This is a genomic window from Deltaproteobacteria bacterium (genome assembly GCA_020845895.1).
Classification (GTDB): Bacteria; Lernaellota; Lernaellaia; order JACKCT01; family JACKCT01; genus JADLEX01.
Genome location: JADLEX010000007.1, coordinates 1 through 57,671, shown reverse-complemented (window position 1 = coordinate 57,671; position 57,671 = coordinate 1). Strand labels below are relative to the sequence as shown.

General features: G+C 63.5%; 43 protein-coding genes (1 of these 43 running past the window's edge). 25 read left to right on the top strand and 18 right to left on the bottom strand.

The window, feature by feature from the left end:
• Nucleotides 1–1,163, bottom strand: the 5' portion of a protein-coding gene (locus IT350_00590; GenBank protein MCC6156521.1) for a DUF3604 domain-containing protein. 754 nt of this gene lie to the left of the window's left edge; only the first 1,163 of its 1,917 coding nucleotides appear in the window; the start codon lies at nt 1,161–1,163; its stop codon lies beyond the left edge, outside the window.
• 133 nt (nt 1,164–1,296) lie between these two features.
• Here IT350_00590 and IT350_00585 point away from each other — a divergent pair, with 133 nt between their 5' ends.
• Both IT350_00585 and IT350_00580 read left to right on the top strand, forming a co-directional pair.
• On the top strand, nt 1,297–2,904 hold the full coding sequence (locus tag IT350_00585) for a glycosyltransferase family 39 protein (protein ID MCC6156520.1): 1,608 nt from the start codon (nt 1,297–1,299) through the stop codon (nt 2,902–2,904).
• Nucleotides 2,905–3,063: 159 nt separating this feature from the next.
• A complete protein-coding gene (locus tag IT350_00580; protein MCC6156519.1) occupies nt 3,064–4,482 on the top strand; it encodes a B12-binding domain-containing radical SAM protein in 1,419 nt (472 codons plus the stop codon).
• Nucleotides 4,483–4,488: 6 nt separating this feature from the next.
• On the opposite strand, the gene IT350_00575 is transcribed toward IT350_00580, so the two are convergent.
• Nucleotides 4,489–5,187: an SDR family oxidoreductase gene (locus IT350_00575; GenBank protein ID MCC6156518.1), complete on the bottom strand. Its 699-nt coding sequence runs from the start codon at nt 5,185–5,187 to the stop codon at nt 4,489–4,491.
• A gap of 203 nt (nt 5,188–5,390) precedes the next feature.
• Between IT350_00575 and IT350_00570 the strand changes: the two genes are divergently transcribed.
• From IT350_00570 to IT350_00550, 5 genes are all read left to right on the top strand, one after another.
• Entirely contained in the window at nt 5,391–5,810 is a 420-nt protein-coding gene (locus IT350_00570) for a hypothetical protein (protein MCC6156517.1), read from the top strand.
• Between the two features lie 39 nt (nt 5,811–5,849).
• Entirely contained in the window at nt 5,850–8,492 is a 2,643-nt protein-coding gene (locus tag IT350_00565; protein MCC6156516.1) for a TIGR03960 family B12-binding radical SAM protein, read from the top strand.
• Nucleotides 8,455–9,996: an Rne/Rng family ribonuclease gene (locus tag IT350_00560; GenBank protein MCC6156515.1), complete on the top strand. Its 1,542-nt coding sequence runs from the start codon at nt 8,455–8,457 to the stop codon at nt 9,994–9,996. The genes IT350_00565 and IT350_00560 overlap by 38 nt, the downstream gene beginning before the upstream one ends.
• The gene (locus tag IT350_00555) at nt 9,997–11,850 is read left to right on the top strand and encodes a sulfatase (GenBank protein MCC6156514.1); all 1,854 of its coding nucleotides are present in this window, start codon (nt 9,997–9,999) and stop codon (nt 11,848–11,850) included.
• Nucleotides 11,851–12,324: 474 nt separating this feature from the next.
• A complete protein-coding gene (locus IT350_00550; protein ID MCC6156513.1) occupies nt 12,325–14,625 on the top strand; it encodes an RND family transporter in 2,301 nt (766 codons plus the stop codon).
• A 6-nt stretch (nt 14,626–14,631) separates the two neighbouring features.
• On the opposite strand, the gene IT350_00545 is transcribed toward IT350_00550, so the two are convergent.
• A complete protein-coding gene (locus IT350_00545) occupies nt 14,632–15,699 on the bottom strand; it encodes a M23 family metallopeptidase (GenBank protein ID MCC6156512.1) in 1,068 nt (355 codons plus the stop codon).
• Nucleotides 15,700–15,951: 252 nt separating this feature from the next.
• Between IT350_00545 and IT350_00540 the strand changes: the two genes are divergently transcribed.
• The 11 genes from IT350_00540 (at nt 15,952) to IT350_00490 (ending at nt 28,450) form a co-directional block, all read left to right on the top strand.
• The gene (locus IT350_00540; GenBank protein ID MCC6156511.1) at nt 15,952–17,121 is read left to right on the top strand and encodes a hypothetical protein; all 1,170 of its coding nucleotides are present in this window, start codon (nt 15,952–15,954) and stop codon (nt 17,119–17,121) included.
• 90 nt (nt 17,122–17,211) lie between these two features.
• Entirely contained in the window at nt 17,212–17,940 is a 729-nt protein-coding gene (gene ispD, locus IT350_00535) for a 2-C-methyl-D-erythritol 4-phosphate cytidylyltransferase (GenBank protein MCC6156510.1), read from the top strand.
• Nucleotides 17,937–18,422 carry a 2-C-methyl-D-erythritol 2,4-cyclodiphosphate synthase gene (locus IT350_00530; protein MCC6156509.1) on the top strand — a complete coding sequence of 162 codons (486 nt, stop codon included), beginning with the start codon at nt 17,937–17,939 and terminating at the stop codon, nt 18,420–18,422. The genes ispD and IT350_00530 overlap by 4 nt, the downstream gene beginning before the upstream one ends.
• The gene (locus IT350_00525) at nt 18,419–19,861 is read left to right on the top strand and encodes a glutamate--tRNA ligase (GenBank protein ID MCC6156508.1); all 1,443 of its coding nucleotides are present in this window, start codon (nt 18,419–18,421) and stop codon (nt 19,859–19,861) included. The genes IT350_00530 and IT350_00525 overlap by 4 nt, the downstream gene beginning before the upstream one ends.
• A 1-nt stretch (nt 19,862) precedes the next feature.
• Nucleotides 19,863–20,822, top strand: coding sequence for a hypothetical protein (locus IT350_00520; GenBank protein MCC6156507.1), 960 nt, complete (start codon nt 19,863–19,865; stop codon nt 20,820–20,822).
• Nucleotides 20,823–20,845: 23 nt separating this feature from the next.
• A complete protein-coding gene (locus IT350_00515; protein MCC6156506.1) occupies nt 20,846–21,844 on the top strand; it encodes an NAD-dependent epimerase/dehydratase family protein in 999 nt (332 codons plus the stop codon).
• A gap of 250 nt (nt 21,845–22,094) precedes the next feature.
• Nucleotides 22,095–23,561: a hypothetical protein gene (locus tag IT350_00510; protein ID MCC6156505.1), complete on the top strand. Its 1,467-nt coding sequence runs from the start codon at nt 22,095–22,097 to the stop codon at nt 23,559–23,561.
• Nucleotides 23,562–23,643: 82 nt separating this feature from the next.
• Complete coding sequence (locus IT350_00505; GenBank protein ID MCC6156504.1) at nt 23,644–24,717, top strand: hypothetical protein; 1,074 nt, start codon at nt 23,644–23,646, stop codon at nt 24,715–24,717.
• Between the two features lie 28 nt (nt 24,718–24,745).
• Nucleotides 24,746–26,398 (top strand): acyl-CoA dehydrogenase family protein, encoded by a 1,653-nt coding sequence (locus IT350_00500; protein MCC6156503.1) that lies wholly within the window; start codon nt 24,746–24,748, stop codon nt 26,396–26,398.
• Between the two features lie 39 nt (nt 26,399–26,437).
• Nucleotides 26,438–27,523 carry a MaoC family dehydratase gene (locus IT350_00495; GenBank protein MCC6156502.1) on the top strand — a complete coding sequence of 362 codons (1,086 nt, stop codon included), beginning with the start codon at nt 26,438–26,440 and terminating at the stop codon, nt 27,521–27,523.
• Between the two features lie 12 nt (nt 27,524–27,535).
• A complete protein-coding gene (locus IT350_00490; protein MCC6156501.1) occupies nt 27,536–28,450 on the top strand; it encodes a class I fructose-bisphosphate aldolase in 915 nt (304 codons plus the stop codon).
• 60 nt (nt 28,451–28,510) lie between these two features.
• Here the strand turns inward: IT350_00490 and IT350_00485 are convergent, their stop codons facing one another.
• From IT350_00485 to IT350_00450, 8 genes are all read right to left on the bottom strand, one after another.
• The gene (locus IT350_00485) at nt 28,511–29,662 is read right to left on the bottom strand and encodes an agmatine deiminase family protein (protein ID MCC6156500.1); all 1,152 of its coding nucleotides are present in this window, start codon (nt 29,660–29,662) and stop codon (nt 28,511–28,513) included.
• Complete coding sequence (locus IT350_00480; protein ID MCC6156499.1) at nt 29,655–30,515, bottom strand: carbon-nitrogen hydrolase; 861 nt, start codon at nt 30,513–30,515, stop codon at nt 29,655–29,657. Before IT350_00480 ends, IT350_00485 begins: the two co-directional genes overlap by 8 nt.
• Nucleotides 30,512–31,456, bottom strand: a complete 945-nt coding sequence (locus IT350_00475) for a diacylglycerol kinase family lipid kinase (GenBank protein MCC6156498.1) — start codon at nt 31,454–31,456, stop codon at nt 30,512–30,514. The genes IT350_00480 and IT350_00475 overlap by 4 nt, the downstream gene beginning before the upstream one ends.
• 62 nt (nt 31,457–31,518) lie before the next feature.
• Nucleotides 31,519–34,833 (bottom strand): efflux RND transporter permease subunit, encoded by a 3,315-nt coding sequence (locus tag IT350_00470; protein ID MCC6156497.1) that lies wholly within the window; start codon nt 34,831–34,833, stop codon nt 31,519–31,521.
• 12 nt (nt 34,834–34,845) lie between these two features.
• Nucleotides 34,846–36,240, bottom strand: coding sequence for an efflux RND transporter periplasmic adaptor subunit (locus tag IT350_00465; GenBank protein MCC6156496.1), 1,395 nt, complete (start codon nt 36,238–36,240; stop codon nt 34,846–34,848).
• A 9-nt stretch (nt 36,241–36,249) separates the two neighbouring features.
• Entirely contained in the window at nt 36,250–37,509 is a 1,260-nt protein-coding gene (locus IT350_00460) for a TolC family protein (GenBank protein MCC6156495.1), read from the bottom strand.
• A gap of 187 nt (nt 37,510–37,696) precedes the next feature.
• Nucleotides 37,697–38,812 (bottom strand): sensor histidine kinase, encoded by a 1,116-nt coding sequence (locus tag IT350_00455; GenBank protein ID MCC6156494.1) that lies wholly within the window; start codon nt 38,810–38,812, stop codon nt 37,697–37,699.
• Between the two features lie 10 nt (nt 38,813–38,822).
• The gene (locus IT350_00450; GenBank protein ID MCC6156493.1) at nt 38,823–40,217 is read right to left on the bottom strand and encodes a sigma-54-dependent Fis family transcriptional regulator; all 1,395 of its coding nucleotides are present in this window, start codon (nt 40,215–40,217) and stop codon (nt 38,823–38,825) included.
• A 254-nt stretch (nt 40,218–40,471) separates the two neighbouring features.
• On the opposite strand from IT350_00450, the gene IT350_00445 reads away from it, so the two are divergent.
• Nucleotides 40,472–40,966: a DUF3347 domain-containing protein gene (locus IT350_00445; GenBank protein ID MCC6156492.1), complete on the top strand. Its 495-nt coding sequence runs from the start codon at nt 40,472–40,474 to the stop codon at nt 40,964–40,966.
• 5 nt (nt 40,967–40,971) lie between these two features.
• Here IT350_00445 and IT350_00440 read toward each other — a convergent pair whose 3' ends face one another.
• From IT350_00440 to IT350_00420, 5 genes are read right to left on the bottom strand one after another with little or no spacing between them, the layout of a single operon-like run.
• Nucleotides 40,972–41,820, bottom strand: coding sequence for a metal ABC transporter permease (locus IT350_00440; protein ID MCC6156491.1), 849 nt, complete (start codon nt 41,818–41,820; stop codon nt 40,972–40,974).
• Nucleotides 41,817–42,662: a metal ABC transporter ATP-binding protein gene (locus IT350_00435; GenBank protein MCC6156490.1), complete on the bottom strand. Its 846-nt coding sequence runs from the start codon at nt 42,660–42,662 to the stop codon at nt 41,817–41,819. The genes IT350_00440 and IT350_00435 overlap by 4 nt, the downstream gene beginning before the upstream one ends.
• Nucleotides 42,577–43,443: a hypothetical protein gene (locus IT350_00430; GenBank protein MCC6156489.1), complete on the bottom strand. Its 867-nt coding sequence runs from the start codon at nt 43,441–43,443 to the stop codon at nt 42,577–42,579. Before IT350_00430 ends, IT350_00435 begins: the two co-directional genes overlap by 86 nt.
• Entirely contained in the window at nt 43,440–44,360 is a 921-nt protein-coding gene (locus IT350_00425) for a zinc ABC transporter substrate-binding protein (protein MCC6156488.1), read from the bottom strand. The genes IT350_00430 and IT350_00425 overlap by 4 nt, the downstream gene beginning before the upstream one ends.
• A gap of 10 nt (nt 44,361–44,370) precedes the next feature.
• The gene (locus tag IT350_00420) at nt 44,371–45,603 is read right to left on the bottom strand and encodes a zinc-regulated TonB-dependent outer membrane receptor (protein ID MCC6156487.1); all 1,233 of its coding nucleotides are present in this window, start codon (nt 45,601–45,603) and stop codon (nt 44,371–44,373) included.
• 645 nt (nt 45,604–46,248) lie between these two features.
• Between IT350_00420 and IT350_00415 the strand changes: the two genes are divergently transcribed.
• On the top strand, nt 46,249–48,411 hold the full coding sequence (locus tag IT350_00415) for a hypothetical protein (protein ID MCC6156486.1): 2,163 nt from the start codon (nt 46,249–46,251) through the stop codon (nt 48,409–48,411).
• 583 nt (nt 48,412–48,994) lie between these two features.
• Here the strand turns inward: IT350_00415 and IT350_00410 are convergent.
• Nucleotides 48,995–49,471 (bottom strand): hypothetical protein, encoded by a 477-nt coding sequence (locus IT350_00410; protein ID MCC6156485.1) that lies wholly within the window; start codon nt 49,469–49,471, stop codon nt 48,995–48,997.
• A gap of 205 nt (nt 49,472–49,676) precedes the next feature.
• Here IT350_00410 and IT350_00405 point away from each other — a divergent pair, with 205 nt between their 5' ends.
• The 4 genes from IT350_00405 to IT350_00390 are packed head-to-tail and all read left to right on the top strand — an operon-like array spanning nt 49,677 to nt 54,382.
• Nucleotides 49,677–50,600: an IS1595 family transposase gene (locus IT350_00405; protein MCC6156484.1), complete on the top strand. Its 924-nt coding sequence runs from the start codon at nt 49,677–49,679 to the stop codon at nt 50,598–50,600.
• Nucleotides 50,601–50,617: 17 nt separating this feature from the next.
• The gene (locus IT350_00400; GenBank protein MCC6156483.1) at nt 50,618–52,570 is read left to right on the top strand and encodes a type I restriction enzyme HsdR N-terminal domain-containing protein; all 1,953 of its coding nucleotides are present in this window, start codon (nt 50,618–50,620) and stop codon (nt 52,568–52,570) included.
• Nucleotides 52,567–54,102 carry a hypothetical protein gene (locus IT350_00395; GenBank protein MCC6156482.1) on the top strand — a complete coding sequence of 512 codons (1,536 nt, stop codon included), beginning with the start codon at nt 52,567–52,569 and terminating at the stop codon, nt 54,100–54,102. Before IT350_00400 ends, IT350_00395 begins: the two co-directional genes overlap by 4 nt.
• Before the next feature lie 49 nt (nt 54,103–54,151).
• Complete coding sequence (locus tag IT350_00390; protein ID MCC6156481.1) at nt 54,152–54,382, top strand: type II toxin-antitoxin system RelE/ParE family toxin; 231 nt, start codon at nt 54,152–54,154, stop codon at nt 54,380–54,382.
• Here IT350_00390 and IT350_00385 read toward each other — a convergent pair.
• Nucleotides 54,373–55,008 (bottom strand): hypothetical protein, encoded by a 636-nt coding sequence (locus IT350_00385; protein MCC6156480.1) that lies wholly within the window; start codon nt 55,006–55,008, stop codon nt 54,373–54,375. The two genes, IT350_00390 and IT350_00385, sit on opposite strands and share 10 nt — an antisense overlap.
• Nucleotides 55,009–56,455: 1,447 nt before the next feature.
• Between IT350_00385 and IT350_00380 the strand changes: the two genes are divergently transcribed.
• The coding region (locus IT350_00380) for a radical SAM protein (protein ID MCC6156479.1) at nt 56,456–57,671 on the top strand (1,216 nt) is incomplete at its 3' end.

The following is a 57,671-nucleotide window of genomic DNA, read 5'->3' as shown; positions in this document are numbered from 1 at the left end:
GCGCACTCGGGCTGGTTCGAACCGCAGCGCACGGCGCGGCCCGGGAAGAGCAAATGCGCGTGGCCCTCCGCCTCGGATTTCACCCCCCCGAAGGGAAACGACGCGGTCCACTCGTAACCTGCAAAAGCGACAAATCGTCCCGGCGCGTTCCACGTCTCGGCCGACTCCATCAACGATTCCCATTGGTCGTGGCTCATCGCACAACCCCAGATGGCCTCGACGTGATCCGTGACCGCCGCAAAATCCAGAAACGCCGTGTCGCGCGCGTAGCGGTATGCGCCGCCGGGCGTTTCGGTCGTGAATCCGTCGGAATAGCCGGTGTGGCTGTGCGGATCTCCCCACAGCAACGTGCCCTCGCGGAGTGCGTCGTCCACGACGATCGGGTTCGAACGCCCGATCTCGAGTTCCCGTTCCCCTTCGCGCCGGATGATCCCGAAGCGGAAAACGCCGTTTTTTTCCGGCGACCAGTTGATGGTCGCCACGCCGTTTTCGTCGGTGCGCAGCGGCGGCAGATTCGGTCGTTCGCCGTTGATCTCCAGACGCAGTTCGCCGGGGTCGGTCGACGCATTTCCCCATCGATCGAGGCTCGCGATGCGAATGCCGATCGGTTGGCCGAGGCGGGCGTAAGACGGCGCAACGACTCGCACGGCGATCGGCGCGCCGGCGCGAACCTCGCCGCTGCACGTGCCGATCGTCGTCTCAGTCTTGGTCGCCGCGTCGCGCAGTACGAACTCGACGGGCAGCGCCGGGGTCGAACGCAAAGGCAGGCGATACTGCTGAACGCGAATCCGCAGGTCATGGTCTTTCACGGATTTTTCCAGCACGACCGGCACATCGAACCGCGAGCGCGACTCCGAGCCGCAGTCGCCCTTTGCGTCGCCGGTGCCGACGGTCAGTTCGCCGCCGTCCACGACGTTCGCATACACGAGCGGGCGCGGATCGACCTCGTCCGGATACTTCGCACCGGGCAGGCGCACGACCAGCACATCGCCGGACGGCTGATCGGCGAAGCGCAGTGTGATTTCGGCGTCGTCGAGCGATCCCACGGACCCCGCGAGCGGATCGACGCACGTCACGATCGGCGGCGGCGGCGCGGCCGTGCGCGCGCACGCGGCGACGCAAACCGCGAATATCGGAAGCCACCACGCGCGCAAATAGTTCATTTCGCCGACCGATCCATGCGGAGCTTTGTCCGAGCGCTGAAAACCAGCTAATAGAGAACACACGCCCACAACGCAAGCGTAGGCAGACCTTGGCAAGCACCAGCGAGCAACCGGCCCGCGCGCGGGGTTTCGTTTGACCGACGCATCGCCATCGCCCGACGACCGCCCGGCCCCGGCGCGCCTCGTCGCGTCGCTGGCCGTCGTCGCGCTCGCGCTCGGCGTCGTCATCATGACGCACCGCATTCTCGCGGGCGCGGTCCCGTTTCAGGACGAGGGCGATCACGCCAACACCGCACGCCTGCTCGCCGCGGGCGGCGTGATGTACCGCGACGCCTTCAACGAAAAGGGACCCGGGCTCTACCGGATCACGGCGGGCCTCTTCGTGCTCTTCGGCGAAGGCTGGAGCGTGCTGCGCGGCGCGGCGCTGGCCGGGGTGCTCGCATCGGCGATTCTGATCGCGCTGCTGGGCACCCGGCGCGGCAAGCCGCTGGCCGGCGCGTTCGGCGCGCTCATCTACGCGGCGCTCCATGCGTTTTTCTTCGGCGATGTCTGGCAGTCGGAATCGGTGCTGGCACCGATACTGCTGGCATCGCTCTGGCTCATGACGCGCGGTGACGGCGAAACGTACGTTCCGGTTCGCCGGTTCTTTTTCGCGGGCGTTGCGCTCTTCGTTGCGACGTGCGTGAAACAGACCGCATGGATGCCTGTCCTCGCGATATTCGTCGCAACGCTGTGGCCGGGGTCCGGACGCGTCGGACGAAAAGACGTGGTCGCGCTTGCGGCGGGGCTCGGCTTACCGTGGCTCGGCGAAGCCGCCGCGTTCGCCTCCGTCGGTGCGTGGAGCGACTTTCTCGAGGGCTACACGTTCCCGTGGAGGCTATTCCGCACATCCACGTACGTTTATTGGCCTTCGCTCGACGAGTGGTTTTTTCAGCTCCCCATCTGGCTGATGGTGCTCGCGGCCGCGGTCGAGGCTCTCCGCACGCGCACACCGATCCCCGCGGGTGACCGGCGGCTGCACGCGGCCGCGCTCTTCGGCGCGGTGGGCTTGCTCTACCCGTCGCTGTTCGCGCACCACCTGCTGCCGTTGCTCGCGGTCGGCGCGTGGCTCTTCGCGATGGCGATTGCGCGGTATTGGACGGAGCGGCGCTACGTCGCGACGATCGCGTGGTGCGTCAACCTCGCGGTGTTCTCGCTGAGTCCCATCAGTTCGGGGCTGTTCCAATGGGAGCGCCGGCTCGATCCCGGCGAAATCGCCGCGCGCCGCGAAATCGTCGCCGACCTCGTCGCCACCACCGCGCCGAGCGACCCCGTCTTCGCGTTCCCGCACGATCCGACATATTACTTCGACGCGAATCGGCAACCGCCGGGCCGCTACGGATTCCTGTTGCCGTGGACAGCGCCCCCCGTCGTCATCGACCGTTTTCTGAGGGAATGGGACGCGCGGCCTCCCGCCGTCGTGATCTACACCTATCTCAACAACTGCACGCCCTATGGGCAAGAACCGAAGGACTTTCTCGCGCCCCTCCTCGACCGTTTCGATTCCGGCTGGCGAATTGAACGCGTCTACGAAAACGCGGTCGTGCGTCTCGCGCCGGACGGGGCGACGGACGAGCGCGACCGCTGCCGCGTGCGCGCGTTGTTTCACGCGGGCATTGCGTGCGGCAACAAGAATCCCGAATGGGTTTGGGAGCAGATCGATCGCGCATGCCCACCGGCCGCGGCCGCGAGCGCTCCGTAGCTCACACGCGGCCTGTCAGGGCGATGACGCAATTCGATGTTGGCGCGATTTTGCCTTGACCTTGGCAACGGGGGGCGGCTAGACCTGAACCATCGATCGAGCGCGGACGAAATGCGGGCGGGCGCGCCCAATTTGCCGCGCGTTCCGGGAGGCCGAGCCATGAACGCGACCGCACCGCATGTCTTCATGTACCAGCGCATGCACGTGCAGCGGATCGCGATGACGACGCTGTCGACGGTCCTCAAGGACGCGGGCATGACGACCGAGCTGGTCTCCGGCGAACCCGCGCTGCTGACGAAACGTCTGCGCGAACACTCCGGGCGCGCTTATGTGCTCTACACGGCGATGACCCCGGAATACGGACCCGTGCGCGACATCGCCGCGAACATGCGCGCACAGTTCGGCGACCGCATCCGCCAGTGCGTCGGCGGTTATCACGCGATGTTTTTCCCCGAGCAGATCGACACAAAGGTCTTCGACGGCGCGTGCATCGGCGAGGGCGAGCGTGCCGTGGCCGACTGGGTGCGCCGCGAAGAGAACGACGCGGACCATGCGATCCCAAACATCTACGATGGCGCTCATCCCTACGACACCATCGATCTCGCGCCACTGCTCACCGCGAGCGAAATCCCGCAACCCGACACGCAGATCCTCAAGGACACCGGGGCCTACGACAAACGGCATTTTTTCATCGCGTCGGGCCGCCGCTGCCCGTACCACTGCACGTTTTGCCACAACCACCGCTCGATGCGCCTGTTCAAGGGCATGGGCGAGTTCTACGTGCAGCGCTCCATCGACGACATTCTGGTCGAAACGCGCCGCGCCGTGGCCGAGCTGGGGATCAAGCGTTTCGCGTTTTACTCCGACCTGCTGGCGCTGCACCGCGACTGGTTTCTCGAATTTTTGGCGGCCTATGAACGCGATTTGCGCACGCCCTTCAAGTGTTTCGTACGCGCGGACCAGATCGACCCCGAGGTCGCGCGCGGCCTTATCAACGCGGGATGCGAGTCGGTGGAGATGGGTCTCGAGACCGGCAGCGAGGAACGGCGCAAGGCGCTCAAGAAAAAGATCACGAACGAGGATCTGTTCCACGCCATGAAGTGCCTGCACAACGTGGGCATCCACGTCCAGACGACCAACATGCTCGGCTTGCCGGGCGAATCGTACCCGGAAGCGCTCGAAACGATCCGCTTCAACCGCGAGATCGGTGCGGATCAGGCTTGGTTCATCCTCTTCGTGCCGTTTCCCAAGACGGATTTGGGCGACGACGCAATCGAGATGGGCATGGTCGGCAACAACCTGTGGCCCGAGGTGCTCGACATCAACCCGCACGACCGCAGCCTGCTGACGACGCCCGAAGCGCGGCGCATCGAGATTCTGCACAAGTTCGCCTACATCCTGTTTTTCTATCCGTGGATGGAGAGCTTCGTCGAACGACTGTCGCACGGGCCGTTCCGCGCCGTGTACAGATTGATCTACCGGGCGAGTTATTTCTGGCTGTTTTATCGGCGCTCGCGGCGGCTCTCGTTCCGCGAGGGCGTGCGCACCGTCTACCGCGCCATCGCCGACCGACTTTAGGATTCCTCACCAGGCGATGTCGGTCCCATTTCGGTCGATGAACCTCCCGGCGTCGCGAAGCGTCAGCCGCGCGATGGTCGCCATCATCGCCGCAACGGACTCCTCGACCGCGAGACTCGCGTTGGGCCCTCCCATGTCCGTCCGAACCCAGCCCGGGCACATGGCGACCGAGACGATGTGATCGCGGACAAGCCCCTCCGCCACCGAGCGGTTCGCCATGTTCAGCGCCGCCTTCGACATGCGGTAGGCGACCATCGTGTCCGATGGTTCGGCCCCGGCGATCGATCCCGCGCCGCTGGAGATGTTGACGACGAGTGCCCGGCCCGAAGCCGTCAGCATCGGGCGTACCGCGCTCGTCACGCGCAGCGGCCCGATTGAATTGACGTTGAAGGTTTCGAGCATCCGACCGGTATCGAGTCGCGTCCAGGACCGCCCCTCGTCGAGCAACACGCCGGCGTTGTTCACGAGCACGTCGATGGCTTCGAAATGCAGCGCCCGTGCGAACTTCGCGACGGACCGGTCGTCGGCCGCGTCGAGTTCCAGCACCTCGAGCCGGTCCCCCGTCGCCTTTTTCAGCGCCGCCAGCTCCGCCGCCTCGGGTGGCCGGCGCGCCGTGCCGATCACCCGGTGCCCGCCCGCCAGCCATTGCCGGACGAATTCGAGACCGATACCGCGATTCGCCCCGGTGACAACAACATTTTTCATGCCCGACACGTGACCTCCGCGCGAAGCGATCGGTTGAGGTTGAAAAAAACGGGTGAAGCCGGATTATCGATAAAGCCCTCCGAACGGGCCATGAGATGCGTCAGCGCGGTTCATTCTCGAAATAATCGTACATCCGGTTTGACACCCGGGGGGCGAATTGTTACGCTCCGCGCCGTTTCGGGGGAGCCGTTTTCGGGAGTCTCATGCGCCCTTTCGCGCCCGTCGTCATCGCCGTTCTGACCGCGTCCATTCTGCTGGTCCCGGCGGGCTCGCGCCCGGCGAACGCGGGCGAAGGCGACGAGGTGCTGGTGGGATTTCTAATCGGCACCAGCGCGGGGCTGGTGGCGGGCGGCGCGATTACGATCCTGTGGCGCAACCCCGATGCCGACCGCAACATCACGACGATCCTCGTCTCCAGTTCGCTCATCGGCGCGACCGCCGGCACCCTGTGGGGTCTCAGCCTGCCCGATGACGCGTTCGAAAAGGACCCGGTCGTATCGGTGACCACGGACGGACAGGTCCGTTGGTCCCTATCGTTCCCGACGATCGGCCTCGCGACGATCGCGGAGCACCGCGCCGACCGCATCGGCGGCCACGTCGAGTTGCTGGGCGCGCGGTTCTGACGCCGCCGGGCCCGCCTTTGTTCCCTCGCTGGAGATTTCATGTTCGACGAGCTGCGCCTCGACCGCGTTGAACGCCCGTCCCGCTACGTGGGCGGCGAGGTCGGCATGGTGCGCAAGAATCCCGCCGACGTGCGCGTTCACATGGCGCTCGCGTTCCCCGATCTGTACGAGATCGGGATGAGCAGCACGGGTTTTCACATCCTGCAGGAAATCGCGAACAAGAATGCGTGGGCGCTTTGCGAGCGCGTCTTCGCGCCCGCCAAGGACATGCTGGCCGAAATGCGTCGCGCGGGTGTGGATCTTTATGGTCTGGAGACCAAGACCCCCGTGCGCCACATGGACGTGATGCTCGTGTCGATTCAATACGAACTCGCGTGCACGAACGTCGTGCTCATGCTCGACGCCGCCGGAATTCCGCGCCGCGCCGAGGCGCGTAAAAACGGCGATCCGCTCGTCATCGCGGGCGGCCACTGCGCGTCGAATCCCGAACCCTGGGCGCCGTTTTTCGACGCGCTGGTCATCGGCGACGGCGAGGAGGTCGTCGTCGAGATTCTCGAAGCCCTCGACCGCACGCGCGGCGCGGATCGTGCCGAACGCCTCGAAGCGATCGGGCGCATCGAGGGCATCTATCTGCCGCACCACTGGCGGCCGCGTTACGCCCAGGGGAAATTCGCCGGATTCGACCGTGACGAGCGCGCCGTGCCCGCGAAGCGGCGCATCGTGATGAACCTCGACGACGTGCCGCACACCACCTGCCCCACGCTGCCCAACACGCCGCTCGTGCACGACCGGCTCGCGGTGGAGATCATGCGCGGCTGCACGCGCGGCTGCCGCTTCTGCCAGCCGGGCATGCTGACGCGACCGATGCGCGAGCGTTCGGTCAAAGCCCTGACTGAGATCATCGAGGAGGGTCTGGCGAAGACCGGGCACGACGAGGTGACGCTGCTGTCGCTCTCGTCAGGCGACTACACGCAGATTCTGCCGTTGCTCACCGAACTGACGGACCGCCACGCCGACCGGCACATTTCGATTTCGCTTCCGTCGCTGCGCGCCGAGGCGGTGAATGCCGAGGTCTTCGAAAAGATCGGCCGCGTGCGCAAGAGCGGCTTCACCATCGCGCCCGAAGCCGGTACCGAACGGCTGCGCGCGGTGATCAACAAGCCCATCAGCGACGAGCAGATCCTCGACGCGTGCCGAGCCGTGAACTCTCAAGGTTGGTATCTCGCGAAGCTGTATTTCATGGTCGGTTTGCCGACAGAGACTCAGGATGACCTCGACGCCATCCTCGATCTGTGCTTCCGCGTGCTGGCCGTCATGCGCGGCCACGGTCACGCGCACCGCGCGCAGGTGAACGTCAACGTCGGCACCTTCGTGCCCAAGCCGTTCACGCCCTTCGCCTGGGAACGGCAACTGCACTACCGCGAGGCGTGGGAGCGGCTGGATTATCTGAAGGCACGGACCCGGCGCACGCGCGTCGAGCTCAAGGGCCACGACGCGCGCATGTCGTTCATCGAGGGCATCATCGGGCGCGGCGATCGGCGCGTGGCCGACGCCATCGAGCGCGTCGTCGATACCGGTGGCGGCTTCGACGGCTGGACCGAGCATTTTTCGGTCGAGCGTTGGGAAGCGGCGTTTGCCTTCGCGGGTGTCGATGTCGACGCGCTGCTGGCCGGGTACGCCGAGGACGATCCGCTCCCCTGGGACGGCGTGGACGCGCAGCTCGAAAAGAAGTTTCTGCTCAAGGAGCGGCGGCTCGCCTTCGAGGCGGCGACGACCGACGACTGCCGCTGGGCCAAATGTACCGCGTGTGGGTCGTGCGATTTCGACGACGTGAAAAACCAGCTCGCCGAGGATCACGTCCCCGTGGTCTTCACGCCACGCGATGGCGAAACGACGCCGAATGCGCCGATCGCCCGTCCGCCGGCCGAGTCCGTTGTTTCGCGCTACCGCGTGCGTTATGGGATTCGCGGCGAGACGCGGCATCTGGGGCACCTCGAACTCATGCCGATCATCCATCGCGTGCTGCGCCGCGCGGGTATCGACGTGGCCTATACGCAGGGCTTCAGTCCGCAGCCCCGTGTCGCGTTCGGGCCGCCGATCTCGGCGGGCATCGAGAGCGAGGACGAGTATCTCGACCTGTTTGTGCTCGGCGCGACCGGGTCCGAAGAGATTTTCCGGCGGCTTCGCGAGAACGCGCCGGGGGGCATGCCGATTCTCGACGTCCGGCAACTCGCTCTGCGCGAGGCAGCGCTTTTTCAGCAAATCGCCGCGTCGGAGTATCGCGTCGATCTGCGCGGGCTCATCGACGACGGCGCGCTCGACCCGGATACGCTCACGAGCGCGGTGGACCGTTTCACGAACGCCGAGACGTGGCCGGTCGAAATCCCCCGCAAGAAGGGCGTCCGGCGACTCGACGCCAAGCAGGCGATCGACCGCGTGTCACTCGTCGGCGAACGCCATCTGGCGCTGCGCATCCGGCACCGGCCCGACGAGGGCGGCATCCGTCCCGCGGGCGCAGTGGCCCTGATCCTGGCGATCGATGAGACGGCCGTTCGTCGGGCCCGGTGGACAAAGACCAAGACCTACTTTAATCCCTTGGAAACGAATCCAATCTGTTCCCCGCCCAAATCGGGAGAGCGCCTGCATGGCGAGCGAACTGATCATCAACGTGACCGAGCATGAAACCCGCGTCGCGCTGCTGGAGCACGGCGTGGTCGTGGAGTTCCACGTCGAGCCGGGGCGCAAGGCCGGCGTGGTCGGCAACATTTATAAGGGGCGGTTATTGCGCGTCCTGCCGGGCATGCAGGCGGCATTCGTCGACGTGGGACTCGAACGCGCCGCGTTTCTGTACGTCGCCGACATCGTCGGGCACTACAAGAACGCCGGGATGCGCATGCCCGGCGGCGACGGCGATTCGTACGAGAACGGCGCGGGCGAGGGATACTCCGACGATCCCGAGGCGGCGGGCGCAGAGCCCGAAACCGTCCCGATCGAGCAACTGATCCGCGAAGGTCAGGACATCCTCGTGCAGGTCGCGAAGGAGCCGCTCGGCACCAAGGGCGCGCGCGTGACCAGCCACATCAGCCTGCCCGGTCGCTACCTCGTGCTCATGCCGACGATGACGCACGTCGGCGTTTCGCGGCGCATCGAGGACGAGGAGGAGCGCACGCGGCTGAAGACGATCATCGAGGGCCTGCGTCCGCAATCCGACATGGGGTTCATCGTCCGCACGGCCGCCGAGGGCGTGGACGAAGAGACGCTGCGCGTCGATCTGGAGTTTCTCGTCGGCGTGTGGGAGCGAATCGGCGGCAAGAAAGACCGCGACAAAGCGCCGTCGCTCGTGCATTCCGATCTTTCCATCGTGCTACGCGCCGTGCGCGACCTGCTGACCACCGACGTCGAGCGCGTGCTGATCGACAGCCGCGAGGAGTACGAGAAGATCCTGCGCATCTACGGCGATCGCATGCCGTGGCTCAACTCGCGCATCGAGCTCGTCGAGGGCGAGGAGCCGATCTTCGACCGCTACAATCTCGAGATCGAAATCAGCCGCGCCCTGCAAAAGAAGGTCTGGCTCAAGAGCGGCGGATACATCGTCATCGAGCACACCGAGGCGCTCACGTCGATCGACGTGAACACGGGCCGTTACGTGGGCAAGCACAACTTCGAGGAGACGATTCTCAAGACGAACCTCGAAGCGGTGAAGGAGATCTGCTATCAGCTCCGCTTGCGCAACATCGGCGGCATCATCATCATCGATTTCATCGACATGGACCGCGAACTGAACCGCGAGAAGGTCTACAACGCCCTCGCGGAGTCGCTCAAGGCCGATAAGGCCCGCACCAACGTGCTGAAGATTTCGGAACTGGGCCTTGTGCAGATGACGCGCAAACGCACCCGGGAGAACATCCTGCGGCTGCTGTCCGAGCCGTGCCCGTATTGCGACGGGCGCGGATTCGTCAAGGGCCGCGCCACGGTGTGCTCCGAGGTCTTCCGGGCCATGCACCGCGAGGCGCGCCGAACGGGCGAACCGTCGCTCGTCGTGCACGTGCATCCGGACATCGCGGACATGTTCTACGAAGAGGAACGCAGCGGCGTCGAGGAACTGGAACGCAAGCTCGGCAAGATGATCATCATCAAGGATCAGCCGAGTTTCCACATCGAACAGTTTGAGGTGTTTTCGCAGTAGATGCGCGTATCGGCGGGCATGACGTCCGCGGCCATCGGCGCCGCGGCCGCTTTGACGCTCGCGACGATCGAACTGACCGTCGCGCGCGCCGGCGCGCCCCCCGGTGCGTTCCATCTCGTCTGGCGCCACGCGTTCGCGGCCATCGCGATGGAGATGGTGATCGGCGCGGGCCTCGGCGCGGCCCTGGTCACTCGACCTCCGTTCTCCCGCTTTCTGTTCCCGATCGGCATTCTCACCTTCGTCCAGTGGGGTCTGTGGGGCTCGCGCTGGCTGCTCAATCGCCACGGACTCGGAACGCACCTGAACGTGCGGTCGATCGCGGTCGTGGTTGCGTCGATCGTCGCCTGCGCGGCGCTCACTGCCTTCACGATGCGCGCGAAGTCGGGCCGGCGCTCGGGCTTGGCCGGACTCCTGCTAATCCCGTTCGCGGTCTATACGGCGCATTGGGTGCAGACGCATAACGAGAGCGATCACCACTACCGCGCGAACTACACGCTGCATCACCCCCAATCCGCCGTCCCACCGTCGAGCAACGCGCCGCCCCCCGGGGCGCGAAACCTGCTCGTGATCGTTGCCGACACGCTGCGCGCCGACGCGCTGGGTTGCTACGGAAATCCCGACAACCCAACGCCGGTGATCGACCGCCTCGCGTCGCGGGGGGTGCGTTTTGCGGATGTGACCTCGACGAGTTCCTGGACGCGCCCCGCGATGGCGACGCTCTGGACCGGGCTCTCCCCACGCGAACACGGCGTCAACGCCTTGGTCGGCAACCTCGACGAGTCCGTCGAGACCATCCCGGAACGATTCCGCGCGATGGGTTACGACACTTTCGCCGTGGTCGCCAATCCGATTCTCAAGCAGCACTTCGGCTTCGGACAGGGATTCGCGAGCTTCGACGACCGAACTCATGCCACTGACGCGGCCTACTTCATGGCGGGGTATCTGCCGGCGGTCGCGCTCGGCGTATCGCAAGAGCGCGCGATGATCCGTTCCGATCGCGCCGCGCGGGTCGTCGATCGCTTTTTCGAGCGACTCCCCAATGATCGTCCCTTTCTCGCCTGGGTACATTTTTTCGATCCGCACGCACCGTATAGTCCGCCCGAGGCGTACAAGAAAAAATTCGTGCGCACGCCCGTTCCGCACTTTCGCTACGGATATGACGGCACCGACCTCGAGCTCACCGAGGACCGTGCGGCGTTCGCCACGTACCGAGCGCTCTACGACGCCGAGGTGCGTTATCTGGATGACCAGCTCGGCCGTCTGTTCGTGTCGCTCATCAGGCGCGGTCTCGACCGCAATACGGTCGTCGTCTTCCTCTCCGATCACGGCGAGCAGTTCCGCGAGCACGGCGGCCTGTTGCACGGGTATTCGCTCTATCAGGAAGAGGTCCGCATTCCGCTCATCGTGACGGGTCCCGATCTGCCGCAGGGCGCGGTCGTCAATCGTCCCATCAGCCTCGTCGATCTGCCGGGGGTGTTTGAGGAACTGGCCCGCGTCGCCCCGAAGCAGGGCTCTCGCGATTGGGCGCGCCTAACCGACGAGTCGGCGACGCCGGGAGCGTTATTCGCGGACGTCGACGCGAATCTTCACGGCATCGATGTGGCGCTCAGTTCCGTTCGCCAAGGGATGCAAAAACGCATGGTCGACCGAAATCGCGAACGCACCGAATTGTACGATCTAGCCGTCGACCCCGGGGAGATGTTCGATTTGACGGACCAACGGCCACCTTGGGGCGAGTCGCTCGGCGAGTTGCAGAGGGCCTTTGACCGCGACCATCCCCGCGTTCGCCGCGAAGCCGCGGAACTCGACGCCGCATCGAAGGACGCGCTACGTTCCCTGGGCTACATCCAATAGCCATCCGCACTTTTCGTAATACTTGAAGTAACTTCGACTGGTCCAGCGAGTCCTCCGGCAACCCCCAGCATAGAACTATTTCTAGATATTCCAACAAGTTACGCGCACGAGCACGTGTGGCACTCTCCTTGCTCTTCTGTTCCTTCGGTTGATGCACCGGCTCAAGGATGGCGCCGGTTGGAACAGGGGGGTCAACATGGGTCTCGAAGTTGCGATGAACGCCGCGATGGCCACGTTCCTGGTGGTCTCACTCGTCATCATCCGCAAGCGGTGGAACTAGCGTCCGCCGTCTGATGATTGCCGGCGGTTCGCCGCCGGGCGCGCGCGCCGGACCGGGCCGACCACGACCGGCCTGGTCCGACGAATCGGTCTCGGGCCCGACCTCCGCCGATTCCGGCGTCTTTGCCCGCACGGCGGCCGATTGACACGATCGGCCGCCGTTCCCATTCTGCGCGCTTCCTTTCGGTGAGGCGCATGCGTTTTCCGGTCGAGTGGATCCTGCGAAACGCCCCGGTGGTGATCGCGGCGACGGTCGCGCTCACTATCGCGTCGTGCGTCGCCGCGACCGGCGTCGTCTTCGATTTCAACATGGAGAACCTGCTTCCCGACCGGCACCCCGAGCGAGTGGTCTACGAGGAATTCCAGAAGCAGTTCGGCGAGGACGACGCGACCTACCTGCTTGCCGTCGAAGCGACCGACGTCTTCGCCGCGGACGTGCTGCGCGACGTGCGCGATCTGAGCCTCGAATTCCGGAATCATCCGGCGGTCGAGGAGGTTCTCTCTCTCACGACCTTCATGTTCCCCCGCGTCGCGGGCGACCAGATCGACATCCGCCCGTTCGTCGAGGTGGTGCCCGACGACCCCGCGACGCTGGAAACGCTGCGGGCGGAGGCGCTCGCCAATCCGTTTCTGCCCGAAAACCTTGTCTCGAAGGACACGAAAACCACCGCGATCGCCGTGCGGCTTCGGTCTACATCCAACAATCACGAAGCCCGCGCCGAGTTCGAGACATGGTTTCGCGAACGCATGGCGGCGTACGCGAAACCGGATCGAGCGTTTCACCTCGGCGGCACGCCGGTGCTGCGCACCGCGTACATTCACTACGCGCAGCTCAATATCCTGATCTTCACACCGCTCGTCATTCTGATGTTGATCGTCGTTCTGTGGTTCACGCAGCGCAGCGCGGCGGGCGTCCTGTTGCCGCTTGCCACGGTCGCGGCCGCGACGCTGATGACCGTGGCGCTGATGCGTCTGACGGGTGTCACGATCAATCTGCTCACCAACGTCGTTCCGTCGATCATCCTCGTGTACGGCATCTCCGACGCGATCCACCTGATGGTCAAATACAAGGAGGAGTACGCCCAGGTCCCTGACCGCAGGCGCGCGCTCATCTCCACGACGCGAAAAATCGTGATCGCATGTTTCTGGACCAGCGCGACGACGGCCGTCGGCTTCGGTTCGCTCTTCACGTCGAGCAACAAGGTCGTGCGCGAGTTCGGATTCATCACCGCCGCCGGTGTGATGATCGCCTATATCATCAACGTCGTCTTCGTACCCGCGGTGCTCTCGCGCATCGCGCCGCCCACACCGGAACGCACGCGCGCTTTCGACCACGGAACGGTCGCCGAAATGTTGCGCCGGATCACCGACCTCGTGATCCGCCGACCGAAACCGATCGTCGGCATCGGCGTCGGGCTCATGCTCGTCGCTGCGCTCGGCGCGGCGATGATCGAGCGCGAATATTATTTCATGCAGGACCTGCGTCCCGAAACCGAAATCCGGCAATCCTACGAATACCTCGACCGGCATCTGGGTTCGGCGGTTCCATTCGAGATTTCCGTGAAAAGCCGAAGCGGCCGGCCGGTCACCGATCCCGCCGTCCTGCGCGAGATCGACCGCATCGCGACGCGCATGCGCGAGATCCCGGAGATGGGAAAGGTGCTGTCGCTCGCGGAGTTCGTGAAAGAGATGCAGCGCCTGTTGGGCGGCGGCGGCGCGGACGTGTATCGCATCCCGGAAACGCGCGAGGCCGTCTCGCAGTCGCTCCTGCTCTACTCGATGTCGAGTCCCGATCCGACCGCGCCCTACATGACGTTCGACGAGACCACGGCGCGGATTTCGGCGCGTACGCCTGACATGGGCCAGCGGCGCTTCGACGCCGTCTCGAAGGAACTGCGCCGGTTTGTCGCGAGCGACATCGATCCCGATCTCGACGTTCACATCACCGGCGCGGGTCCGATGATCGTGGTGCTCGTCGATCGCCTCGTCATCGACATGGTGACGAGCCTGCTGTCGGCCTTCGGCATCATCTTTTTCATGATGTGGTTCGAGTTCCGCTCGCTCGGCCTGTCGGGCCTGTCGATGATTCCCAACCTGATCCCGCTGGTCTATGTCGCCGGACTCATGGGTTTCGCGGGGGTCACGCTAAACCCCACGACCGCCGTGACGTTCTGCATCGCTCTCGGTATTGCCGTCGACGACACGATCCACTTCCTCGTGCGTTTTCGGTACGAATACGCGCAGGATGAGCATCACGCGAATGCCGTGCGTCGCTCAATGCGCGGCACCGGGCGCGCGATGGTGTTCACGTCGGTTGTGCTCGTGATGGGCTACCTGGTGCTGGTCACGTCGAACTTCAAGGCGAACCGCGATTTCGGCTGGCTCTCGGCACTCATGATCGCCATCGCCCTGCTCGCCGACCTGTTCGTCACGCCCGCGCTCATCCTGCTCGCGAAACCGAAGATTCGTCATCGCGACCGCGAGCCGGAGGTCTAACCGCGCTCAGTCCGCGGCGGCGGGCGTGGGTGACTCGTCGGGCGCTTTCGCGCGGTCGATCGCCGCGCCGAACAGCTCGTCGATTTTCGTCTTCACGATCCGAAACAGCGCGAGATTCGTCGCGTTCATCCGATAGGGGTCGGACAGGTGAAATGCGAAGGGATCGATGCGCGGGGCGTCGTCCCCGGGAGCGGAGCGCAGCTCGTAACGCAGTCCCGTCGGTTGGCCCGTGGCGAGCGCACCGACCTTGGCGATCAATGCGCCCGCGTCGAGTTCGGCGCCCGCCGTCACCTTGATCGACACGCTTTCGAGCCCCGCGAAGGTCGCGAAAACGCCGGTGCCGAGGTATTCGAGTTCCACGCAGTCGCCCTGCTCCTTCGGTCGCCAGTTGACCCGCACGACGCGAGACGGAAATGGCGCGACCACCTCCGTCCCCTTGTCGGCCAGGATTTCGGTGAAGGTCGCGTTGCCCTGGCCGAAAAGACGCCCGAGCCGCGTGTATCCCTCGATGGGCGAACGGCGCAGGCGCGGCAGATATGCGTTGCCGTTTTCATCGAAATATTCGGGGGCGCTTCGATTCGGCTCCCAAAAATAATAACCCATCACCGCGCGGCCGAGCGCGGCGCTCTCGTAACGAAGGCCGTACAGACGCACGGCCTGCGTCTGGCCGGGGTCCTTGAAGACCATGATCGCCGCGTCGCCCCGCGCCATCTGGCGTTGCGTGTCGAGTGCATGACGAAGAATCTCCTGCGACGACGACGCGAGTTGCCGCGCGAGGCCCACATTGTCGGGCATGAGTTCGATGAGCGAGGCGAGCAGGCTGCGGTCGACCACGACGCGAGCCACATAGAAGTCGTCGCGACGAAAAAGAAAACGCCTGTCGTTCGAACGGGCCTTCTCGGTCAGGTCAGGCGTCGGTGCGGGGGTCGCGGCGGGGGTCGCACCGCCGACGTCGCGCCCGCTCGGGCCTTCCTGCGCGTTCGCGAGCGACAACGAAACCGCCAGCCACGCGAAACCGATCGCGGCGAGAATCTTTCTTCCGGAGGTTCCGGGGAAATGCATCGAGCCATTCATGCCATTTCGCCCCGCGCGCGTCCACCGAGGGAATCCCCGTTCGTCATCCGTCGATTCTTGAAGATCCACGAATCCGCTCTCCGCCGTATTTCGCGGGAAGGTCTATTCAAGGTGAATTGACATGGATAGATCGCCGTGACATTCCTGATTGGCCGTATTGGGGATGTCGAGGGCGAAAGCCATTTGAAATTGTCGTGCTGGTGAAAAGCGATTTCCGGTCGATACCGCTGAGGGGGCAAATAGGAGTTCGTCATGAAATCACGGCGTTCGTTTCTGCTCCTTTTGTCGCTCGCGTCCCTCGTCGCGAGCGCGTCGTGCTTCACGGCCGATGACAGCGACGAAGATTCCTGCGTCGATACCAAGGCCCTCAGCGGACAGACGTTTGAGACCGGCGCGGGCACGGGGGTGTTTGCGTTTGCGTCGTCACACGCGTGCGGGGAGTTTTTCTTCACGTATCGGGACGGCGGCCTGCGGCTCGATCGTTGCGGCGATCCTCAACACAGCAGTAATGATCGCACGGCCTACTCGACAGCCGGAGACGTGTGGATCTGGAACCAGAACATAGAGCGCCTGACGCATCTGAGAAAGGGGGAGCTTTTCGACCGCAGCGATTGGATCGCTCCCCGGCACGTCGGCGACATGCTCGTGACGACGACCGGCGTTGTCTATTTCCTGCTCACGGAAGCGTGGTCGTATAACCCCGTCGGACTACTGAAATACGACGGTGAGAACACTGAGATCATCGAACTTCCGCAGGGCGCCTGGAATTACGCGTCGATTTCCTCCCACGGTGACCTGCTCGCACTGGTGCTGATCACGGAATATCCGGAGGGCGCGATCTTCGTCCTGCGCCAAGGCGAGTGGGAGGATGGCCCCGCGTACGAGATGCCGAACGACGAGCAGTATCGCGGTTTCGCGATCGTCGGCGACGGTGAGTACTGGATGTGGACGCAGGCGGCCGATGCGGTGCAGGACGGCGATCCGTGGTTTCTGAATCGCCATGAGGGGGCTGCCTGGACGCGTATCCGCCAGACCGACTTTCGAATCCGCGGCGTGCTGACCGACGGACACGAGCGGCGCGTGCTCTGGGGCGACACCTCGAAAGACGATGAGCTGGGGGGCCGGACATATGGTCACGGCGTTTTCGATGTCTTCGAAGACGGAGATTGGCGCACGGTGACATTCGATGAGGTGAAGTGGCCGTCGTTCTCTCGCGCGGCGCTTGACCCTTCCGGAGCCATTTGGATCGCCGGTTCCCGCCACGCCGATTCGTCACAGGATGACTGCAGGGTATCGACCGTTCGTCTGCCGTTCTTCTCCGTCTATCGCGACGGCGCATGGACGACGCCGCAGATGCCGAGTGATGTCCGCGCGCACCTGCGCGACGAGAGAACGTCCGACAGCTGTGACGCCGGAGAATGAAATCGAGGAAGACCGAACCTGGGCGAATGTCCCCGGTTGACGGCTCTTCTCCTTGACACCGCAAAGACCGCCGTGCCAAACCCAAGCCGCATGGAAGACCCGGTTCGCAAGGCTTATGCCGTGATTGTCGCGGGCGGCGTGGGGCGGCGCATGGGGCGCAACGTCCCCAAGCAGTACCTGCTGCTGGCGGGGCGGCCGATCCTCGCGCGCACGCTGGAGGTCTTCGAGAAGACTCCAGCGATCGACGGCGTGGTGGTGGTCGTGCCGCGCGGGCACGTCGCGGCGACACGCGCGGATATCGTGAAGAAGTACGGTTTCGCCAAGGTGCGCACCGTCTGCCAGGGTGGCGAACGACGGCAGGACTCGGTTCTTTGCGGGCTGCGCGCCATCAAGGAGGCGTGCGACGTGGTCGCCATCCACGACGGCGTGCGACCTTTCGTGACGCCCGAGCAGATCTCGCGCAGCGTCCACGTGGCGCGACATTTTGGAGCGGCGATCGTGGCCGCGCCGGTTACGTCGACGATCAAGAAAATCGCGGACGACGGATTCGTTGTCGACACGCCGGAGCGGCGAAAGCTCATGGCGGCGCAGACCCCCCAGACGTTTCGATACGATCTGATCCTTCGCGCCTTCGAGGACGCCACGCGCGACGACTTCCGCGCAACCGACGATTCGCAGCTCGCGGAGCGGCTCGGCGTCATGGTGGTCGTGGTGCAGGGCGACGCCGACAACATCAAGATCACGAATCCGGTCGACTTGGAGTTGGCCGAGGTGATCTGGCGGCGGCGAAAGGTCGCCGCGCGGGGAGTGAAACGATGAGCGCGGGCTTTCGCATCGGGACCGGCTACGACGTGCACCGCCTCGTGCCCGGCCGCCCGCTCATCATCGGCGGCGTGCGCATCGAACACGAATCCGGCCTGCTCGGCCATTCCGACGCCGATGTGCTCGCCCATGCGATCGCCGACGCGGTGCTGGGCGCGGCGGGACTGGGCGATATCGGCCGGCACTTTCCCGACACCGACGTCGCGTTCAAGGACGCCGACAGCATCGCGCTGCTCGAACGCGTCGTCGCCCTCGTTCGAGAGCGGGGCTTCACCGTCGTGAACGTCGATTCCACCATCATCGCCCAGGCGCCGAAAATGGCGCCGCATATCGGCGCCATGACGTCGCGCCTCGCCGCTGCGCTGGGCGTTGGCGAATCGTGCGTCAACGTGAAAGCCACGACCGAAGAGGAACTCGGATTTACCGGAGCGCGACTCGGAATCGCCGTGCAGGCGGTGGCACTTCTGGCGGTCAGGTGAACGCGATCCGCACCCGCTTCGCGCCGAGCCCCACGGGTCGGCTGCATCTGGGCAACGCCCGCACGGCGCTGTTTTCGTATTTACTCGCGCGTTCGACGGGCGGCGCGTTCGTCCTGCGCATCGAGGACACCGACGCGGCGCGCTCGCGGCCCGAGTTCGAGCGCGCCATCGCCGACGATCTCGCATGGCTCGGCATCATCGCCGACGAGAGCCCCGACCGCCCGGGTCCGTTCGGTCCCTACCGCCAGTCGGAACGAATCACGCGGCATCGCGAGGCGGTGGATCGGCTCGTCGAAACCGGCCACGCGTATCCGTGTTTCTGCACGAGCGAGGAACTCGAACTCGCGCGACGCGAGGCGCTCGCTTCGCATCGCGCGCCCCGCTATTCCGGCCGCTGCCGCGAACGCACCCCGGCGCAACGAGAAGTCATGATCGCGTCCGGCGCGCGCCCGGCGATCCGGTTTCGTTCGCCGCACCGCGATGTGGTCGTGCGCGACCTGCTGCGAGGCGAGGTGCACTTTAGGGGCGACGACCTCGACGACGTCATCATCGCGCGCTCGGATGGCGCGGTGTCGTTTTTGCTTGCGAGCGCGCTGGACGACGCCGACATGGGCATCACGCATGTCCTGCGCGGCGACGACCATCTTTCGAATACCCCGCGTCAGATTCTGCTGCTCGAGGCGCTGGGGCGCACGCCGGTCGCTTACGGCCACCTTGGACTTATCCATGGCGAGCACGGACGCCCGCTCTCGAAGCGCGAAGGGGACTTTTCCGTCGAGGCGTTGCGCGCGGCGGGATATCTACCCCACGCCGTCGTGGCGACCCTGGCGCATCTGGGCTGGTCGCCGCCGGAAGACAATTCGCCGGACCCCATGAAAACCTATGCGCGGTCGTTTCGCGTCGAGGATCTTTCCGCCGCGCCCTGCGGATGGGACGCCCCGCGTCTGACCCACGAGAACGCCCGCGCGCTTCGGACCGCCCCGCCGGCCGAGCTCGTCGCCTTCATCGCCGCTGAGCACCACGCGGAAATTGCACCGGACCATGACCGTTTCATTTCGGCGCTTAAACTGCTTCAGCCGGAGCTCGTTTCCGTCGATGACCTGCGGGAGAAATTTCGGATCTTTTGCCCGGGCGCGCCTCCGCTCGACGCCGACGCGGCGGATGTGATATCCACGCCGGTCGGGGAGGCCGTGGTTCGGGCGTTGCTGGATTTGCTCGAAGCCGATACCGATTGGACGATGGATCGCTTTCAGGCCGTTCTAAAAGTGACGGCGGAACGAACCGGACGAAAGGGCAAGGACCTCTACATGCCGATCCGGGCCGCGCTCACCGGCCGAACACACGGCCCCGAGCTCGCGCCCACGGCGGTGATCCTGGGCCAGGGCGAGGTCCGCTCGCGTTTACGAAATACTTTGAACCTCATTTCCCTTCGTGGTTGATATGGCTCCGACAACAAACGTCGATCCCGAACAAATTCGCCAACTCGCCCTGCTCTATCTGTCGCAGGCGCAGACGCAGTCTCCCCAGCTGGCCGCGTACCTCGATCAGGTCGGCGACCGCGTCGAGAGCATCGGCGATGCGCGGGCGTACGTCACGCCGATGATTCCCGGCGGTCTCGAATTGCCCGCGCAGCTCAAACACCTCGTTGCGACGTATCCCGAGTCCGCGAAGTTTTTCGATGCCTTCATCCGCGAGGGCATCGTCACCGGCGAGACATCGGCGTACGTGGACTCGAGCGCGGGGCTCGCGGCGGGGATCGCCCGTTCGGGCATTGCGCCCAACGTCGCCGAACCTCTGATCCGCGTCGCCCTGACCGGCCTCTTCGAGGGACCGGATCTGGGGCTGATCGTGCGTCTGTTGGGCCTGCGGGAGACGGCGGAGCGTATCCAGTCGGCGATTCGCGTCGCGACCACCTTCGGCGAAGCTCAAAAAGCCGTGAACCGGGAAACCCTCGATGATCTGGCGGTGCGTGTGCTCGGCTCCGCGCGGGCCGTGTCGCACATGGCCCGGCGTCTGGCCGAGTCCATGTACCGTCACGCGCCGTCGTTTCGCACCGCGTTCGAGTGGTGGTCGGTGTTTCTCCCCGATCGTAAGTGGGTTTACGATGCCGCGTGCACGCAAGTGCTGGCGGCTCGCGATATCGACGTCGCCCTGCTGTGCTTCGCGCAGATTTACCTAAAGGCCGCCGGACGCGAGGTCAATGCTTTCGGCAAATCCCTGCTTGCCGGGCACGAGGTCAGCCAGGTGAAGAAGGACGACGTGGCGCGCGCGGTGTGCGTCGCCGTGACCGGTTTCGCGAACTGGAGTTTCGACACCGAGTTGACGTGCGACTTGATCGGCGGCAAGGACGTGACGGATCGCGTGAAACACGCGCTCGCGGGACTGCGCGCCCGCGCCTGAATCGACGCGACGGGGACATCACCATGACGACACTTCTGACCGGCGCGACCGGATTTCTGGGAAAGAACCTGCTTCGCGAACTCCTTTCGCGCGGGGAGACGGTGCGCGTGCTCGTTCGCTCGCCCGAGGCGCTGGGCGTGACGCACGAGCGGCTCGAGGTCGTTCCCGGCGACCTGCGCGACGACGCGGCGCTCGATCTGGCGCTTGCCGGCGCGAAGCGCGTCTATCACGTCGCCGCGGTCGTCAAGGAATGGGTGACCGACTGGTCGATCTTCGACCGCGTCAACGTCGATGCCTACGAAACCCTGCTGAAAAAGGCGATGGCGGCGGGGGTCGAGCGAATCGTCCATACGTCTTCGTTCATGGCGATCGGCCACTCCGACGCGAATCAGATCGCCGACGAGTCGCTGGAACACGAGCCGAAGCATTTCCATAATCCCTACGAACGCACCAAATACCTCGCCTCGCTCGTGACGAAGCGCTACCTCGACAAGGGCGCTCCCATCGTCACGGTCTTGCCCGGGGTCATTTTTGGACCGGGCGAACTGACCGAGGGCAACATCGTGCTGATCATGATCCGGGATATGTGGGCCGGGAAATTTCCGGGCATTCCCGGTGACGGAAAGAAGCTGTGGTCCTACGCGTTCGTCCGCGACGTGGTCGCCGGGCACGTCCTCGCGATGGAAAAGGGCCAAGTGGGTCGCGCGTACATTTTGGGCGGCGACAACGTCTCGCTCGACATGCTCGTCGATCTGGCCGCTGAGCGGCTCGGAAAAAAAGTCCCGAAGCGGCACATTCCGCTCGGACTGCTCTCGTTCTCGGCATTTTTCATGGAGAAGATCGCGGGCATGACCGGCAAGCCGCCGATGCTGACGCGCGGAAAGGTCGGCGTGCTCGCCCACAACTGGGCGTACGACAGTACCCGCGCGAAGAACGAACTCGGTTACACCATCACGCCATTCGAGCACGCACTCGAAGAGTCGATCCGGTGGATGCGCGAGCAGGGCGTCATCACGGACTGAGGCCGAATCGTTTCATCCGAACCGACAAATCGCATATTCGACCTCTGAATCCGCAATTTCGGACTACAAATCGGCATTTTTCGCACGCGCCGCTTGACCACCGTGCCGGGGACGATTAAATTTGGACGCACTGCGGCACGGCCGCGAGCGTTCTCGGGAATCCTCGGGTTTTTTCCATCGATTGAGCGAACGATTTCGCGTTTCCGACGTCGCGACGCGACCTATCGCGTCCATCGGGACACGGGGCAGTATGACCGCGCCGAGCGAACCAGCGACCGGATGGACGATCCGGCAAGCCGGAGGAGCGACGCTCCCCGAGGACGTGCGCGCGAACTTGCGTGACGCGGTTCGAGTCGGGCTCGACGCGGTCGGGATTCCCCTCGATCTTCCCACGCAGATGGGCCTCGAAGCGGACGACGAACTCACGGCCGGCGAGGTCGCACAGGTCGGCGTTCATCTTTCGTGCGTCGCCGATCTCGACAAAATTCTATCGGATCTCGACCTCACTCGAATCGAGGTTTCGTTCGGCGGAGCGCCGACGGCTCCGATGATCTACGCGGCGTTTCTGCGTCACGCGAAAACTCGAGGCCTGGATCCTTCGCGGCTTCGCGGCGTTTTCGCGGGCGATATCCTCAACGAGTACGTCGCTTACGGCACATTCATCTACCCGCCGGCGGCCGCGCTGCGTCTCGCGTGCGACATGATCGCGTTTTCCCTGCGGGAGACGCCCGGCATCGTTCCGCTGACGGTCTCCGGATTTCACGCCCGCGAAGCGGGCTGCACGGCGGCGCAGGAGATCGGCATCGCCCTCGCCTTCGCTGAGCAGTACGCCGTCGCCTTGCGGAAAAAGGGTGTGGAGCCGTCTGAAGCCGCGTCCGCGATGGCGATCTTGATGAATGCGACGTCCGATCTGCCGGGTGAGATCGCCAAGTTTCGCGCGCTGCGCGGCGTGTGGGCGACGGCGATGCGCGCCGCGTTCGGCGTGGACGTCCCCCTTCCCCGACTCCACGTGCGGACCTCCGCGGCGGCGTACACCGGCGCGCAACCTGAGATCAATATCGCGCGGGGTCTGCTCGCGGCGCTCGCGGCCGTTGCGGGCGGCGCGCACACCATCACCGTCGCACCCTTCGACGCCGTGAGCGGGCTGCCCTCGGCCATCGCCCAGCAGATCGCCATCCAGACGCAGCGCGTCCTCGCCGTCGAATCCGGAGCGGCGGAGCTTCGTGGATTTTTCGATTCGGACGAAACAACGCGCCGCGCGGAGGCGGTCGAAGCCGAAGCTCTCACTGTCGTCGAGAAGATTCGCGGTTGGGGCGGCGCTCTCGCGGCGATCGAATCGGGGCGGTTGCAGCGCTACGTCGGCGAGGCTGCCGACGCGCATTTCGCACAGTTGGATTCGGGGCGATTCGCCAAGGTCGGCGAGACCGTCTTTGCCGAGGCCATAAGCAACGATCGAATTCCGGCGCCGAGAACGAAGGTCGATCCCGCGACGGCCCGCGCGTTTTACACGACGCGGCTGCGCGAACGCGTGGCGAGTCGGGATGCTTCGGCACACCGCGCGGCACAGGGCGCCCTCGCCGAGGCGGCGCGAGGCCCCAAAGCCGATCTGATGCCCGCCATCATCGCCGCGACGGACGCCGACGCGACTGTCGCGGAAATCACGCGGGCGCTCAAATCGGTTTTTGGGGGATTCGGCGACGAGATGGCGGGTATCTGAGGAACTGGAACAAACGCCCGAAAACGCGGGCGACGAAACGCGAACCTGACGAGAGCAACAACGTCGATTGAAGGAGACGGACATGGAATTTCGATTCAACCCCGACATCACCAAGGAAGCCGGCGAGCGAAACCGCAGACTCCTGAAGTCCTATGAAGATTTCCACATCCCCATGGATCCGAAATACCGCGTGCAGTACGCGCACCTGACCTGCCCGGCCACGAACTGGAAATACATCGAGGGCGCGGCCAAGGGCAAAGCCAATCTCGTCATGCTGGATCTCGAGGATTCGATCCCGCGCGGCAACACGGAACTCCTCGTCCAGGGCCGCGCCAACATCATCCGCGCGTACAAAGAACTCGACTGGGCCGGCAAGATCAAATATTTCCGTCCGCGCGGACTGGAACTCGACCCCGACTTCGAGGACATCGCCGCCGTGGTTTCGCACGCCGGGGCGGATATCGACGGTCTCATTTTCCCGAAAATCGAAAGCCCCGAAGAGGTCGAGTCGATCGACAAGGTGCTGACCGAACTCGAGTACGCGGGCAACCTGCCACACGGCAAGCTGACCTTTCAGGTGCTGATCGAGTCGGTCAACGCCGAGCGCGCGGTCTTCGAGATCGCCAAGGCCAGCCGCCGCCTGCGCGCGCTGATTTTCGGCGCGTTCGATTACTGGGGCAGCCTCGGTTTCCTGCCGCACCTGTACCGCGCCGATCATCCGATCGTGAACGACGTGCGTTGCCGCATCGTCAAGGCCGCGGCGAGCGTGGGCATTCCCGCCATCGCCGAGATGACGCTCAACTACCCCACGAAGGAAAAGACCGAGGAGCAGAAGCAGGCCGCACTCGACGAATGTCGCCGCGACGCCGAACTCGCGTACCTGTACGGATTCTCCGGCAAGTGGACGGGCATCCCCGCCCAGACGGAAATTGCGATTCAAACCTTCGCCATCGCGCAGGAAACGCTCGACGGCGCGATCCGCGAAATTCGCTTGTTCCACCAAGCCGAAAAGGAAGGCAAGGGCGCGGTCATGATCGACGGCAAGATGGCCGACCGCGCGACGAACCGCATCAACCTCGCCCTGATCAAGCAGGCCTATCTGCGCGGTCAGGTCGAGCGGGCGATCATCGACGAACTCGGCGTCGTCGTGGAATAAGGAGCACCGCGTGATCTGCAAACCCGACATCACCTGGTCGCCGCCAGATATTGCGCTCCTCGAAGCCGGCGTGGCCGCGCTTCAGACCGCGTTCGATCGCGCGCGCGCCTACCTCAAACCGCGAGTCACGGGCGCGAAGGGAACGCTCGACGGCGAGTTGCTGAACGCCTATCAGCAACCGGCGCACGGCCTCGCGTACTTTGCATGCGAGCTGTATGGCGCGCGCGAAATCGTCGAATACGCCAAACGCACCCGGGCCGCCGGAAAGCCGAGCGATCTGGAACTTCTCATCGCCTCGGCATACGTGGCCGGGGCGCTGCGTCGATGGACGTACGGCTCGGACATCTCCGGCCTGGAGCAGATCGCCGCGACCGAGATCGGCATCGACGACGCGGTCGTGCGCGAGGTTCTGCGCACGCCGGAGTGCGTGAAACTGATCGAGATCGCGGGCGGCACGGCGATCCTGTCGGCGATCGCCGAGCTGGTGGAATCGCGCGGGTCATTCGGCGACTTCGGGATCGACGACGAGATCCTTCGCGACGTGCAGGCGCAGTTCCAGAAGTTTTCCGATCAGGTCGTCGCGCCGATCGCCGAACACGTGCACCGCAAAGACGAACTGATCCCGCTCGAAATCGTTTCGCAACTCGCGGAACAGGGCGTTTTCGGCATCACCATCCCCGAGCAGTACGGCGGCACCGAACTGGGTAAGATGGGCATGGTGATCGTGACCGAGGAACTCTCGCGCGGCTATATCGGCGTCGGGTCGCTGGGCACGCGTGCCGAGATCGCGGGCGAGCTCATCATCACCGGCGGCACCGAGGAGCAAAAAGCCGAGTGGCTGCCCCGCCTCGCGGCCGGCGAGGTGATGTCCACCGCCGTGTTTACCGAACCCAACGTCGGGTCCGATCTCGCGAGCGTCAAAACGCGCGCGACGAAGCAGGCCGACGGCTCGTGGCGGCTCTCCGGCCAGAAGACGTGGATCACGCACGGCTCGCGCGCCGATCTGATGACCGTGCTTGCGCGCACGTCGGACGCGCCGGGATACAAGGGTCTGTCGATGTTCCTCGCGACCAAAACGCGGGGCACCGAGGACAATCCGTTTCCCGACAAAACCATCGAGGGAAGCGAGATTCCGGTCATCGGTTATCGCGGGATGAAAGAGTACGAGATCAGCTTCGACGACCACCCCGTCGCGGCCGACGCTCTGCTCGGCGGGCAGGAAGGCAACGGTTTCAAGCAGCTCATGGCGACGTTCGAATCGGCGCGGATCCAGACCGCGGCGCGCGGCATCGGCCTCGCGCGGGCGGCGATGGAACTCGCGTACCGTTACGCCACCGAGCGCAAACAGTTCGGTCGGCAGATTTTCGACTTCCCCCGCGTTCATCAAAAAATCGCACGGATGGTGGTCGACACGCAGGTCGCCCGCCAGCTCACGTATTTTGCCGCGCGCATGAAGGAAAGCGGCAAGCGCTGCGATCTCGAAGCGGGCATGGCGAAGCTGCTCGCGACCAAGGTGGCGTTTTTCGTTTCCGACGCGGGTCTGCAAATCCACGGCGGCAACGGCTACGCCGAGGAATATCCCATCAGCCGCATCTTCTGCGATTCGCGCGTGCTCTCGATCTTCGAAGGCGCGAACGAGATTCAGGCGCACGTCATCGCGCGGCGGCTGCTGGAAGACTGAAACGAAACGCGGCGCGCGCCGCGACGAAAAGGAGAGGTCATGGCGATTCGGCACGTTTATGGTCGCAGGCTCGAGGACTTCGTCCCGGGCGACATCTTCCGCCATCCGTGGGATGTGACGCTCGACGGCGGCGTGATCGCGTTTTGCGCGGCCAGCTTCATGGAAGCGATGCCCGTGTGCACGAGCGACCCGTTCGCGCAGTCGCTCGGCTTCACGGGACGCGTTGTGCATCCGCTCGTGCTGCTCAACTTCGGCCTGTCGTTCTCGGTGCTCGACGTCTCGGAACAGGCCATCGCGCATCTCGCGTATATCGACGTGCGTTACCCGAATCCCGCATATGTGGGCGACACGATCACCGCGGCGACCGAGGTGCTGGGCACCAAGCTCGCCGGCAGCGGCGACCGCGGCACCGTCCACGTGCGCACCACGCTTTGGAATCAGGACAACGTGCCGGTGTGCGTGTTCGAGCGCATGGCGCTGATCCCGAACGGAAAGGTCGAGGGCTCGCCGCTCGCGCCGGTAAAGGACTTTGAAATCCCGCAACCGGTGACGCGATACCCCGTCCTGCTGGACGATGCGAAGTTCGGCGCGAACGCGAACGCCGCGTATTTCGGCGGCTACTACGAGGATTTCGCCGTCGGCGACGTGATCGTGCACGACATCGGCCGCACGGTGGGCGTGAGCGAGCACATGCAGCTCACAACGATTTTCCGCAACACGCACCCGCTGCACTTCGACGCCAAATACTGCGAGACGCGCAGTTTCGCCAAGGACCGCGTGGTGTACGGCGGGCTGGTTCTCGGCTTCACGCACGCGCTGGCCGCGCGCGACACCGGCGGGCAGGTCGTGTGGAATCTCGGCTTCGACAACGGCGCCCACCCTGCGCCGGTGCTCGCGGGCGACACGATCCGCGCCGCGCAGAAGGTGCTCGCGAAAGACAATTTCAACGCACGCTACGGCAAGATCACATTCCGGCTCGTGGGCGTGAAAAATGTCGATCCCGCCGAACTGCTCGACGCGGGCGCGGATCTGTTCACGCCGGAGCGCGACAAGAAGGACGGCAAGGTCAAGGAGAAAGTCGTCGAAATCGACCGCACGGTCCTCATCCGAAAACGCAACTCGTAACGGAGGTCAGCGATGTCCCGTCATACCAAACGCATCCTGAGTTATTACGCCAGCGAAAGCCCCGGCTGCCTGGCCAACCTCTATCGCCTGCTCGAGCACGGCCGCCTCGGCGGTACCGGCAAACTGCTGATTCTGCCCGTCGATCAGGGGTTCGAGCACGGCCCGCACCGCAGCTTCGCGCCCAATCCCGAGGGCTACGATCCCGAGTATCACTTCAAGCTCGCGCTCAAGGCCGGCTGCAACGCCTACGCCGCGCCGCTGGGCTTCCTGCAGGCGGGCGCCGCGGAGTTCGCGGGCCAGATTCCGCTGATTCTCAAGCTCAACAATTCCGACTCGCTCGCCACCGGCGGCGAGCCCTGCTCCGCGGTCACGGGTTCGGTCGGCGAGGCGCTTCGCCTCGGTTGCGCGGCGATCGGATACACGATCTACCCCGGCTCCGGCGAGCGGAATCCGATGTTCGAGGAACTGCGCGAACTCACCGAGGAAGCGCGCTCGGTCGGTCTGCTCACGGTCGTGTGGAGCTATCCGCGCGGCGGCAATCTGTCGAAGCAGGGCGAGACGGCAATCGACGTCATCGCTTACGCGGCCCAAATCGCGGCGCAGCTCGGCGCGCACGTCATCAAGGTGAAGCCGCCGACGGCGCACATCGAGCAGGAAGCGGCACGCAAGGTTTACGAGAAGTACCAGATCCCCGTCGGCACGCTCGCCGAGCGCGTCCGCCACGTCGTGCAGTCGGCGTTCAACGGGCGGCGCGTGGTCATCTTCTCCGGTGGTGAGGCCAAGGACGAGGCGGCGATTCTGCAGGAAATCCAGGGCATCAAGGACGGCGGCGGGTTCGGCTCGATCATGGGCCGCAACGCGTTCCAGCGCCCGATGGACGAAGCCGTCGCGCTGCTGCGAAAGATTCAGGACATCTACGCGGCGTAAACAATTCCATGAACATTTCGAGAGGAGGACGGGGGTTCGCCCGTCCTTTTCTCTTGTGCTTCAGAAGCTTTCGGGCTGCTGCTGCGTGGAGCAGTGGATGGCGCCCTGCCCCAGGATGTAATCGCAGCAGTCGATGCCGACGACGGCGCGGTCGGGAAAACACGCGGCAATCGCGTCGAGCGCCCGGCGGTCGTTTTCGTCGGCATAGGTCGGGACGAGTACGACGTTGTTGGCAATGTAGAAATTCGCGTAGCTCGTGGGGTAGCGCCAACGCTCGCGCGCCCCGTCGCGCAGGCACCGGTAGCGAAACGCGGCGGGCAGCGGCACGGTGACGATGTCGAAGGGGCGTCCCGTGATGTCCGTCTTCGCGCGCAGCGCGTCGAGATGCCGCCGGAGCGGATCGTGCAGCGGGTCCTTCGGATCGTCGCACGTCACCGTGAGAATCCGGCCCGGCGCGACGAAGCGAGCGAGGTTGTCGATGTGCCCGTCGGTGTCGTCGCCCTCGAAGTCCACGTTGTCCACCCACACGAAATGACGCACCCCGAGAAACTCGCTCAGCGCGCGCTCCAAGTGCGTTCGTCGTTCGTCGAGCGAACCGCCAGTGCGCTCGCGCATGGCGAGCAGACACTGCGTCGCCGCCATGAGCGAGCCCTCGCCGTCCACCTCGATGCCGCCGCCTTCGAGCACCTCGCCCGGCACGAAGCGCGGTACGCCGACGAGATCGGCGATCTTCGCGGAAACCTGATTGTCGAGGCCGAGCGATTCGCCGTAGTACTTCTCGCCCTTGCCGCCCCACGCATCGAAATCCCAATCGACGACCGCGAGACACCCGAGGCCGTCGCCGGGGTCGCCGTCGCGCGTGATGAAGATCGGGCCGTAGTCGCGAATCCACACATCGTTGTTGGGGATCGCGTGAATCTTCACCGCCGCCGCGTCGATGTCCCAATCGGCGAGTGTCGTCTCGATCTCGCCGCGCATGGCGTCGTCGCGGGCGATCACGTTCACGATCTCTTGGCGGCGTTTCGCGCCGGGGCGAACGCGCGTGATCTCACGGACCCACCGCGCCATCACCTGCCGCGCGATCTCGACCTTGCCCGGCCACGTGCCCGGGTCGTGCGGCCACGTCAGCCAGGTGGCCTCGTGCGTCTCCCATTCCCCGGGCATGCGGAATCCGATTTCGCTTGGTGTGCGAAGATTCGTCTTGTCAGTCATCGATGAATCGTCTCGTCAGATCGGTGTAGGCGTCGATGCGCCGGTCGCGCAAAAATGGCCATCCGCGCCGCGTGGTTTCGATGAGGTCGAGGTCGCAATCGACCACGGAGTTTTCGGCGCCCTCGCCCGCAACGCCGATCACGCGGCCGAGCGGATCAGCCACGAACGAATGGCCCCAGAAACGCACCTCGTGCTCGATGCCGACGCGATTGACGGCGACGACGAAGAGGCCGTTGTGGATCGCGTGCGCGCGCATGCCGGTCATCCATGCATCCAGGTACGCCGCGTATTCGTCGGGCTTCGCGGGCTTCCATCCGATCGCCGTCGGGTAGAACACGAGATGCGCGCCCGCGAGCGCGGCGAGGCGCGCACCCTCGGGGAACCACTGGTCCCAACAGATCAGCACGGCAACTCGACCCGCCGCTGTGTCGAACACGCGAAAGCCCAGATCGCCCGGCGAGAAATAGTATTTCTCCTCGAATCCTGGATCGTGCGGAATGTGCATCTTGCGATACGCGCCGCGCACCGCGCCGTCGGCGTCGATCACGACCGCGCTGTTGTGATAGAGCCCCGCGGCGCGCTTCTCAAAAAATGGGAGCACCAGCACCACACCAAGTTCGCGCGCGAGATCGATAAATCGCGCCGTCGTCGGTCCGTCCAGCGGTTCGGCCCAGTCGAAGTACCGCTCGCGAAGCTCGCGACAGAAATAGGGCGTGGTGAACAGTTCCTGAAGGCACACGACGTTCGCACCGCGCGCAACGCACTCGCGGATGCCCGTCTCGGCGCGGTCGCGGTTGATTTCAACCGTTTCGCTGCACTCCATCTGCACGAGCCCGACGCGCGCGATCGTCATGCCCCGCTCCCGGCGCGCAGCTTGAGTCGGATCGCGGACGGCTGAATGTCGTAGCGAGACGGCAACGTGCCGAGCCCCTCGCCGTCCACGTCGTGATAGACGGGCTCGTCGGCCTCGGCTTCGACGCATTTGGCGCGAAGCGTCTCGATCTTCGTCATCTTCAGGTGTTCGCCCCTGTAGATCGACATGAGCCGGACGTATCGGTCGTACGCGCCCAGGTCTCCCATGAAGAGCACGTCGAACAGGCCGTCGTCGATTTCGGCGCTCGGCGCGCCCATCATACCGCCGCCAAAATAGCGGCCATTCGCGACGGCAACGGAAAAGATCGTGCGTTCGCCCATGTCGCGACCGTCGACGCGAATGCGCACGCGTTGGTTCTTGTACGCCGCCATGGCGCGAACCGAGCCCATGAGGAAACTCGCGAAGCCGCCCAGAGCCTTCGTCGTGCGGTTCACCGTGTCGTCGATCAGCCCGCCGACCCCGAAGCTCGCAATGTTGATGAAGTAACGCACTGCGGGCTCACCGCTCTTCTTCACGAGCGTCATGCGTCCCACGTCAATGCGCTTCGCGTCGCGGCCGGGAAGAAATGCCGCCGCTTCGCGAAAGTCCTTGGGAACACCGATGGTGCGCCGAAAGTCGCCTCCGGTGCCCTGCGGAATCGTCGCGAAGACGGCATCGGGATTGATGACGCGGTCGTTCTCGATAAACCCGTTGACGATCTCGTTGTTCGTGCCGTCGCCGCCGACCGAGACGATCATCTCGTAGCCATCGTGGATGGCCCGACGCGCGAGCGTCGTCGCGTCGCCGGGGCGTTCCGTCATGCGGGTATCGAAGACCGGCAGGCGAGCACGCACGGCTGTTTCGATCCGGGTCCAGTTGCGCTTCGTCGCGCCGTTGGCCGAGTTGGGATTGACGATCAGCATGGTCCGGAAGTCGGACATGGGCTCCCCCGTGACGGATCTCGTTACCATGCGACGCGAAGTTCGGGCAAGGGCGCGCCCGTTCACGCCGCCGGGGAAACAGAGCCCGATTGCAACGCCGCCCGTTTCATGTCGGTCCGCTGCTTCCACACCTTGTAGATGGCGGGATACACAACGAGTTCGAGGATGAATGACGTGGCGAGGCCGCCGATCATCGGCGCGGCGATGCGTTTCATCACATCGGTGCCGGTCGCCGTGGACCACATGATCGGCAGTAGGCCCATAAAGGCGGAGGCTACCGTCATCATCTTCGGGCGGGCGCGCTTAACCGCGCCGTGAACGATCGCCTCGTCGAGTTCGGATTCGCTCCGCAATTCGCCGCGACGCTTCGCCTCGTCATACGACAGGTCGAGGAAAAGCAGCATGAAGACGCCCGTCTCGGCGTCGAGGCCGAGCAGCGCGATCATGCCCACCCACGCCGCGATCGAGACGTTGTAGTCGAGCAGGTAGAAAAGCCAGATCGCGCCGATCGCCGAAAACGGCACCGCGAGCATCACGACGGCGGATTTGAACGCACTGCGCGTGTTGAAATACAGCAGCAAAAAGATGAGCACGAGCGTGATCGGCACGACGATCCGCAGCCGCTCCCGCACGCGTAGCATGTTCTCGAACTGACCGCTCCATTGCAGCGATACACCCGGCGTGCGCTCGAGATGCGCCGCCACGGCCCTTTTTGCGTCGGCGACGTAGCCGCCGATGTCGCGGCCCTCGATGTCCACGTACACGTAGCCCGCGAGGAATCCGTTTTCGTTGCGCAGCATCGACGGACCCTGCACGAGCCGGATGTCGGCGAGCTGCGCCAGCGGCACCTGCGCCATCGTGGGCGTAGCGACGAGCACGCGGCCGAGCTGGTCCACGTCGTCGCGCAGTTCCGCCGGGTAGCGGATGTTGACGGGATAGCGCTCGCGGCCCTCGATGGTCGTCGTAACATTCTCGCCGCCGATCGCCGTCATGATGACCGTTTGCAGCGACTCGATCGTCACGCCGAGGCGCGCCATCTCGTCGCGGCGCGGCTCGAAATCGACGAAGTACCCGCCAGCCACGCGCTCGGCGAAAACGCTGCGCGTGCCGGGCACGTCGCGCAAAATGCCTTCGAGCCGCGTGCCGACGCGTTCGATCTCGGCGAGGTCGTCACCGAAGACCTTGATGCCGATGGGCGTGCGCACGCCGGTCGAGAGCATGTCGATGCGCGCCTTGATGGGCATGGTCCACGCGTTCGTGACGCCGGGAATGCGCATCGCGCGGTCCATCTCGTCGATCAGCTCGTCCCACGAGATGCGGTCGCGCCAGATGGGACGCAGCACCGCCTGAACCCACGCGGGCGCCCACGGCGAATACCAGCGCGGCTTCGCGCGCCATTCGTGTTCCGGCTTCAGGATCACCGTCGTTTCCATCATCGAAAACGGCGCGGGATCGGTGGAGGTTTCCGCGCGACCCGCCTTGCCGAACACGCGCTCGACCTCGGGGAACGATTTGAGAACACGGTCCTGCGTGTCGAGCAGTTCGCGCGCCTGCGTCACGGAGATGCCGGGCAGCGTGGTGGGCATGTAGAGGATCGAGCCCTCATGCAGCGGCGGCATGAACTCGGTGCCGAGCCGGAAGTACATCGGCAGGCTGAGCGCGACGAGGCCGAACGCCGCGCCGATCGTCTTGTACGGATGACGCAGCACCGCTCGGCAGACCGGCTCGTACACGCGGAAGATCGCGCGGCTGATCGGGTGTTGCTCTTCGGAGTGGTACCGGCCGACGAACGTCGCTGACGCGACGCGGGCGAGCGCGCGCGGCCGAAACTCGAAGGGGCGGATGCGCGCGAAAAGCATGCGCAGCGCGGGATCGAGCGTGATCGCGAGCAGCGCCGCGAGCGCCATCGCGAGGTTCTTGGAATACGCGAGCGGCTTGAAGAGCCGGCCTTCCTGATCGACCAGCGTGAAGATCGGCAGGAACGCGACGGCGATGACGAGCAGCGAGAAGAAGACCGACGGGCCGACTTCTTTCAGCGCTTCGAGACGAACGTGGTGGAACTCGACGTCCTCGTCGCCGACCGGCTCGCCCGCTTCCATTCGGCGTTTTCGATCGGTTTTCCAGTGGTAGATGCGATTGTACGCGTTTTCGACCTCGACGATCGCGCCGTCCACCAGTACGCCGATACTGATGGCGATGCCCGCGAGCGACATGATGTTGACCGTGATCCCCATGAGATAAAGCGGGATGAACGAGAGGATCACCGAGACGGGAATCGTGATGATCGGAACGATGGAAGACGGCACGTGCCACAGGAAGAGCATGATGACGAGCGAGACGATGATCATCTCTTCGAGCAGCTTGTCGCGCAGCGTCTCGATCGCCCGGTGGATGAGGTCGGAGCGATCGTAGGTCGTCACGATCTCCACGCCCGGCGGCAGCGCCGGCCCGAGCGATGCGATCTTTTCCTTCACGCGCTCGATCACGTTCAGCGCGTTCTCGCCGTGGCGCATCACCACGATGCCGCCGACCGCGTCGCCCTGGCCGTCGAGATCCGAAATGCCGCGCCGCATCTCCGGGCCGATCGCCACGTTCGCCACGTCGCGCAGCAGCACGGGCACGCCGCCGTTCGCCTTGACGACGATCTGCTCGAAGTCCGCGATGCTCTTTGCGTAGCCTTTGCCGCGCACCATGTATTCCGCGCCGGCCCACTCGATCAGCCGCCCGCCGACCTCGTTGTTCGACGCCTTCACGGCCATCATCACCTCGTCGATCATGACGCCGTAGGCCGCGAGGCGGTTGGGATCGACCGTGATCTGGTATTGGCGCACGTAGCCGCCGATCGACGCGACCTCGGCCACGCCGGGCACAGATTGCAGCGCGTAGCGCAAGTGCCAGTCCTGGTACGAACGTAGCTCGTCGAGCGAGTGCGTGCCCGACTTGTCGACAAGTGCGTACTGAAACACCCAGCCGACGCCGGTCGCGTCGGGGCCGAGTTCCGTCTGCACGCCGTCCGGCAACCGCGCCTGAATTTTCGACAGGTATTCCATTACGCGGCTGCGTGCCCAGTAGATGTCGGTGCCGTCGTGAAAGATCACGTACACGTACGAGAAACCGAAGTCCGAAAATCCGCGAATCGCCTTGACCTGCGGCGCGCCGAGCAGCGCGGAGACGATGGGATACGTGACCTGATCCTCGATGATGTCGGGGCTGCGATCCCACTTGGAGTAGATGATGACCTGCGTGTCGGAGAGGTCCGGCAGCGCGTCGAGCCGAATCACCTTGAGGGTGTAGATCGAGAGCGCGACGAGAGTCCCCACGCCGATCAGCACCAGCGCGCGATTCGTGGCGGAAAATTCGATGATCCGCTTGATCACGATGCCGCCCCGTCAGTGCGCATGGCTCGCATCGCCGCCCGATCCGGCGATGGCGGCCTTGATGCGCGACTCGGAATCGAGCAGGAAGTTCGCGGTCGTCACGACGCGCTCACCGTCGCGCACGCCTTCGCTGATTTGCACCATGTCGTTCGACTTCGCGACGACCTTCACCTCGCGCGGCTCGTATTGGCCCGGCGCCGTCTCGACGAACACGACCTGCCGTGCGCCGGTGTCGAGCACGGCCGAGTCGGGAATCACGATGCCCTCGTCGCCGCCGGTTTCGAGTTCGACGTTTGCGAACATCCCGGGCTTGAGAACGAGTTTGGGATTCGGCACATCGAAACGCACCTTCAGCGTGCGGCTCTCGGCGTTCAGCGTCGGATTGACGTACGCGACCTTCGCCGCGATCCGCGTGTCGGGATCGAAGGCGAGCGCGATCGTCGCGGGCGCTCCGACCGTGACCCGCCGCGCCTCGTACTCGTAGATGTCCACCTCCACCCACACGCGCGACAGATCGGTCACCGTGTACAGCGGCATCCCCGGCTCGACGCGTTGCCCTTCAAAGACGTCTTTGCCCGTCACGTAACCGGACACCGGCGCGACGAGCGTCACGGTGCGCTTTGACTCGCCCGTTGTTTCGAGTTGATGGATGAAGCTTTCGGGCACGTCAAAGAGTTCCAAACGCCGTCGCGACGCTGCGATGAGCTCCTTGCCGCCCTCCTGCACCTCTTCGATGGACGACGCCGCGAACTGCTGCGCCGTCTTGTACGCGCGCAGGTATTCCTGCTGCGTGGCGAGGAGTTCCGGCGAGAAGATCGCCATGATCGGATCGCCTCGGCGCACCTGCCCGCCCGTGAAATTTGCGTGGAGTTTCTCGACGTAGCCCTCGACCTTGGTGTGCACGACGCGCACGCGCCGCTCGTCGGCCGCGACCGTTCCCACCGCACGCACCGACCCCGCGAGGCGATCGCGTCTTGCGATGGCGGTCTTGATTCCCGAAAGGTTCAGCGCCGTTCCCGCGAGTTCTACCGTCGACATGCCGTCCACCCCGCCCGCCGCGTCGTGGCCGGCGTGGGCGTCCGGCGCGCTTTCGCGTTTCACCAGATCCATACCGCAGATGGGGCACTCGCCCGGCTCGTCCGAAACGACCTGCGCGTGCATCGGGCAAGTGTACACGTCGTGCGTCGCGGGCGCGGGGGTGGCGCTCACGTGGTCCGATTCGCTTTCGATCGGTACGAGGCGCATTCCGCAGATCGGGCAATCGCCCTGGCGATCGGAAATGTAGGTTGGGTGCATGGGGCAGTGGAACTTTTTCGCCGTATCGCTCGACGCACCGCACCCGGCGACGAGCGCCGCCGCGACGAGCAGCACGCATGCGAAAAGAATGAAGGTTGTTCGTCGACTCATGTGCCGTTCCTATTTCCCGCCCGCATCCATGGGGCGCAGCGCGTCGAGCTCCGACCAGATCCGATAGCGCTCGGCTTCCCGGCCCGCGAGTTCCACGCGGGCGTCGAGCCACATGTTGAAGTCTTCGACGACCATCGAAAAATCGCCGCGCCCCGCCAGATAAGCCGCGCGAGCGGCGTCGAGAGCGGCGTGCGTCTGCGGGACGATGGCCTCGCGAAAGAGCGTCACCTGGCGATTCGTCTTCTGCCAACCCGCGCGAAGCCTCGTCAGGGCTGATCGCGCCGTGGCCTCCGCGTCGCGTTTTTCGGCCGCGGCCATCGCGCGCTCCTGCTCGGCGGCGCGGATCATGGGACGCTGCCGCGCGGCCTGCCAGATCGGCAACGTGATGCCGAGCCGTGCCATGCCCATCGGCATTTGCCCGCCGTCCACCCAGTTGCGCTCGACACCGCCGCCCACACCGACGATCAGATCGGGCCACAGATCCTTTTTCGCCGCGTCGCGCCGATGCTCCGAAGCCTCAATCCCCGCCTCGCGCTCGCGCACGTCGGGAGTGGTCGGAGCGACACTCTCGTCGGCCCACGCCGGCCACTCGATCTCGGGAAGCCCGGCGACGGTTCCGAGCGGCGCGTCGCCGGACCGGTCGAGCAGGCGGTTCATTTCGGCGACGAGCACCGCGCGTTCGGAGTCGAGCTCAGCCTGGCGCTCCATCAACCGCGACACGGCGATCTGCGCCTTGAGCAGCGCCTCCTGATCGGACTCGCCCGCGGCGTAGCGCGCGGCGGCGGCGGCCGAAATCAGTTTCAGGTGTTCGCGCGCGGCCGCGAGGTACGCGATCTCGCGGTCGAGTTCGTAGAGTTCCGCGTAGGCCATGCGCACGTTCATGGCGATCTCGCGCTCGGTGCGCACGAGAGCGACGCGCCGCGCATCGGCGTCGGCGGAGGCCGCGTCCCGCCTCATTCCGCGTTGACCGCCGAGCGGAATCTCCTGGCTCAGTTCCAGCGTCGCCGTCGAAAATTCCGGCTCGCCGTCCATCACCGCAAAGGCCCCCCCAGTCTCGAGCATCGGATCTTCGAGCGCACCCGCGGGGGAGACGAATTCGAGCGCCGCGCCGAGTCGCGCACGCTGCGCCGCAATCATGGGCGAGTTCGCGAGCGCGGCTGCGACCAGTTCTTCGATCGGCGGCGCGGATTCATCCGCGGAAGCCCATCCGCCTGCAACGAATGCGAGGCCGGCGATGACCACGGTCCAGACGACGGATTTGTGAATCATTTCGCGATTCCCTGTCGGACCGGATCGCCGACCCTAGAAAATGAAGTGCAACCCCCGTGCCGCAGAGTAAGTCTAATGAATTCACTAAGTTGGAAATCGACAGTCCGCGAGTTGCGTGGCACACTGAAGAATATTCGGCAGTTGAAGGATATGCTTCACGGGACGCATGGCCCGTCAGCAATCCGCCTTAAGAAAGCGGGAGAAGGAGACGAAAGACCGCGCCGCCCTCAGGCCGGTTGTCGGCCTCGATGAATCCCTGATGCTCGTCGGCGATGCGCGCCGCGATGGAAAGACCGAGACCGGTTCCGTCTTCCTTCGTCGTGAAAAACGGATCGAAGATCTTTTCGCGGATTTCCTCGGCGAGACCCGGACCGGTATCTTCGACCACCAGTACCCCGAAACTGCGACGCGCGCGTGTGGCGCGTTCGCAGCGCACCCTGACCGTGCCGCCGCTCACGGTCGCCTGTACCGCGTTGATGAGCAGGTTGAAGACCACCTGCGCGATCTTGTCGCGATCCCCCGATACGACGACCGAATCCTCGCCGGGCGCCAGCGCAACGGTGACGCCGCCAACTCGCGAGGTCGATTCGACGAGCGCGATGGCGTGCGCGGCCACCTCCGCGAGCGGCACATCCGCGCGATGGAGTCCCGAGGGCCGCGCGAAACTGAGAAACCTCTCCAGCAGATCGTTGAGGCGGTCGATTTCCTTGCGCAGGATCTCCACCATCTTCCGCCGGGGCGACATTTCGGAAATTTCGTCGGAGATGATTTCGACCGCACCCTTGAGCGACGCCAGCGGATTCTTGATCTCGTGCGCGAGCCCGGCGGTCATCTCACCCAGCGACTGCAAGCGCCCCGCGCGGATGAGTTGCCGCTCCATGAGACGCACATCCTCGAGCGATTCCCGAAGCCTGTGTGCCGTCTCCTCCTGACGCACTCGTTCGCGGTGCTCGCGATCGGCCAGCGTTCCCGTGATAAACGCGACGACGTTGTAGAGCAGGATCTCGAGCACTTTCTCCGTGCCGTGCGCGGGGTCCTGCACGAAAAACGTGGTGAAGGCGTGCGGTGCGTAGGCGATCGACGCCGCGATCGAGGCCCCCAGCGCTCCCGGTCGCCCGAAGACGAACGCGCCGAGGATGATGGGGATGTAGTAGAGCCGGCGGAAGATGTCGTGCAGCCAGTGAAACGAGGTACCCGTCGTGTAGTGCGCGGCGGAGACGAGTGCGATGGGGATCCACAGCAGCATCCACGCCCGCGCCGACACGAGCGCTCGCCACCCCACCCGATCGACGCGTGACAGCAAGGCCAACTCCCTACGCTCCCGGTTCGCGGCCGGGCGGCGACGCGATCCCGAATTTTTCGATTCGGTACAGCAGCACGTGACGCGGGATTTGCAGGAATCGCGCCGTGCGGCTCTGGTTGTGGCCGTTCAGTTCTAAGGCGTGCACGATGATGTCGCGCTCGAGCGCTTCGAGCGACACCCCGCCCGGCGGCAACTCGATCCGCCCCGCCGCGATCATCGCCAGGTCCGAGTCGCCACGAACACGCACCGACTCGGGCGCGGGTGGCAGAAACTCCTCGCTCATCTCGCGCCCCGGCGAGAGCAGCGCGACGCGCTGGCAGAGGTTTTCGAGTTCGCGCACGTTGCCGCGCCAGGGCAGCGACTCGAGTCGTGCCGTCGCTCCCGCCGGAATCGTCCACTCCGTCGATCCGCCGTATCGGGCAAGGAAGTGCCGCACGAGCAGCAGGATATCCTCGGGACGCTCGCGCAACGGAGGGATGCGTAGCGGCAACACGTTGAGGCGGTAGAAGAGGTCCTCGCGAAACGTCCCCTCGGCCACCGCGTGTTCGAGGTCGCGGTTCGTCGCCGCGATGACGCGGATATCCACCGGCACCGAGGCGTCGCGGCCGACGACGTCGACCACGCGCTCCCGCAGCACGCGCAGCAACCGCGTCTGAAGATCCGCGGGCAATTCGGCGATTTCGTCGAGAACGATCGTGCCGCCATCGGCCTGCAGGAAACGCCCGCGCCGGTCGCGCGTCGCACCCGTGAATGCTCCCTTGACGTGGCCGAAAAGCTCGTCCTCGAGCAGATCGCGCGGGATCGCTCCGCAGTTGACGACGACGAAGGGTCCCGCCGCGCGCGGGCTGATGCGATGGATGCGCCGCGCCACGAGTTCCTTGCCCGTGCCGCTTTCGCCGAGGATCAGCACGGTGACGTCCGCCCCGGCCACGCGGTCGGCGACCTCGACCACGCGCTCCATCGCGTCGGATCGGAAGAGCAGTTCCTTTCCCGCGCTGTCGCCGAGCCGCCCTTTCAGTTCGCGCACCTCGCGACGCAGCGCCGCGTGCTCGAAGGCGCGCCGCACCGTGAGCTTCAGGTGATCTCGATCGAAGGGCTTGGGAAGGAACTCGAACGCGCCCGCTTTCATCGCCGCCACCGCCGAGGCCACATCGCCGAACGCCGTGACCACAATCACGAGCACTTCCGGCGAGCGTGCCAGCAGGCGCGGCAACAGTTCCATCCCGTCGATCTTCGGCATCTTCAGGTCGGTGATGACGACGGCAGTCGGACTCTCTTCGAAGGAACGCAGCCCCACCTCGCCGTCGGCCGCGCCCCGAACGACGTAGCCCTCCTCCTCGAGGTGAAAACGCGTCACCTCGCGAAAGCTCTCGTCATCATCGATGAGGAGGACCGTCTCACTCACGAAAAGTGTCCCTCGCGCTGGGGTGGTTCGCTACGCATACACCGGTTCGCGGGAGGTCGCCAGTGGCCGACCCGCGCGCTGTAGAATATTGCACAGTCCGAGCAATATTCTTCGCCACGCACACGATCACCCGGCCGATCCGTCTCGAACACGGCCGAAATCCTTGGCGAATCGCGGGATACGCCAGTTGGCCCGATCCCTGCTAAAGATTCACGCGACACCCGACCCGGGCGCTTTCGCCGAAAGGAGTCTCCATGAAATTCGCACGCTTCGCGGTCGCGGCGCTCGCGCTGGTCGCCTCGTTCGCGACCCCCGGCTTCGCGTCGCAGGAATCTTTCGATCAGCAGATGAACCTCGTCCTCGCCGAGTACCTGAAGATCGGCGACACACTGGCGTCGGACAAGATGGACGGCGTCGCGGCAGCGGCGGGAGCCATCGTTACGCTGTCGGCCAAGCTCGATGCATCGAATGCCGCTCCCGAGCACGCGAAGCACTATCAGGGGATCGCGCAAAAGGTGCCCGACGCGGCGAAAAAGATTCAGGCCGCGGCGGATATCAAGACGGCACGAAAGGCGTTCGCGGAGCTTTCGAAGCCGATGGTGATGTGGGTCGAGCACCAGTCCACGAAACCGGCGACGGTCGTCTATTGCTCCATGTACCCGGGTTCGTGGCTGCAAAAAGGCAAGGACATTCGCAACCCGTACTACGGCGCCGAAATGCTCACCTGCGGCGAGATCGTCGGTAAGTAGCGCCCCTACCGGCGGGTCGCCGCCGCCCTGCGAACGAGCGCCACGACGAACGCGGCGGCCGTGAATGCGGCCGCCGTCGCAGTTTGCGACGCACCGACGGGAAACTGCGTGACGAAGGCGAACGCGAATCCGGCGACGCCCGCAGCAGCGCCGATCAGCGCGGCGAGCGCGAAATTGACCGAGAGCCGATCGACGAGCATCAGCGACGCCATCGCGGGCAGCGTCGAGAACGCGAACACCGGCATCGCGCCCAGCGCCCGTGCACTCACGCCCGCCATGACGCCGACCGACACCAGCACCAGAAACGAAAGCAGACCCGTGGGCAGACCGTGCACACGTGCGGTGATCGGATCGAAGACCGCGAACGTGATGCCGCGAAACCACCAGACGTGGACCGCGAGCAGCACACCCGCGACCGCCGCGACGACCGTCAGGTCCACCGAACGCACCAGCACGGCGCTGCCGAAAAGAATCGCGTGGATGTCGTGGGCTTCCTGCGTGATGCGATCGCCGATCAGCACCGCGATCCCGCCCGAAGCCGCGTATACGAGCCCCACGACGCTCTCGCGCGACAGACGCAGGCGCGACGTGTCGATCGCGAGTGCAAACGTCGCGAGCAGGGCGAGCACGGTCGCGCCCACCATGGGGTCGATCGTGACGCCCAGGTGGATTCCCGCGAAGAACGCGAGCGCGACGCCCAGCCCCGCGGACTGCGTCACCGCCGCGCTGACGAAGACGACGCGCCGGAGCACGACGTAAACGCCGAGGAAACCGAGCGTCGCCCCGGCAATGGCGGCGCACAGGATCGATTCGCGAAAGACACCGTATGCCTCGAACATCTGTGCGGCACTCATGACGCGCACCCCGCGTCGATCTCTCCTCCGCCGTTCTCGTCGACGATTTCGGCGGACCCGTAGCGCCGTTGGTATTCGGGCGAGGCGAGCACGTCTTCCGGTGGGCCTTGCACCACGGCCTGGTGGTCGGGATCGAGAAACAGCACCTGGTCCGCGCACTCCCGCGCGACCCCCATGAAGTGGCTGACGACGACGATGGTCACGTGGTGCCGCCGTCCGTAGTCTCGAAGCCGCAGGAATGCTTCGCGCTCGGCGACGGCGTCCATGGCGGCGGTGGGCTCGTCGAGAAACGCCACGTGCGCGCCCGATGCGAGCAGCCGCGCGAAGAGCACGCGCTGCTTCTGTCCTTCTGAAAGATCGCGAAATACGCGATGCGCCAGATGCGCGGCCTCCATTTCCGCGAGCACCTCATCTCGCGCGCGCCGATCGCCGGCGGACGCCGTTGGGCGCCGGAAATTCCAACCCCGCAAACGCCCCCACAACACCAGATCGTCGACGCGGATCGGCAGCATCGGCTCCAGACTCATCACCTGCGGCATGTAGGTGAGACGCACGTCGTCGCGGCCTCGTCGCGCCGCGCCGCCGACGGGCGACAGAAGTCCGAGCAGCGTCTTCATGAACGTGCTCTTGCCCGAGCCGTTGCGCCCGATGACCGCCCAAAACTCGTCCGCGCCGATGTCGAGATCGATCGGCGGCAATAGAGCCCGGCCGCCGTGACCAATGCGCAGTCCGCGGCACGCGATGAGCGGTGCGGCGTCAGTCGGCGGTGCGTTCGATGTCAATGTCGGGCTCCAGTTCGACGATCTTTTCGCCGAGGTGATCGGCGAGGGTTTCGCCTTCATGTTCGGACGGCTGTGCGCCCAGATCGATCGCGCCGTCGGTCACGGCGTACGCCGCCCAGTCCAGATCGTCGAGCAGATCGGGGCCGAGAACGATCGCAATCGCGAGGTCGATGTTCGGTCGTTTGTCGCGATCGACGACGAGGTCCACCGCGTGCACGATCGCGTCGTCCGGCGCGAGTTCGACGTCGATGAACCATCGAACGGGCTCGGCAAGCGCTTCGCCGCCCGCGCCGCCGCGCACGTCGCCCGCGAGACGCAGCCGCGTCGGCGAGATTCTGAGCCGGGAGATGCTCGCTGCGGGCAGTTCGCAACCGGCGTCGCATTCGAGATCCCGGGATGCCGGCGACTCCAGATCGAACTCGCCGACCGGTAACGCAACGACCGCCGAGTAAGCCGAGCTTCCCCCGCCGCCGTCCATCTCCGCCTGGATGTCCTCGTACGACACGAGTTCGCCCTCCGCGCTGTGACAGTGTCCGCCGTGGCACAACGAGTATCCTGCGGGCGGATTCGCGGGATCGAAGGTCGTCGAGTCGCCGGAATCGGACGACGCGAGTGCCTCCAGGGCGATGTGGTCAAATGTGAACGTCGCATCGACGAGGCGGATCTCGTAACTGTTGTTCAGACGCTGCCAGCCGTTGCCCGCGTCGCGATCGGCCGGCACGGTCCACGACGCGATCATCGATGCGTTCAGTGTCGCAAACCCCTTGCCGTCCTCGAACGTGCACGAGGCGGCGGCGATGCCCGAAAGAATCACCGCGATAAGAATTGCGGTCCGCCTCATGCTCCGCCTCCTTTCAGCGCCGATTCCAACGCGTTCACCATCGCTTCGACGCGGTCGCCGTAGCTTTGGCCGCCCTCAGAGTCCGCGCCCGCGCTCACGGCGACGACGCGCAGGCCCGACTTTTCCGCGATCGTCATCGACGTCTGAGCGGGGTAGTAAGTCTCCTGCAACAGGACCTTCGCGCCGCTCGTCTTCGCCGCCTGAATCACGTCGAGGACGTGCCGTGGATTCGGGGGAATGCCGGGCTTGGGCTCCACGTGCTCCACCGTCTGCAAACCGAGCCAGTTTTCCACGTACACGAAGGATTTGTGATAGGTGACGATGCGCGTTCCCTTCCACGGTTCCATGCGCTTCGCCCAGCCGGCGATCCGCGCGCCGAGCTTCCCGCGAAACGACTCCAGCCCGGATGCGTACGCCGTCGCGTTCACAGGGTCGATCTCTTGTAGCCTCGCGGCGATGCCCGCGGCGACGGCGAGGGCGCGGCGCGGGTCGTGGAGATAATGCGGATTTCCACCGGGGTGGATGTCCCCCATGCTTCGCTCGATCTTCTGCGCGGGCACGTCGAGCAACTCCACGAACTTCGAGCAGTCGAGATTCCCTTTCGCGCCCGCCTGAATCGACGCGTTGCGCGATCCCACGATGAGCGTCGGCAGCCAGCCGACCTCGAGGTCAAGCCCCACGTACACGAGAAGGTCGGCCTTCGCGAGCTTGAGCGCGAGATTGGGTTTTGCATCTACAAAGTGGGGGTCCTGCGTCGGCGCGGCCAACGAAACCACGCGGACCGACGAACCGCCGATCTCGCGAACGATGGCGGCGAGATCGGGCACCGTCGCGACGACCGTGACGTCCGCGCGCGCCGGGGAAATCCCCACGACGAGAGCCGCAACCATCAGAATTCCGGGGAGGATCCTTCGCATGGGTTCGCTCCTAAAACGCGTGGGCGCCGTGGGCGCCGATTGCGACTTCGAGGGCCAGAAACACGGCGTCGTGATCCTTTTCGAACCACACGGCCATGTCGTGGGAATACTGGAGACGCAGCCGGGAAAACTCCGTCGGCCACCAAGTCACGTTACCGCTGACGCGCGTGCGCGGATCGGTCCACAACGGATCGAGCGGGTCGACCACGTCGTTGCCGTCCTGATTTGTCGTCTGACTGCCGAATTCATATCGACCGGCGGTCGTCCAGCGCTTGGCGAAGCGCCACGTCAGGTAGGCGTAGCCGCTGTGATCGGTCAGAACGTCATCGGGAATCTGCCGGCGGCGGTGCATCCACTCGACCTGCAGCGCCACCATTTGCGGGCTGTTGGACGAAATCGGACGGTATTTGAGGTACAGGTCGGTTCCGTAGATCTCGGTTCGGTTTTCGCGTCCGGTGGGATTCGGACCGAACGCGCCGGAGAGCCCCCACATCATCGACCAGGCGGGTCCAAGCGGGAAAAACTGCTTGATGGCGGCGGTATCCTGAAAGTCGCCGAGGTCGCGCACGCCGAGATCCTCGGCGCCGTAAAAGCTGCGTGCGCTCGCCTCGCCGGTCGCTTCCGTCATGGAACCGACGACCTCGACGTACCAGGGCAGCGGCATCAGGATCGACGTCTCCACACCGAGCCCGCGATTGCCTTCGCCGCCGAAGTATCGGCCGACGACGATCATCTGATCGACGAAGTCCCACGAATGCGGGTGCGTGTTGTTGATGCGGCCGAAGCGCGTCAGGAACTGCCCCGCGCGGACCTGCAACCCGGCGGGCAGAGAGAGCGTCGTGGCATACGCCTCCTCGATCTCGACGCCGAACTGGCTGAACACGATGTTCGAGTCGAACCGGAAATACGTATCTACCGTCGCCCCCAGCGCCATCTCGAGTTGCTGGAGATTGAAACCCGTCTTCTGCGGATCGTGACCGCCCGCCTGTTGCGGTTCCGTCGTGTTGAACCACGCGGCGGCGAAATCGCCGATCAGCGCGAGGTCTGGGTTGAGCGACTGGATCATCGCGCCCGCCGACGACGCGACCCCCGGCGTGGGTGCGGGCGACTCCGCCTGATCGGCGGCGAGCGCCTTCTCAATTTCCGCGGCCTCGTCGTCCGCCGCAAAGGATTGCCCGATTGACCATAGCACCACCGTCAAAACGATTGCGCATTCGAAAGCTGTGCTTCGTGATCGCTTCATGCTCCGTCTCTCAGTCTGCTCCCGGGCCAGCGGATTTTGTGGATGAATCGGGAGTGAGAGATGGGTCGCACCCAGCGGGCGCGGTGAGAACTCGAACCGTCCGCGACGCCTCTCGGCACGCGGATCGCGGTGTCGTCGTTCAGGAGATCAGGCTTGCGGGGGAGCGCGGGGGAGTGACGGCCGGACGGAACGCTCAGCGACGAATTGCCGTTGGGCGGACGGCGTCTGAGCGGAAATCGCGGCAAAGGACGGGACGGCGTCCGCCGAATGGCCAATGGCTTGTGCGTGCGCCGCCGCAAGGCACAGGGGGCACCGGTCCGCGTCGTGCGCGTGATCGAAACACGCGGTCGACTTTTGGCCGAAGGCGTCGCCGTGTTCGGGAATGGCCCCGGGAGCAACTCCCGGGTGCCATGCCGCGAGCGAGAGGCCGAAGAGAACAACGACACACACGGCGACGTGAATCGCCCTGCGCTTCGTTGATGGTGTCGGCAAACGCCGCATGCCTCGCCCCGGTGTTACAATGTATGATCTATCATGAGGACGAAGACTGGCGCAACCCGACCGGTCGGCGCGAAACACCTCGCTCGTTGACCCATCGCGCGGCGGGTGCGAAAACGTCATCGCTTCGAAGCGACGGGGCGTTTCATGCTCAGACCTTGCCAATATCCCATCACGACGGCTGCTCGACTCGCGCTGCTGATCGTCTTGTCGTCTTGTCTGCTGGTCGCGTGCGCGTCGGACGACACTTCGTCAGGCTCAGGGCAGGCAGATGCCGACGACGACTCCAACACCGTCGGTGACGATGACGCCGTTCCGGGCGAGACAATCTACGACGATCCCGAGCCCGGTTGGTCGGTGGTTCGCGTGAACGACACGGTCGAGATTCGATACGATGGGCGCGTCCTCTACACGCTCCTGGGCGCCGATACGCTCCAGTTCACTCCGCGCTCGTCGATGACCTTCGGTGTGTTCCATCTGTGGGGCGAGGACGAAATCGCGCGAGAGCTGCGATTCGATGTGATGGACGGCGACCTCTTGCTGACCGAAGGCGGCGAGCGCGCCGGGCAGGTGCTCGTGTCGCGAACCAGCGCGGGGAATCTTCGCCTGGAGGTCCTCGTCACCGAGGCGCGGCAGTCGCAGGGCATCCGGCTGCGTTTCGCGCTGTGGCCCGGCGACCGGTTCTGGGGGTTCGGCGAGCAATACAACGTCCTCGATCTGCGCGGGCAAATCGTTCCCATCTGGGTGCAGGAACAGGGACTCGGGCGCGCCGCGTCGCCGGTTCTGCCGTTTCAAGGTTCGCTCACCAACACCTACTTCCCCATGCCGTGGACCTTCGATCCACGCAAAGGCAAGGGCCTGCTCCTCGAAAACACTGAGTACAGCGTCTTCGATCTCAGGGCGACGGACGCGCGAAGCTGGAGCATCGACGTCTGGAACGGACGCCGCGCGTCGGTCGTCGTCGTGCCCGGCGAAAAGCCCGCCGATCTCATTCGCCAGCTCACGGACGAGGTCGGGCGTCCCGAAGTCCCGCCGCCCGATTGGGCGTTCGACGGTGCGTGGATCGCCGCGCAGGGCGGCACCGACGCCGTGCGCGACCGCGTGGAAGACGCGCTCGATGCGGGCGTGCCGATCTCGGCGGTGTGGGTGCAGGACTGGGTCGGCCTGCGCGATTTCGGCCTCGAAAACTTCGGCGTGAAATACCGCTGGGTGCACGACGAGGCGCTCTACCCGCACCTCGACGACCTGATCGCGGATTTTGGCGCGCAGGGCATTCGGTTCCTCGGCTACTTCAACCCCTTCGTCGTGCCCGGCTACGACCACTGGGCCGACGGTGTCGAAAACGGTTTCGTCGTGCAAGACGATTCGGGAACGCCCATCGTCTTTCTCATCAGCACGTTTTTCGGCGGCCTGCTCGACGTAACGAACGACGACGCCATCGCGTGGTTCCAAGGCTACGCGCGCGACGCGCTGGAACTCGGCATGAAGGGTTGGATGGCGGATTTCGGCGAGTGGTTGCCGTTTTTCAGCCATCTCGCGAACGGCCGATCGAGCGCCGAGCACAACCTGTACCCCACCCGCTGGCACGCCGCGAACCGCGAATTGCTCGAAGCGGCGCACGACGACGACTTCGTGCTGCTCACGCGCAGCGGTTTCACCGGCGAGCAGCGCGTCGCCCAGGTCGTGTGGGCCGGCGATCAGGAAACGGACTGGTCCGTTACGGACGGGCTGCCGACCGTGATCGCGGCGGGACTCTCCCTCGGCTTCGCGGGCATCCCGTATTTCACGCACGACATCGGGGGGTTCTCCGGCGGGCCGCGCGAAAAGGAATTGATGCTGCGCTGGATCGAACTCGGTGCGTTCACACCCGTCATGCGAACGCACGACGGCCTCAAGAAACTCGACAACCATCACTTCGATTCCGACGCCGAAACGCTCGCCCACTTCGCGCGCTGCGCGAAGATCCACGCGGCGCTCGGCGATTACTGGAAGACGCTCGCGGCGGATTCGACGGTCGCGGGATTGCCGATCGTTCGCCACACGGCGCTGGTCGATCCCGATTGGGACGCCGCGTACGATGCGCACCGCCAGTGGATGCTCGGCGATGACCTGCTCATCGCACCCGTCGTCGCGAAGGGCGCGTTAACGGTCACGGTATCGCTGCCCGACGGCGAATGGGAGCATCTGTTCACGGGCGAAACCTTCGACGGGCGGCGGATCGTGAGCGTGGACGCGCCGATCGGCGAGCCGGCGGTCTTCGTGCGAAAGGGCAGACTGGCCGCCGAGGTCGCGGCAATCCGGGGGTTATGAGCCGGTCGAATCCGTCGAGGATTCGCCGTTTCCGCACCACACCGCCGCTTTCAGGACGCACCACAGGAATGCCGTCTGGAACAACCTCATGCGTTCACCCCGCGTCTTTGTCGCCATGTCGCAAAGCAATTCGAGTAGAGCCTTCTGTCATTCCGACCGACGAGTCGCGCCTTCTGTCATTCCGACCGACGCGAAGCGGAGCGGAGGAATCCCTCAATTCCCGAACTCCAAAGGGATTTCTCGACTCGGCCTGTCGGCCTCGCTCGAAATGACAGAACGGACGCACTCCCGACTGTTTCTCGACTCCCGTTATCGCGACCCATGTTTTTACCACGTTGCAGGTCCAAAAACCATCGAGGGGAAACGGGCGCCCGCCGACGAGCGCGCGTCTTTTCGCGAAGGGGCCCGAACGTCGTAATGGCGCGCGCCCGCGGAATCCCGACCGTCCAACTGTCAGCGTCGGGGAACATCTCTGGAAACGCAACGCCGGTCGCTTCTAGCGATCCAAAGTGGTCTTTGCGGAAACGGGGGGAGTCGAGAAATCCTTTTTCATTCTACGAATTTATAACTCCTACTGGCCACTTCACTCCATAGTTTCACTCGTTGCTTTCTTTTTTCCTCGTCGAAGAGATTTTGCGCTTGCCTTAATATTATTTAAACTATTTTCGTCACCGTCCGGCGGTGCCGCATTCAACAACTTTGGTTTATTCGATTCAAGTAATTTTCTGTTATCAATCAATTCATTTCCACTTGCCACTCTTGGAAGTACGCCGGCCTCAAATAGCGCAAGCACGCTCTTTATAATTGCGTGCTTCATCTGAAAAGCTGATTCATGTTCTAATTTTCCCTTTTGTTGCATGTCATCTATTTTTTCGATAACAGCAAGACTGCCTAATATTGCTTCATTTTTTGCAAGTGAATCTTCGATCTTTCGGTGCCGAATCCTAATCCACGAATCCAAAATCAACTTAGAAAGTTCTGCGACTACCCCTTTGAGGCCTCTTAGTGAAATTTCTATCCTAGAACCACTTTCGACATAAAATATGTCGAAATTCTCCACATGTTGAGTCGGCGAAAGCTTCGACAATACTTGATATATTGTTTCCAACGACTCAAGTGCGATCTTGAAATCGACAACCGTGACAAATTTATCTTCTGAAACACCAACTGTCAGCTTAAAAAATGGCGATTATGCACTTGACAAACCTTTCGCGTTTTGCTAGAAAATGAGGATGAAGAACGAAGAACTCACCCTCATGTCGATCATGGCGCGGTTTTCGACCGAGGAAGCCGCACGGGATTACTTCGAGAAAATCCGCTGGCCGAACGGCCCGGTTTGCCCGCATTGCGGCAACGACGACAGAAAGCGGATCTACGACATCGAAGCCAATCCCAAAAAAAAGGTCCGCGCCGGACTGCGCAAATGCGTCGAATGCGGCCAGCAATTCACGGTCACGGTTGGGACCGTCATGGAAGACTCCCATATCCCGCTGAACAAGTGGCTCATCGCGTTTTACATGATGTGCGCGAGCAAGACGCAGGTCGCGGCGCTCCAGCTTCAGCGACAGTTGGAGTTGGGTTCCTACAGAACCGCGCTTTTTTTGTGCCACCGGGTCCGCTACGCCTTGAAAGACGCCGAGCCTGTCGATAAGCTATCCGCCACGGTCGAGGCCGACGAGACCTATATCGGCGGAAAGGTTCGCGGCAAGGGGCGACGCTACACCGGGAACAAGACCGCCGTCGTTTCGCTTGTCGAGCGTGGAGGTCGCGTGCGCTCCCAAGTCGTTCCGAAAGTGACCGGCACTGTGCTGGACAGGATTCTCCGCTCGCACGTCGCGACAACGGCGAACCTGAACACCGACGAATCTGCGGCCTACCTCGCGTCTGCTTGGCGCTTCGCGTCCCACGACACCGTGAACCATTCAGCCGAAGAGTATTCGCGCCGCGACCCAGAGACCGGACGCCACGCGACGACGAACACCGTTGAAGGGTTTTTCGGGAACACGAAGCGGAGCTTGGACGGGACGCACCACCACGTCTCCCGACAGCACCTTTCGCTCTACCTTGCGGAGATCGACCACAAATACAACACCCGCAAGATGAGCGACGGACAGCGGACGGTGATCGGGATTCAAAAATCGGAAGGCAAGCGCCTCATGTGGCGCGCGCCGAAAGTCGGGAGCAAATAATGGGATCTGCGCCCGCCATCACAGCGGTCATCGTTCCACATGGAAAGGTCGTTGACTTTATTGACCGGAAATTTCGCAAGGAAACACCGGAGGAGTACGTCCGCCAAGAGATCGAAAAGTCTCTTGTCAGAGAATACAAGTATTTGCGCGAGGAAATCGCGGTAGAATTCCCGATCAAAATAGGGTCGAAAAATAAACGCGTTGATTTGGCAGTTTTTCCAGAAGGCTCTGCACACCGCCAAGAGACTGCTTGGGCGCTTATAGAATGCAAGGCCGCAACCGTCTCACCGAACGACAAAGAGGACGGCGTGGAGCAGCTGAAAAGCTATCTTGCGGCGTCGCTTAATGCAGAATTCGGGATGTGGACCAACGGTCATGGTGGGAATCGGGAATGTTTCCGAAAGGTGTCAAACGGCAAAGGGTTTGAGTTTGCTCCAATTGACGATATTCCGGCCAAGGGGAGATCCATTGATGACGTAGAGCGTCCGTCGCTGGCATCTCTTTCCCCGGCGAATAGTGACGCCCTTCTTTTTGCGTTTCGGCGTTGCCACAACTACATCGCCGGTAATCAGGGGCTACAGAAGCCAGAGGCGTTCTGGGAGCTTCTGAAAATTATATTCTGCAAGATCATGGACGAGCGATCAGAGCAGATTGAGTTTTACGCGACATCACAAGAGCGCCAGAACTTAAATGGGCAACTCAAAGTAAAAAAACGGCTCGATGGGATTTTCGCGATCGTACGCGAAAAGTACAGTACGATTTTTAAACCAAATGAAGTTATAGAATTGGCTCCGCTCGTCTTGGCATACATCGTATCGCAACTTCAATCGTATTTTCTTCTGGATACGAATATTGACGTAAAGGGGAAAGCTTACGAGGAAATCGTCGGATCGAATTTGCGCGGGGATCGCGGCGAATTTTTTACACCCCGAAACATCTGTCGCATGGCCGTCGAAATGCTCGACCCAGACCCGCGCGATTTAATCCTCGACCCATTTTGCGGGACAGGCGGCTTTCTCACTATTGCACTGAACCACGTTATTCAAAAAATTCGCGTGACCGAAGCACGCAAATGGCGTGACAAGGAACACCCAACAGAAAGGGAGCAAACGGAACTACTTAGACGCATCAAAGAATACTGCGATGCGAAAATAGTAGGACTTGACTTCAATCCGAATCTAGTACGCGCAACAAAGATGAATATGGTAATGAACAATGACGGAGAGGGGGGGCTGTACCAAGCCAACTCTCTTGGCAATCCAGTTCTCTGGGAAGAGAAGCTTAGGAGCCGAAATCTTCTGGGGCGAGTCGATTTGATTTTCACCAATCCTCCATTTGGGTCCAAAATTCGTATAGACGACCCGGCGATACTTGAACAGTACGAAATAGCGAAGGTTTATGATTACGACGATAACGCTGACACATTCTCTCCGCGCAATCCCGTTGCGCTCCAAAGAGCGCTACCACCGGAGATCTTGGCGATAGAGCGTTGCGTGAGTTTTCTCAAGCCGGGGACTGGGCGTGTCGCCATTGTTTTGCCGGACGGCATTCTAGGGGCTCCGGGTCTTGGATATGTGCGTGAATGGATACTGACAAATACGCGAGTTCTTGCAAGTATCGACCTTCATCCTGACACGTTTCAGCCGAGAAATTCGACGCAAACGAGCGTCCTTGTTCTCCAGCGAAAGCGCTTTGACGAGATTGCATTGGAACGCGCAACAGGGGAAAAGAACGACTATAGCGTCTTCATGTCGCTCGCGAATCACGTAGGTCATGACAAGCGCGGAAATACAACCTATGTTCGTGATGCGGATGGGAATGAAATCGTTCGAGAGGAGGATGAATTAATCAAGGAACACGGCAACGGGCATCCGGTTTATCGTCGCCAGAAAACTATGAACAAGGTAGAAGACGATAACACACGCGAGATTGCAAACGCATTTCGCTCTTGGCTGGCGGGGCAGGAATGACCGAGCGCGCCGAAAGACTGTTGACGGTCCCGCCAAAGGCGGAAATTTCCATCATTCCATTGTCTTCGATCTTGAGGGGAAGTCGGCGGCTTGAGGCCGAAAACTACTTGTCGGAAGGGTATTCACTTCGCAGTCGAATTGAACGCATCGGGAGCGTGCCGCTAGGCCAGCTTGCAAGGGTTTGGCAGCCGGACCGCCTTAAAGGAATTCAGGTCTCACAAAAACACGGACAACCGTTCCTTGCAGCGACGCAGGTTTTCGATATTCGACCGCGCCCTAGGAAATGGCTCGCTTTAGACCACACGCCGAACGCGGCTAGTCGGTTTGTTGAACGCGGGTGGATTCTCGTAACCTGTTCAGGCAGCGTCGGCGATGCGATCATGTCGTATCGCCCGCTTGACGAAATTGTTATTTCGCATGACCTTCTTCGTGTCGTGGCTATGCAAGACGAAAATTGTGGCTATTTGTACGCCTATTTACGGACGAACTTCGCACGTCGAATGATGCGATCTACGAAGTACGGAAACGTGATTAAGCACCTTGAGGTGGAACACCTGCAAGACGTTCCTGTAATTACCGTTGGATCTACGGTTCGGGACATGTTGAACGCAGCTGTAAGTCGTTGTTTTGCCTTGCGCAATGAGGCACACGATCTATTGCTAGATTCGGAAATGCAGTACGCGGATAAGATCGGTGCTGTCAATCCTACGGCTGTAGAAAGCGGCTTCCCGGCACGTGGGCGTGATCTTTTCCACGGTTCTCGTCGATTAGATGCGTATTCCTACAATCCATTGGCCGCTGCCATTCTCTCGGCAGTGGAAAGGGCCGGTTTGAAGACGCAGACGCTTGAATCCGTGACAGATCGCATTTGGATGCCCTTGCGCCTAAGTCGCACACCGAAGGACGGCGAGACTGCGTATTTTAGTGCCAACGAACTGTTCTCCGTAAATCCGCCGGTAAAGAAACGCGTCGATCTAAAAAATAGTCCTCATGTCTCTGGTTTTTTCGTAAAGGCCGGATGGATAGTTATGGCCCGGTCTGGACAAATTTATGGTCTTAATGGGAGTGTCGTTTTAACAACCAAGGCACACGAAGCACCGTTTTTTTCTGATGACTTGATCCGCATTATCCCTGACGTCTCGAAAATTCGCCCTGGCTATCTTTTCACAGTCTTGGGGCACCCGGATTTAGGCCGACCGCTGGTTTTGCGTGCAAGTTACGGAACGTCCATCCCGCATATTGAACCATCTGACGTTTGCGGAATTCCCGTTGTACGGCTCACAAGAGAAAACGAGGATGCTATCGCGGATAAATCCGAGCGCGCCGTCGCATTGCGCGCCATCGCTGACGATCTCGAAAACGCCGCTACCGTTTACATGGAAGCGATCATCGCAAACGCAATAGGTGACGGCTCCGAGGATGACATCGACGGTGCCCTTGCCGATTTGCGGATCGTCGAAGCGGAGGCTGATCCCGATTCGACATTACGCGGACCGGCCCTTGAAGAGAGCATGAAACAGTGGTTGTCGTAGAAAAATGCCGGTTTGTGGGTTTTCCTTCGGTCCATCCGCGAAGGCATTTTTGGATAAGATGGAGCCCGGAAAAATGAGGGCTCAGATATCAAGGAGGGCACGCGCGCTCGCAAAAAATCCGTTCCCGCCGGGGAACAGAAAACTCAAAGGCAAGAAGTTCGCAGAGGGCAGAGCGCGCCGCGTGCGCCAAGGTGACTATCGGATCATCTACGAGGTCCGCGACAACCCTCCGGAGGTCGTCATCTTGGACATCGACAACAGGAAGGACGCCTACCGATGAAGACCGAGAAAACCGAGAAGGGTGACGCCCTTAAGATCGGCCCCGGCGAGTTCGACGCGCTGATGCGCCGAGCGATGGGCGTTGGGCCGGAGCGTGAAACAAAGGCGCGCAGGGCTTCTACGAGCCGCAAGCGCAAGTCGAAGCGGGCGCGCTAAGATAAGATCGGGCGACCGAGCCGCGTGCGCGTTTTCGGCCTTGGTTTGCCAAGTGCATAATCGCCTAAAAAATTCATATTTCTCTTCATGTTTAGAATGACTTGGAATAATTAGATGTTTCCAAGATGAAAGTGAACGCTTCATTGTCCCCCATGCCCAATAGCAGGCGAATAGCGGGCCGTCACCTGTTGGTCTATTTCCTTTAAAATACAGCGAACCGATTTCCCGGTTTAATTGATCGGAGTGTATCAACAAATCCAATCCAAAACTACGAAGCACCGGCTCGACGGCTTCTATGTCCTTTAAACGTTCACATTTTTGGGCAAAATCTAGACCTGCCGCAATTAGTGCGCTTGATTCTTTTTCCTCTGGCGCGTGCATTCCACGAGCAAAGTACTCGAAAAATTTCTCGGATTCCCCGATCGTCGCAATTACCGTTTCAAGAATTTCTACTACTTGTTTCGGCCTCATGTTGACTCCTTAGTAATTCAGAGGCACATTGCGCCATTTCGAAAATCCATCCGATGGATTTTCTGTAACACAATACCGATCTTAACGCCCCTCTCGTTCGAGTCTCCTTCCCTCGCGGTAGGAAACCTCCGCTGGCAACAGACAAGAGCTGACTTTCGCGGGAGCTACGCCACGACGTTCGCTTCCAATCGGCAAAAGGCATGACGGCAATCCGGGTTGTCTCTGCCGGTCTGTTTTGAATGCTCGCGTGCCGTTCATTTCGCCGGACACCTCGTGCTGGTGACATCGCCGGTTCGGTTCTTCAGTTTAATGAAGATGCTCGATTTGGGGTCGGGCTGTCAAGAGGGCGTGCGGGCGGGTAGTGGGCAGTTTGGGCGGATCGATTCGGCTGTGGTTCCGACCGGAGCGCAACGGGGGAATCCCACAGATCGCGATCGGCATAATGGATTTCTCGATTCTCCGCCTTCGCTTTCGCTTCGGCGGATCGCTTGAAATGACATCGCAGGCGGCGACCGCTTCACAGCCTTCGATTTCGCTTCGGCGAATCGCTCGGAATGACGTCGCGCGCTGCGACCACCGAGCCGCGCCGAAAATTCGTCCACGCATGTCGGACGCGCACGCTCGCACGCCCTTCCAACCTTGACAACCCGCTCTCGCGCGCGCCAGATTGTCGCCGCTTTTCGGGGGGCGGGCACGCGGCATCGCGAGTGGCGACGCGTGCGGCGAGCGACGGGAGTTCCGGGGACACAATACCGATCTCGGAGGGAGTTCCGGGGACACAATACCGATCTCGGCTGCCGGAGCGGTCTGAGTCGCCCCCTCTGGGGAGAGAACGGGGGGCCATCAACGCAATGGGCAACGCGGACGGTGAAGGACTGGTCGAGATCGCATCGTAGAAACCGGGGACACGCATCGCGAGGCGCGCTGCATGTCCCCGGTTCTTCCATCGCCGCGGTTCCGCGGTTCCGGAGACATAATACCGATCTCCTCCCTTTGAACCCCTTTCGGACAAGGATCGCCCTAGGCCCCGCATCGCTCTCGTCGTCGTTCCCGGCATGGCCCACCACGTCACACAGCGCTGCAATCGCCGCCAGCGGACTTACTTGCTCGATTCGGATAACGAAGACGGCCCGCGCCTCGCTATCGGGTAAGCGCATCGGCGCAACGCCCGCACGCTATCCCTCGACGTCGCCCGCGCGCTACCTCTTGACGATCCTCGGGGTGGGTTGCTTGCGGCACGCACATCGCGACGCCGCGAGCGCACTCGACGTCGACGAACTCTCCGCGATCGGTCACGACGAGGCATCGAAAAACAGTCCGCTGTCACACGGCTCATAACGAGATTGACGCGTCCGTCCGTATCGTTTAACATGGGAATGACCGGTCGTGCCGAAGGCCGGGCGCCGCGTCGTCGCCTGACGCAGGCACATTCTCGACGGAGGGCCGCATGGTCACCGCGATCCGCCAAAACTGGATTGAGGACGAAACTCGTCCCTCGAACGATGAGCGAAAGCGGACGGACGCGGCGCGGCTGCGGATTCTGAAGATCCAGCGGACGTGCGTCCACGACGGCCCCGGCATCCGCACCACGATTTTTTTCCGCGGTTGCGGGCTGCACTGCCTGTGGTGCCAGAATCCCGAGGCGATCGCTTTCGATTCGGATGCGACGCCGAGCGCCGAATACTCGCTCGACGACATCGCGGAGATGGTTGGCCGCGACAGGGACTACTACGGCGAGACCGGCGGCGGCGTGACGCTCAGCGGCGGCGAGCCGCTGCTCCAATCGCCCGACGCGCTGATTCCGCTGCTCGAGCGCATGCGCGCGATGGCGATTCCGGTCACGGTCGAAACGTCGCTGCACGTGCCGTGGGACCACGTGGAGCGCGTCGCGCCTTTCGTCGATCTGTTCCTGATCGACCTGAAGGTGGTGGGCGACGACGCGGCCCACCGCAAGTTTACCCGGCAGCACGACCGGCTGATCCGCGAGAACACCCTGCGGCTGGTGTCGCAAGGCGCGCACGTCCGGTTCCGGACCGTGATCGTCCCCGGGCACAACGACCGACCGCGCCACCTGCGGGCCGCGGCCGAGTTCGTGCGCTCCGTGGGTCACCACGAGATCGAGCTGCTCAAGTATCACGACATGTACGTGGACAAGGCTCGGCGCCTCGGGTTGGAGTGCCCGGCGCTCTCCATCACCAACGAGCAGGCCGTCGCCGCGGTGCGCAAGGCGGTGAAGACCTTTGCGACGGGCGGCGTGCGCGCGCATTGCCTCGATCTGGACGCGGCGCGGCACCACGCCGAGTTTCCCGCGCGCGTGTACGACATCCAGAACGCGATCCGCGCCGACGGATACAACTTCTGCTTCGAAGTCGCCTTCCTGAAAACCGAGTTCTACAAACGAAACGGCTTCGCCGAGCCCACCCCCCTCCACCGGGCGCGGCGGCTGGAGTACGTGCTGGAACGTAAAAAGGTGACGATCTGGCCCGACGAGCTGATCGTCGGCAATTTCACGTCCATGCGGCGCGGCGCGCAGGTGTGGGAGGAATATTCGGGCGCGTTGTTCGGAACGATTCTGCACAAGCTAAACCGGCAGCAGCCGGTGGCGTTCCGGTGCTCGCGCGAAGACCGGCTCCGGTTCTATCGCGAGGTGCTGCCGTTCTGGT

Bases quoted from the DNA above. Each gene is read 5' to 3' on its own strand.
- IT350_00540 (MCC6156511.1), top strand. From the start codon at position 15,952: ATGAAATCACGGCGTTCGTTTCTGCTCCTTTTGTCGCTCGCGTCCCTC.
- IT350_00560 (MCC6156515.1), top strand. From the start codon at position 8,455: ATGGCGAGCGAACTGATCATCAACGTGACCGAGCATGAAACCCGCGTC.
- IT350_00480 (MCC6156499.1), bottom strand. From the start codon at position 30,515: ATGACGATCGCGCGCGTCGGGCTCGTGCAGATGGAGTGCAGCGAAACG.
- IT350_00415 (MCC6156486.1), top strand. From the start codon at position 46,249: ATGCTCAGACCTTGCCAATATCCCATCACGACGGCTGCTCGACTCGCG.
- IT350_00565 (MCC6156516.1), top strand. From the start codon at position 5,850: ATGTTCGACGAGCTGCGCCTCGACCGCGTTGAACGCCCGTCCCGCTAC.
- IT350_00385 (MCC6156480.1), bottom strand. From the start codon at position 55,008: ATGAGGCCGAAACAAGTAGTAGAAATTCTTGAAACGGTAATTGCGACG.
- IT350_00430 (MCC6156489.1), bottom strand. From the start codon at position 43,443: ATGAGGCGGACCGCAATTCTTATCGCGGTGATTCTTTCGGGCATCGCC.
- IT350_00495 (MCC6156502.1), top strand. From the start codon at position 26,438: ATGGCGATTCGGCACGTTTATGGTCGCAGGCTCGAGGACTTCGTCCCG.
- IT350_00440 (MCC6156491.1), bottom strand. From the start codon at position 41,820: ATGAGTGCCGCACAGATGTTCGAGGCATACGGTGTCTTTCGCGAATCG.
- IT350_00425 (MCC6156488.1), bottom strand. From the start codon at position 44,360: ATGCGAAGGATCCTCCCCGGAATTCTGATGGTTGCGGCTCTCGTCGTG.
- IT350_00505 (MCC6156504.1), top strand. From the start codon at position 23,644: ATGGAATTTCGATTCAACCCCGACATCACCAAGGAAGCCGGCGAGCGA.
- IT350_00580 (MCC6156519.1), top strand. From the start codon at position 3,064: ATGAACGCGACCGCACCGCATGTCTTCATGTACCAGCGCATGCACGTG.
- IT350_00545 (MCC6156512.1), bottom strand. From the start codon at position 15,699: ATGAATGGCTCGATGCATTTCCCCGGAACCTCCGGAAGAAAGATTCTC.
- IT350_00405 (MCC6156484.1), top strand. From the start codon at position 49,677: ATGGCGCGGTTTTCGACCGAGGAAGCCGCACGGGATTACTTCGAGAAA.
- IT350_00465 (MCC6156496.1), bottom strand. From the start codon at position 36,240: ATGAGTCGACGAACAACCTTCATTCTTTTCGCATGCGTGCTGCTCGTC.
- IT350_00515 (MCC6156506.1), top strand. From the start codon at position 20,846: ATGACGACACTTCTGACCGGCGCGACCGGATTTCTGGGAAAGAACCTG.
- IT350_00575 (MCC6156518.1), bottom strand. From the start codon at position 5,187: ATGAAAAATGTTGTTGTCACCGGGGCGAATCGCGGTATCGGTCTCGAA.
- IT350_00460 (MCC6156495.1), bottom strand. From the start codon at position 37,509: ATGATTCACAAATCCGTCGTCTGGACCGTGGTCATCGCCGGCCTCGCA.
- IT350_00490 (MCC6156501.1), top strand. From the start codon at position 27,536: ATGTCCCGTCATACCAAACGCATCCTGAGTTATTACGCCAGCGAAAGC.
- IT350_00445 (MCC6156492.1), top strand. From the start codon at position 40,472: ATGAAATTCGCACGCTTCGCGGTCGCGGCGCTCGCGCTGGTCGCCTCG.
- IT350_00475 (MCC6156498.1), bottom strand. From the start codon at position 31,456: ATGTCCGACTTCCGGACCATGCTGATCGTCAATCCCAACTCGGCCAAC.
- IT350_00420 (MCC6156487.1), bottom strand. From the start codon at position 45,603: ATGAAGCGATCACGAAGCACAGCTTTCGAATGCGCAATCGTTTTGACG.
- IT350_00555 (MCC6156514.1), top strand. From the start codon at position 9,997: ATGCGCGTATCGGCGGGCATGACGTCCGCGGCCATCGGCGCCGCGGCC.
- ispD (MCC6156510.1), top strand. From the start codon at position 17,212: ATGGAAGACCCGGTTCGCAAGGCTTATGCCGTGATTGTCGCGGGCGGC.
- IT350_00510 (MCC6156505.1), top strand. From the start codon at position 22,095: ATGACCGCGCCGAGCGAACCAGCGACCGGATGGACGATCCGGCAAGCC.
- IT350_00550 (MCC6156513.1), top strand. From the start codon at position 12,325: ATGCGTTTTCCGGTCGAGTGGATCCTGCGAAACGCCCCGGTGGTGATC.
- IT350_00520 (MCC6156507.1), top strand. From the start codon at position 19,863: ATGGCTCCGACAACAAACGTCGATCCCGAACAAATTCGCCAACTCGCC.
- IT350_00395 (MCC6156482.1), top strand. From the start codon at position 52,567: ATGACCGAGCGCGCCGAAAGACTGTTGACGGTCCCGCCAAAGGCGGAA.
- IT350_00435 (MCC6156490.1), bottom strand. From the start codon at position 42,662: ATGAAGGCGAAACCCTCGCCGATCACCTCGGCGAAAAGATCGTCGAAC.
- IT350_00530 (MCC6156509.1), top strand. From the start codon at position 17,937: ATGAGCGCGGGCTTTCGCATCGGGACCGGCTACGACGTGCACCGCCTC.
- IT350_00570 (MCC6156517.1), top strand. From the start codon at position 5,391: ATGCGCCCTTTCGCGCCCGTCGTCATCGCCGTTCTGACCGCGTCCATT.
- IT350_00485 (MCC6156500.1), bottom strand. From the start codon at position 29,662: ATGACTGACAAGACGAATCTTCGCACACCAAGCGAAATCGGATTCCGC.